At 66.5% G+C, this 51,404-nt stretch carries 43 protein-coding genes, 2 tRNA genes and 1 rRNA gene; 32 read left to right on the top strand and 14 right to left on the bottom strand.

The features are described 5' to 3' along the window. Window positions 1–442 precede the first annotated feature (442 nt). Entirely contained in the window at window positions 443–5,002 is a 4,560-nt protein-coding gene (locus tag BLS42_RS19595) for an ExeM/NucH family extracellular endonuclease (RefSeq protein WP_090584014.1), read from the bottom strand. A gap of 390 nt (window positions 5,003–5,392) precedes the next feature. Beyond that, window positions 5,393–6,196 carry a VOC family protein gene (locus BLS42_RS19590; protein ID WP_090584013.1) on the bottom strand — a complete coding sequence of 268 codons (804 nt, stop codon included), beginning with the start codon at window positions 6,194–6,196 and terminating at the stop codon, window positions 5,393–5,395. A gap of 227 nt (window positions 6,197–6,423) precedes the next feature. Here BLS42_RS19590 and BLS42_RS20420 point away from each other — a divergent pair, with 227 nt between their 5' ends. Then, window positions 6,424–6,798, top strand: coding sequence for a hypothetical protein (locus BLS42_RS20420; protein WP_218122141.1), 375 nt, complete (start codon window positions 6,424–6,426; stop codon window positions 6,796–6,798). Window positions 6,799–6,824: 26 nt separating this feature from the next. On the opposite strand, the gene BLS42_RS19585 is transcribed toward BLS42_RS20420, so the two are convergent. Continuing rightward, window positions 6,825–6,912: transfer RNA gene (locus BLS42_RS19585), tRNA-Ser, on the bottom strand. 163 nt (window positions 6,913–7,075) lie between these two features. Between BLS42_RS19585 and BLS42_RS19580 the strand changes: the two genes are divergently transcribed. The 7 genes from BLS42_RS19580 (at window position 7,076) to BLS42_RS19550 (ending at window position 13,731) form a co-directional block, all read left to right on the top strand. Further along, a complete protein-coding gene (locus tag BLS42_RS19580) occupies window positions 7,076–8,059 on the top strand; it encodes an NAD(P)H-quinone oxidoreductase (protein WP_090584012.1) in 984 nt (327 codons plus the stop codon). Between the two features lie 177 nt (window positions 8,060–8,236). Further along, window positions 8,237–8,773, top strand: coding sequence for a PadR family transcriptional regulator (locus tag BLS42_RS19575; protein WP_090584011.1), 537 nt, complete (start codon window positions 8,237–8,239; stop codon window positions 8,771–8,773). 133 nt (window positions 8,774–8,906) lie between these two features. Next, window positions 8,907–11,222 carry a carbon starvation CstA family protein gene (locus BLS42_RS19570; RefSeq protein ID WP_176803577.1) on the top strand — a complete coding sequence of 772 codons (2,316 nt, stop codon included), beginning with the start codon at window positions 8,907–8,909 and terminating at the stop codon, window positions 11,220–11,222. Window positions 11,223–11,235: 13 nt separating this feature from the next. Further along, complete coding sequence (locus BLS42_RS19565; protein ID WP_090584010.1) at window positions 11,236–11,427, top strand: YbdD/YjiX family protein; 192 nt, start codon at window positions 11,236–11,238, stop codon at window positions 11,425–11,427. Window positions 11,428–11,572: 145 nt separating this feature from the next. Next, the gene (locus tag BLS42_RS19560) at window positions 11,573–12,247 is read left to right on the top strand and encodes a bacterial proteasome activator family protein (protein WP_090584009.1); all 675 of its coding nucleotides are present in this window, start codon (window positions 11,573–11,575) and stop codon (window positions 12,245–12,247) included. Between the two features lie 7 nt (window positions 12,248–12,254). Next, complete coding sequence (locus BLS42_RS19555) at window positions 12,255–12,722, top strand: hypothetical protein (RefSeq protein WP_090584008.1); 468 nt, start codon at window positions 12,255–12,257, stop codon at window positions 12,720–12,722. A 163-nt stretch (window positions 12,723–12,885) separates the two neighbouring features. Beyond that, entirely contained in the window at window positions 12,886–13,731 is an 846-nt protein-coding gene (locus tag BLS42_RS19550) for an aldo/keto reductase (RefSeq protein WP_090584007.1), read from the top strand. Window positions 13,732–13,875: 144 nt separating this feature from the next. Here BLS42_RS19550 and BLS42_RS19545 read toward each other — a convergent pair whose 3' ends face one another. Both BLS42_RS19545 and BLS42_RS19540 read right to left on the bottom strand, forming a co-directional pair. Then, on the bottom strand, window positions 13,876–14,121 hold the full coding sequence (locus BLS42_RS19545; RefSeq protein ID WP_090584006.1) for a hypothetical protein: 246 nt from the start codon (window positions 14,119–14,121) through the stop codon (window positions 13,876–13,878). 36 nt (window positions 14,122–14,157) lie between these two features. Further along, window positions 14,158–15,198: a hypothetical protein gene (locus BLS42_RS19540; protein WP_090584020.1), complete on the bottom strand. Its 1,041-nt coding sequence runs from the start codon at window positions 15,196–15,198 to the stop codon at window positions 14,158–14,160. 255 nt (window positions 15,199–15,453) lie between these two features. Here BLS42_RS19540 and BLS42_RS19535 point away from each other — a divergent pair, with 255 nt between their 5' ends. The 7 genes from BLS42_RS19535 (at window position 15,454) to BLS42_RS19505 (ending at window position 20,098) form a co-directional block, all read left to right on the top strand. Further along, window positions 15,454–15,717, top strand: coding sequence for a DUF4190 domain-containing protein (locus tag BLS42_RS19535; RefSeq protein ID WP_090584005.1), 264 nt, complete (start codon window positions 15,454–15,456; stop codon window positions 15,715–15,717). A gap of 279 nt (window positions 15,718–15,996) precedes the next feature. Further along, complete coding sequence (locus BLS42_RS19530; protein WP_090584004.1) at window positions 15,997–16,293, top strand: hypothetical protein; 297 nt, start codon at window positions 15,997–15,999, stop codon at window positions 16,291–16,293. Window positions 16,294–16,548: 255 nt separating this feature from the next. Then, window positions 16,549–16,917 (top strand): hypothetical protein, encoded by a 369-nt coding sequence (locus tag BLS42_RS19525; RefSeq protein WP_090584003.1) that lies wholly within the window; start codon window positions 16,549–16,551, stop codon window positions 16,915–16,917. Between the two features lie 418 nt (window positions 16,918–17,335). Continuing rightward, window positions 17,336–17,794: a DUF805 domain-containing protein gene (locus tag BLS42_RS19520; protein WP_090584019.1), complete on the top strand. Its 459-nt coding sequence runs from the start codon at window positions 17,336–17,338 to the stop codon at window positions 17,792–17,794. Window positions 17,795–17,951: 157 nt separating this feature from the next. After that, window positions 17,952–19,115 carry a zinc metalloprotease gene (locus BLS42_RS19515; RefSeq protein ID WP_090584002.1) on the top strand — a complete coding sequence of 388 codons (1,164 nt, stop codon included), beginning with the start codon at window positions 17,952–17,954 and terminating at the stop codon, window positions 19,113–19,115. A gap of 120 nt (window positions 19,116–19,235) precedes the next feature. Continuing rightward, the gene (locus BLS42_RS19510) at window positions 19,236–19,874 is read left to right on the top strand and encodes a hypothetical protein (protein WP_090584001.1); all 639 of its coding nucleotides are present in this window, start codon (window positions 19,236–19,238) and stop codon (window positions 19,872–19,874) included. After that, window positions 19,874–20,098, top strand: coding sequence for a helix-turn-helix domain-containing protein (locus BLS42_RS19505; protein ID WP_176803575.1), 225 nt, complete (start codon window positions 19,874–19,876; stop codon window positions 20,096–20,098). Before BLS42_RS19510 ends, BLS42_RS19505 begins: the two co-directional genes overlap by 1 nt. 110 nt (window positions 20,099–20,208) lie before the next feature. On the opposite strand, the gene BLS42_RS19500 is transcribed toward BLS42_RS19505, so the two are convergent. The 4 genes from BLS42_RS19500 to tmk form a co-directional block, all read right to left on the bottom strand. After that, window positions 20,209–20,281 (bottom strand) — tRNA-Thr (locus BLS42_RS19500). A 114-nt stretch (window positions 20,282–20,395) separates the two neighbouring features. Next, entirely contained in the window at window positions 20,396–21,982 is a 1,587-nt protein-coding gene (locus BLS42_RS19495; RefSeq protein WP_176803573.1) for an alpha/beta hydrolase, read from the bottom strand. Window positions 21,983–22,040: 58 nt separating this feature from the next. Beyond that, window positions 22,041–23,183, bottom strand: coding sequence for a DNA polymerase III subunit delta' (locus BLS42_RS19490; RefSeq protein ID WP_090583998.1), 1,143 nt, complete (start codon window positions 23,181–23,183; stop codon window positions 22,041–22,043). Next, window positions 23,180–23,872 carry a dTMP kinase gene (gene tmk, locus BLS42_RS19485; protein WP_256336589.1) on the bottom strand — a complete coding sequence of 231 codons (693 nt, stop codon included), beginning with the start codon at window positions 23,870–23,872 and terminating at the stop codon, window positions 23,180–23,182. The genes BLS42_RS19490 and tmk overlap by 4 nt, the downstream gene beginning before the upstream one ends. 87 nt (window positions 23,873–23,959) lie before the next feature. Here tmk and BLS42_RS19480 point away from each other — a divergent pair, with 87 nt between their 5' ends. Together BLS42_RS19480 and BLS42_RS19475 are read left to right on the top strand one after the other, a co-directional pair. Next, window positions 23,960–25,156 carry a trans-sulfuration enzyme family protein gene (locus BLS42_RS19480; RefSeq protein WP_090583997.1) on the top strand — a complete coding sequence of 399 codons (1,197 nt, stop codon included), beginning with the start codon at window positions 23,960–23,962 and terminating at the stop codon, window positions 25,154–25,156. A 9-nt stretch (window positions 25,157–25,165) separates the two neighbouring features. After that, entirely contained in the window at window positions 25,166–25,525 is a 360-nt protein-coding gene (locus BLS42_RS19475) for a DUF2516 family protein (RefSeq protein WP_090583996.1), read from the top strand. Window positions 25,526–25,575: 50 nt separating this feature from the next. Here the strand turns inward: BLS42_RS19475 and BLS42_RS19470 are convergent, their stop codons facing one another. Continuing rightward, window positions 25,576–26,424 (bottom strand): class I SAM-dependent methyltransferase, encoded by an 849-nt coding sequence (locus tag BLS42_RS19470; protein ID WP_176803571.1) that lies wholly within the window; start codon window positions 26,422–26,424, stop codon window positions 25,576–25,578. 143 nt (window positions 26,425–26,567) lie between these two features. Between BLS42_RS19470 and BLS42_RS19465 the strand changes: the two genes are divergently transcribed. After that, a complete protein-coding gene (locus BLS42_RS19465; protein WP_090583995.1) occupies window positions 26,568–27,314 on the top strand; it encodes a phosphoglyceromutase in 747 nt (248 codons plus the stop codon). Window positions 27,315–27,442: 128 nt separating this feature from the next. Here BLS42_RS19465 and phoU read toward each other — a convergent pair whose 3' ends face one another. Further along, entirely contained in the window at window positions 27,443–28,105 is a 663-nt protein-coding gene (gene phoU, locus BLS42_RS19460; protein WP_090583994.1) for a phosphate signaling complex protein PhoU, read from the bottom strand. A gap of 207 nt (window positions 28,106–28,312) precedes the next feature. Here phoU and BLS42_RS19455 point away from each other — a divergent pair, with 207 nt between their 5' ends. Both BLS42_RS19455 and BLS42_RS19450 read left to right on the top strand, forming a co-directional pair. Continuing rightward, the gene (locus tag BLS42_RS19455) at window positions 28,313–29,545 is read left to right on the top strand and encodes a sensor histidine kinase (RefSeq protein WP_090583993.1); all 1,233 of its coding nucleotides are present in this window, start codon (window positions 28,313–28,315) and stop codon (window positions 29,543–29,545) included. Beyond that, entirely contained in the window at window positions 29,542–30,222 is a 681-nt protein-coding gene (locus BLS42_RS19450; RefSeq protein ID WP_090583992.1) for a response regulator transcription factor, read from the top strand. Before BLS42_RS19455 ends, BLS42_RS19450 begins: the two co-directional genes overlap by 4 nt. Window positions 30,223–30,340: 118 nt before the next feature. Here BLS42_RS19450 and BLS42_RS19445 read toward each other — a convergent pair whose 3' ends face one another. After that, on the bottom strand, window positions 30,341–30,910 hold the full coding sequence (locus tag BLS42_RS19445; RefSeq protein ID WP_090583991.1) for a hypothetical protein: 570 nt from the start codon (window positions 30,908–30,910) through the stop codon (window positions 30,341–30,343). 326 nt (window positions 30,911–31,236) lie between these two features. On the opposite strand from BLS42_RS19445, the gene BLS42_RS19440 reads away from it, so the two are divergent. The 6 genes from BLS42_RS19440 to rlmB all read left to right on the top strand — a co-directional run bounded on the left by BLS42_RS19440 (window position 31,237) and on the right by rlmB (window position 36,381). After that, a complete protein-coding gene (locus BLS42_RS19440; protein ID WP_026266570.1) occupies window positions 31,237–31,719 on the top strand; it encodes a CarD family transcriptional regulator in 483 nt (160 codons plus the stop codon). Between the two features lie 210 nt (window positions 31,720–31,929). After that, window positions 31,930–32,760: a 2-C-methyl-D-erythritol 4-phosphate cytidylyltransferase gene (gene ispD, locus BLS42_RS19435; protein ID WP_090583990.1), complete on the top strand. Its 831-nt coding sequence runs from the start codon at window positions 31,930–31,932 to the stop codon at window positions 32,758–32,760. A 2-nt stretch (window positions 32,761–32,762) separates the two neighbouring features. Further along, window positions 32,763–33,263, top strand: a complete 501-nt coding sequence (gene ispF / locus BLS42_RS19430; protein WP_371129622.1) for a 2-C-methyl-D-erythritol 2,4-cyclodiphosphate synthase — start codon at window positions 32,763–32,765, stop codon at window positions 33,261–33,263. Window positions 33,264–33,372: 109 nt separating this feature from the next. Beyond that, entirely contained in the window at window positions 33,373–33,723 is a 351-nt protein-coding gene (locus tag BLS42_RS19425) for a hypothetical protein (RefSeq protein ID WP_090583988.1), read from the top strand. Window positions 33,724–33,808: 85 nt separating this feature from the next. Beyond that, window positions 33,809–35,257: a cysteine--tRNA ligase gene (gene cysS, locus BLS42_RS19420; protein WP_090583987.1), complete on the top strand. Its 1,449-nt coding sequence runs from the start codon at window positions 33,809–33,811 to the stop codon at window positions 35,255–35,257. A gap of 122 nt (window positions 35,258–35,379) precedes the next feature. Beyond that, a complete protein-coding gene (rlmB, locus tag BLS42_RS19415; RefSeq protein WP_090584016.1) occupies window positions 35,380–36,381 on the top strand; it encodes a 23S rRNA (guanosine(2251)-2'-O)-methyltransferase RlmB in 1,002 nt (333 codons plus the stop codon). A gap of 647 nt (window positions 36,382–37,028) precedes the next feature. Here rlmB and BLS42_RS19410 read toward each other — a convergent pair. Continuing rightward, window positions 37,029–37,832 (bottom strand): carbon-nitrogen hydrolase family protein, encoded by an 804-nt coding sequence (locus BLS42_RS19410; RefSeq protein ID WP_090584015.1) that lies wholly within the window; start codon window positions 37,830–37,832, stop codon window positions 37,029–37,031. Window positions 37,833–37,946: 114 nt separating this feature from the next. On the opposite strand from BLS42_RS19410, the gene glgX reads away from it, so the two are divergent. Both glgX and BLS42_RS19400 read left to right on the top strand, forming a co-directional pair. Then, window positions 37,947–40,061 (top strand): glycogen debranching protein GlgX, encoded by a 2,115-nt coding sequence (gene glgX / locus BLS42_RS19405; protein WP_090583986.1) that lies wholly within the window; start codon window positions 37,947–37,949, stop codon window positions 40,059–40,061. 22 nt (window positions 40,062–40,083) lie between these two features. Further along, entirely contained in the window at window positions 40,084–40,440 is a 357-nt protein-coding gene (locus BLS42_RS19400; protein ID WP_090583985.1) for a barstar family protein, read from the top strand. Between the two features lie 34 nt (window positions 40,441–40,474). Here BLS42_RS19400 and glgP read toward each other — a convergent pair whose 3' ends face one another. After that, complete coding sequence (gene glgP / locus BLS42_RS19395) at window positions 40,475–43,093, bottom strand: alpha-glucan family phosphorylase (RefSeq protein ID WP_176803569.1); 2,619 nt, start codon at window positions 43,091–43,093, stop codon at window positions 40,475–40,477. Between the two features lie 150 nt (window positions 43,094–43,243). On the opposite strand from glgP, the gene BLS42_RS19390 reads away from it, so the two are divergent. From BLS42_RS19390 to BLS42_RS19375, 4 genes are all read left to right on the top strand, one after another. After that, window positions 43,244–45,316, top strand: a complete 2,073-nt coding sequence (locus BLS42_RS19390; RefSeq protein WP_305367292.1) for an alpha-1,4-glucan--maltose-1-phosphate maltosyltransferase — start codon at window positions 43,244–43,246, stop codon at window positions 45,314–45,316. Between the two features lie 5 nt (window positions 45,317–45,321). Continuing rightward, window positions 45,322–47,118 carry a maltose alpha-D-glucosyltransferase gene (gene treS / locus BLS42_RS19385; RefSeq protein WP_090583982.1) on the top strand — a complete coding sequence of 599 codons (1,797 nt, stop codon included), beginning with the start codon at window positions 45,322–45,324 and terminating at the stop codon, window positions 47,116–47,118. Window position 47,119: 1 nt separating this feature from the next. Then, window positions 47,120–50,824 carry a 1,4-alpha-glucan branching enzyme gene (locus BLS42_RS19380; RefSeq protein WP_090583981.1) on the top strand — a complete coding sequence of 1,235 codons (3,705 nt, stop codon included), beginning with the start codon at window positions 47,120–47,122 and terminating at the stop codon, window positions 50,822–50,824. 510 nt (window positions 50,825–51,334) lie between these two features. After that, window positions 51,335–51,404, top strand: a 16S ribosomal RNA gene (locus BLS42_RS19375); the annotation flags it as partial.

Genomic DNA, 51,404 nt, shown 5'->3' with positions numbered 1-51,404 from the left:
TCAGCAGGCCGGACGAGGACAAGCCGGCCTCCGCCGCGAGATCCTGGGCAGTTTCGCCCGCGATGAACCGTTCGACCAAGGCGAGCTTGAATTCGAACGAGTACACCTGTTTTGTCGGCTTGGCCATCAGCGCTCCTCGACCGTGGATTCTCCACCGCAGATAGAGAAGCTGCACCGGCGAGTGAGACACACCCAGCAGCCGCGCAGCCGCTTTATCCGCGATGCCCTTCTCAAACCACGCTACAGCGGCCTCGCGCTGCTCTTCGGATAACGGACTACGTACATGCATAAAACTGCTCCCCGGGAGTCGGAACTGAATTTCTCAGTCCAACTTCCGGGGAGCAGTTCAGACCGGGCAATGGACACTTGGTGCTTATGTCCAGTGCTGCGGCCCAGGGGAGGGCATGTGCCGTGGTGGGACTAGGAAGTCCGGGTTAAGCCATCAGCCATTGCGGCACTTCCGGTAGGCGGCCATGGCTGTCCCGTAGTTCACCTGGCCCACGATGTCTGCGGGCCTAGTCGGCTTGACCGGAGCCGTGCACTTCGGCGGGACAGGCACGCTGGCTGCGACCTTCACCTCCGCTTTCACGACGGTGCCGGATTCGACGGCGGTGAGCACCAGGGTGCCCGCGCCGGCGGCGGCTCCGGCCGGAACCTTCACATCAACAGTGGCCGCGCCGGCGGTCACCGGCACGGTGCCGAGCGCGGTGACCGTGCCCGTGGCGTCGGTGAACTCGGCGCGCAGCGAGGCGTTCACCGGGCTGCCCAGCGAGGTGAGGTCCAGCTTCGAAACCGCCAGGGTGATGGATTCGCCGCTCTTGACCTCGGCCGCCGTCGTGTTCACAACGGCTACGGAGCGGCGGGCGAAGTCCGGCGAGACCGGGTTGTGGGACTGCAAGTACTTGATCCACGCGTCGCGGTCCACGAGCCCGGAGTCCTTGGTGCCTGCGCCTTCCTTGAAGATCCGGAAGTTGTCGCCACCGGTGGCCAGGAAGTTGAACGTCCCGATCCGGTAGGACTTCGCCGGGTCGACCAGCGCACCGTTGACCCGGATCGAGGTGATCCGGTCACCGGCGGCGCGGGCGGCGTCGTAGGTGTAGTTCACGTTCTTGGACAGGCCCAGCTGCTGGTACGCGCGGCTGGGGACCGTGCCGTCCGGGTTGGTCTGCCACTGCTGCTCCAGCATGGTCTTGAACTGCGCACCGGTGAGGGACGTGGTCCACAGATTGTTCACGAACGGCAGCACCGCGTTGGCCTCGGCGTACGTGATGGTGCCGTCGGGCGCGTAGTACAGCTCATTGCGCAGGCCGCCCGGGTTGACGACGCCGATTTCGGCGGCGCCGAGTTCCGGCGCCTTCAGCGCATCCACAAGGGAGTCCGCCACCAGGTTGCCGAGCGTGGACTCGCTGGTCCGGTCATCGCGCACGGCCGGGGAGCCGGCGAACGCCGTCGTGATATCCGCGGTGACCTTGCCGACAGGCTGGTTGCCGACTACGGCGGCGTCGGCCAGAGCCTTGTCCACGATGGCCTTGACGGCCGCGACCCGCGGGTACTTCGCCACGAGATCGGCTGCCGGCTGCGCGGCGCTCGTGGTGCGCTGGACGTTGCCGGCCTTGTACCCGGTCACCGACATCGTCTTGGTGTCGATAGTCAGCTGGATCTGGCCGATGAACTCGCCGTAGTTACCGGTCTGGACGATCGGGCGGGTCCTGCCGGTGGGCTGGCCCGCCGAATCCAGGACGGGGGCGTCCCAGGCGTACTGCTTGTGGGTGTGGCCGTTGAAGATCGCGGCAACATCCGGGGTGACCTTCTGGACCATCTTGGCGAAGGGGCCGCCGGCGGCGATCTCCTGCTCCAGAGTGGCGCCGTCGGGAGCGCCTGACCCGGCGCCGTCGTGGTTCTCCACAATGATGACGTCGGCGAGCTTGTCCGCCTTGATCTTCGCCGCGACCCGGTTGATGGCGTCGACGGGGTCGCCGAACTCAAGGTCCGCGATGCCCGACGGCGTGACCAGGGAGGGCACTTCCTGCGTGACAGTGCCGATCACGGCGACCTTGACGCCGTTCATGTCCAGGACCGTGTACTCCGGCAGGACCGGGGTGGTGGTGCCCTTCGCATAGACGTTGGCGCCCAGGTACGGGAACTTGGCGTTGGTCCCGCCGGCGGTGACGCGGTCGCGCAGATCCGCCCAGCCGCCGTCGAACTCGTGGTTGCCCACCGCAGAGGAGCGCAGGTCCAGGGCGTTCAGCACGTCGATGGTCGGCTGGTCCTTGGCCACCGCCGAGGCGAACAGTGAAGCGCCGATGTTGTCACCGGCCGAGATGAACGCCGTGGCGCCCGGGGCGGCGGCGGCACGCAGCTTCTCGATGGTTCCCGCGAAGAACACGGTGTTGGAATCGATGCGGCCGTGGAAATCGTTGATGCCCAGGAAGTTCAGCTCGACGCTGGCCGGCGTGACGGGGAGGTTCAGGCCCACCACCACCGGATCGTGGTCGCTGGCGCGGAACTGGTCCGGAGCGTAGTAGTCGGTGACGTTGTTGTTGTAGCGGCTGTACTCCAGCGCCACGGACTCCACCGAGTTGATGTTCCAGATGTCCGCGCCGGTGACGACGGCGTTGGCTGCCGGTGAGGCGAGGATGTGGTCCAGCGAGCCCACGAGGCCGCCGAACAGGTAGGAATGCTTGGCGGAACCGTCGGCGTTTTTCGCCTTTTCATCCTGGTTGACGTACCCGGCGCCCGTGAGGACGTTGATCGGGTCCTCCTTGGCGTAGGAGTTGAAGTCGCCGATCAGGAAGACCTTGTCGGTGCCCTTGGACTTCTGCAGTTCGTCGGAGAACGCCAGCAGCGACTTGGCCTGGGCGGTGCGGGCGAGGTTGGAGGCGCCCTGGCCCTTGTCGGTGTCGTCCGGCGTCGCGGCGGAGCCCTTGGACTTGAAGTGGTTGGCGATCGCGATGAACTTCTTGTCATCGCCGGCGCCGACGGGCTTGAAGACCTGTGCCATCGGCTTGCGGGCACTGGCGAAGGCGACCGTGTCGTTGAGGATGATGGACTCGCCCACCGGTTCCGCCGCGGCCTTCTTGAAGATGAACGCGGTGCGGATCATGTCCTCGTCGGCCAGCGGGGGTGCGTTGGCGGGCGTGCGGACATAGTCCCAGATCCCCGGTGTGGCGATGTTCAGCGCATCCACCAGCTTGGCGAGCGCGTCGTCCCGGGTCTTGCCGAACTGGGCCGAGTTTTCGACCTCCATCAGGGTGACGACGTCGGCCCCGGACTTGGTGATGGCGGCGACGATCTTGTCCTGCTGGCGCTTGAAGTTCTCGGCGTTCGCGGCGCCGCGGACGTTGCAGCCGTCCTTGACGGTGATGGGGTTGCCGTCGCGGTCCGTGTAGAACTTGCAGCCGGCGATCTGGTCGCCGGTGGTGGGGAAGTAGTTCAGCACGTTGAACGAGGCGAGCTTGAGGTTGCCGCCCACTGCTGCCGGGGTGTCCGCCCGGGTGGCGCCGAAGCTTGCCGGCTGGACAGTGTCCGCGTTGGCGGCCGTCAGCTGGGTCAGGGGCTGGAACTTCCAGGCGTTGTTCGCGTAGCTGAGCACCACGTCGGTTTTGAATGTCACCGGTGCGCCGACCCGGACGTGGTCGGCCGTGGTCAGGTACGGGAGCACTTGGGCCTTGGTGGCGGCGTCCTTGAGGAAGTTCGTGGTGGCGCCGTCGTCGAGCTTGATGCCGCGGGCGGCGTTCGCCGCGGCCGTGGCGGTGTACTCCGCGGAGCCGAAGGGCGCGACGGCGGTGGGCTGCGCCAGCGCGGTGGTGCCGCCGGCCAGGCCGATCTCGCCGTACTGGTTCAGCGAGAAGTTGTCCGCCACAGTGACCGGACCCTGCGGAGTGAGCAGCATGCCTTCAAGGGATTCCCGGAAGGCCTCGTCGGCGGGGAGGGCGAAGCCGGTGGCCTTGACCTCGGGGGCGGCCTCGGTGAGCTTCTTCAGATCGGCCGCCGCGGCGACGTTCAGCTGCGTCATGCCGAAGAATTCGCTGACCGCGCCGGTGAGTTCGACGTAGTCGCCGATTCGGACGGAGTCGACCGTTGACGGCGAGTAGACGAATACAGCATCCGACGCCGCGTGGTTGGCCGGGGTGAGATCGCCGCCCGTGCCGGGGGTCTGGACGTAGTAGCCGGCGAATCCGCCGGTGGGGAACGTGGCAGTGACCCTGCCGCGCGTGGTGACCGATGATCCGGCCAGCGGGCTCGCATCGCCGCTGCCCTGGATTTCGGCGATGGACTTGGCGGCCGGGGGAGTGCCGGGGCCTGGATCGACGGGCGGGTCCACAGGGCCGGGAGCCACACCATTGGCGGCCTTTGGCGTGATGGCTGCGTTCAGCGTCGCGTCGGCGACGTTGTTATTGGTGTCGGCGCCGTTGCTGCGGTTCAGGCTCTTGACGTCGGCGTTGCCCGAAGGCGCAGCGGCCGTCTGGGTCTCGAACGTGTTGGAGGTGCCGTAGCCGAGCAGGTCGGCGACATTGGCCGGTTCAATGACCGAGCCCGTCGGAAGCGGGTTGAGCGCGCCGGCCTGCGTGGCCAGCACGATCGTGCCGCCACCTCCGGCCGGGTTGAAGCCGGTGGCAGTGGCGTCGGCTGCCGGCAGATCGGCACCGGCTGTGCCGTTGCTGCCGCCCTTGAGCAGGTAGTAGCCCTTGGCGGGAATGCTGCCGGCCAGGGCCGCAACGGAGCTCGGCGCCCCCGTCCCCGTGGCGGAGCGGTACTGGAGAGACCAGCCCTCCAGAGAGACCGGGGCGTCGGAGCCGTTGTAGAGCTCGACGAACTTGTTCTTGAAGGCAGCGCCGGAGCTGCCGCCGCTGAGGTAGGCCTCGTTGATGACCACCGGCGAGGTTCCGGTTGCTGCCGGGGCGGCCTCCACGGCATTGGCCGGCACGGCCGCCAGCGGGGCCGCTATGAGCGCCGCCGACACGGCTGTGCCCAGCGCTGTTTTCCAGGGTGTTAGTTTCATCCGCTCTAACTCTCATTAGGGTGCCCCGGGTAAAGGGCAGGGTGCAGTGCGTCCGCAGGGTGCAGCGGACAATGGCCGGCATGAACTCCTGGTCAAGTCGTGCCGGGCCTATCCAAACAGGGGTGAATGAACGACGTATGGATTAAACGTGCATTCGGCGGGACGTCCCCCAGCGAGACGCGCCGCAGCCTGCCCGGAGCGGCTCGAAAGCCCTGGGCAAGAGTGACTGGTGTTGCAGGTGAGCGGTGTCCAGGTGCTTCCGCCGGACGCTCCACAGCAGAATACCGGCCAGTATCCCTTGGGGAAGGGTCTGGCCGGTATTTCTTACAACAATTTTTGTAATCGGGTGGGAGAGGCCTTCCGGCCCCCTCCATCTATGGGCGTGCGGGGCTACGCGTCCGCGTCGGACTGACCGCCCTGTCCGGTGTCAGCCACGATCTTGAACATCGCGCCGGTGGGGTCGGTCAGCGTGGCGAGCCGGCCGAACGGGGTGTCGTCCGGCCCGTCGATCACCGTGGCGCCCAGGGCCACGGCCTTCTCGATGGAGGCATCGGCATCTTCAACAGCGAAGTAGACCTGCCAGTTGGACGGGACCTCGGCCGGGAGGTAAGCCGAAGCGTCCATGATCCCGGCCTTGGCCGCCGGGCCTGCGCCCAGCGTGGTGTAGCGGAATTCCGGGGTGTCGCTCATGACGTCGGTGTCCCAGCCGAACACATCCTGATAGAACTTGACGGCGGTGGCGTAGTCCTTGGTGTGGAGCTCGTGCCAGGCCGGGGCGCCGGGCTCGGCCGCAAGCTCGTAGCCCTTCATTTCAGCCGGCTGCCATACGCCGACCGACGCGCCGGTGGCGTCGGCGATCATGGCCATGCTGCCCTGCTCGGGGACGTCCATGGGCTGCATGTAGACCTGGCCGCCGTGCTCCGTCGCGGCTTTGACGGTGGCAGCGGCGTCCTCCGAGCGCAGGTACGTGGACCACATGTCCGGCCAGGCGGCCTGATCCGCCTGCTTCTGCATCAGGCCGGCCACAGACTTGCCGTCCTTCCAGGCAGTGATGTAGCCGCCGTATTTTTCTTCGTCGCCGGTCTGGTACGTCCAGCCGAACAGCGCACCGTAGAACGACTTGGCCTTCTCGGCATCGGATGTCATGAGGTCGATCCAGCACGGTGCGCCGTTGGAGTGGTCGGGTGTAGGCATGAGGGCTCCTGCTTGTTGTGGCGGCCCGGGCGTCGTTGTGCAGCCGCCGGACTCGGGGGGGATGGTGGGGACGGGGTGGTGAGACACAGTGAGACTATGACGGGGCACCGACACTTGCAATGGCCCGTTGACTCATGGAAAAGGTCCGGGGAGCCGGATACGTTGCCTCATCTGAAAAGATCTGGGAACGACGGGGCTGTGGACATCCTTGAGGGATGGGACTGACGATGAGCCAGCGGAAGGCTGTCACGGTGATCAAGGCCAGGGCGTATGCCCGTGCCGGCCGGCCGGAGAAGGTGCGGATCCTGGATGAGCTGGTGGAGCTCACGGGCTGGAACCGGGACTATGCGCGTCGGCGCTGCGGCAGGCACTTCAGCTGCGGCCGGTGCGGGCCCGGGAGCCGAAGGGGCGGGGACCGCACAGGTTCCCTTGGCGGAGCTCCGGGACTACATGGCTCGCCAACGCTGCGCGGCCGACACGGCGGACACCACCTGACGCCGGCCCAGCGGCAGGCGGACGCCATTCGTGCCGAACGCACCTTGAGCGCAGGGTGGCGGCAACTTGTGCTCAACAGCGCAAAAATGCCCCCGCTTCCGGCATGAACTGCAGGAGGCGGGGGCATTGTCCGCGGAAGGTAAGAGATTCGAACTCTTGGTACGGGGTCACCGCACACTGGTTTTCAAGACCAGCTCCATCGGCCGCTCGGACAACCTTCCCTAACGAGTAGTCTTTCATAGGCAGTCGGCTGCCACAAAAACCACAAACACGGTGCGCTTGCGGACGCGTGCAGCTCCCCGCCATATTCTGGGGAGTGATGTTGATCGGACCTGGCGATCGCGGCGAACGTGCGCGGAGCCAGTTAGGAATCGGGAGTTCTCCATGAAGGCTGTCTATATCTCAAAGCCCGGCGGACCCGAGGTCCTGGAAGTCCGTGAGGTGCAGGCCCCGGTGGCAGGCCCCGGCGAGGTGCTGATCGACGTCGTGGCCGCGGGCCTTAACCGTGCCGACGTCCAACAGCGCAAGGGCTTCTACCCACCGCCCCCCGGCGCCTCCGAGATCCCCGGGCTGGAGGTCTCCGGCCGGATTGCAGGGTTCGGCCCGGGCGTGACCAAGGCATTTTCCGTGGGGGACAAGGTGGTGGCGTTGCTCGCCGGCGGCGGCTACGCCCAGCAAGTGGCCGTTCCTGCCGGGCAGGTCCTGAGGATCCCCGACGGCGTCGATCTGGTCACGGCAGCGTCGTTGCCGGAGGTCGCGGCGACGGTCTATTCCAACCTGATCATGACGGCGCAGCTGCAGCCGGGCGAAACTGTCCTCATCCATGGGGCCACGGGCGGTATCGGCACCATGGCAATCCAGCTCGCCAAGGCTATTGGCGCCCGGGTGGCCACGACGTCGGGCAACGCGGAAAAAGTCGGCACCGCCAAGGCCTTCCTCGGCGCGGACATCGCCATCAACTACGCGGAGGAAGACTTCCCGGCGAGCCTGCGCGCGCAAAACGGCGGCAAAGGCGCAGATGTCATCCTCGACGTCGTCGGGGCCAAATACCTCGAACAGAACATCGATGCGCTCGCCGACTACGGACGCCTCGTGGTGATCGGGCTGCAGGGCGGCGCGAAGGCGGAACTGGACCTTGGACAGCTGCTGCGGAAGCGGGCCGCCATCATCGCCACCGCGCTGCGTCCCCGCCCGGTCGCGGAAAAGACCGTGATCATGAACGCCGTCCGCGACGCCGTGTGGCCGATGCTGACCGACGGCAGGATCAGGCCCCTCGTGGCCAAGACCTTCCCGTTGGCCCAGGTCGCCGCCGCGCACACCTACTTCGATTCCGGCGACCACGTCGGCAAGGTCCTGCTGGTCATGTAGCGGTGCGCCGGATCTGGCTTAAACCGCAGGTCGGGGCCACTTATTCCGTACGGTACATACGCTGTTTTGCGGCAACGGCGGCAAAGGCGATAACGTAGGGTCCATACGCGGTATACACGCGTCTTGGGGCGCGTGTATGCTGTGTGATTTCGTGACTTCGCGATTCCGGGGGGCGCCATGTCTATCCGTCACAGTCTCCTCGCCCTCTTGCAGGACCGCCCGCGCTACGGCTACCAGCTCAGGACCGAATTCGAGGACCGCACCGGTTCCTCCTGGCCGCTGAACATCGGGCAGGTCTACACCACCCTTGACCGGCTGGAACGCGACGGGCTGGTCCGCAACGACGGCGGCGACGGCGACGGGCACGTCGTCTACAGCATCACCACGGCCGGCCAGACGGAAGTCAGCGACTGGTTTGCGGCGCCCGTATCCCGCGCGAATCCGCCCCGGAATGAACTGGCCATCAAGCTCGCCCTCGGCCTCACGATTCCCGGGACCGACGTCGGCGCCATCATCCAGTCCCAGCGGGGCGTGTCTATCCGGGCGCTGCAGGAGTACACCAAGTCCCGCCGCGACACGGCCGCGCTCCAGCGCCCGGCCGACACCGCCAGGCTCCTGGTGCTGGACTCCCTCATTTTCCAGACCGAAGCCGAAGTGCGCTGGCTGGACCTCTGCGAGGCCCGCCTCATGCAGCTCAGCAACCTCCAGGCGTAACCTGGCCGACCGCTCGTCGCGCGAACCACACCGCCGGGCGCAGGACAGCCGCCAGAGCGCGGCTGCATTGGTAGGGTGCGGGGGGCAGTTCTGTACCGGTGGACTGCCCAGCTGGGTTTCTCAAGGAGGAGACATGGGCACAATGCCAGATGGCACGCAAGGCGTCAGCACGCACGGAACAGTACAACTCGACGACGGGATCGTTCCGGATCCGTCCCTCCCGCCGACGTCGGTGGATGAGTCTGTCCGCGACTCCGCGGACCGCACCTGGACGCCCGCCAAGATCGCGCTGTGGGCGGCCATCGCGCTGCTGGGCGGCATCGCCTGGTTCATGCTCGCAATCATCCGTGGCGAGACCGTCAACGCCATCTGGTTTGTGTTCGCGTCGGTCTGCACGTACCTGATCGGCTACCGCTTCTACTCCAAGGTCATTGAGCGCTACCTGCTCAAGCCCAACGACCGCCGCGCCACCCCGGCCGAATACAAGGCCGACGGCAAGGACTACGTCCGCACGGACCGCAACGTCCTGTTCGGCCACCACTTCGCCGCCATCGCCGGCGCCGGCCCCCTGGTGGGCCCGGTCATCGCGGCACAGATGGGCTACCTGCCCGGCACGATCTGGATCATCATCGGCGTCGTCCTTGCCGGCGCCGTCCAGGACTATCTCGTCCTGTTCTTCTCCATGCGCCGCGGCGGCCGGTCCCTGGGACAGATGGCCCGCGAGGAACTCGGCGTGATCGGCGGTACCGCCGCCCTCGTCGCGACCCTGCTGATCATGGTGATCATCGTCGCCATCCTTGCCCTGGTGGTCGTCAACGCCCTGGGCGAAAGCCCGTGGGGCGTCTTCTCGGTCGGCATGACCATTCCGATCGCCCTCTTCATGGGCGTGTACCTGCGCTTCATCCGGCCGGGCAAGGTCATGGAGGTCTCCCTGATCGGATTCGTGCTGCTCATGGCCGCCATCATCGGCGGCGGCGCCGTGGCAGGCACCGAATGGGGTGCCGCGTTCTTCCACCTGGACAAGGTCACCATCGCCTGGGGCCTCATCATCTACGGCTTCATCGCAGCCATCCTCCCCGTCTGGCTCCTCCTGGCCCCGCGCGACTACCTCTCCACCTTCGTGAAGATCGGCGTGATCGTGATGCTGGCCCTGGCCATCATCGTGGTCCGCCCCGAGATCACCGTGCCGGCCTTCAGCGAGTACGCCGGCCGCGACAACGGCCCGGTCTTCTCCGGCACCTTGTTCCCGTTCCTGTTCGTGACGATCGCCTGCGGCGCCCTGTCCGGCTTCCACGCCCTGATCGCCTCCGGCACCACGCCGAAACTGATCGAGAAGGAACGCCAGACGCGCCTGATCGGCTACGGCGGCATGCTTATGGAATCCTTCGTCGCCATCATGGCCCTCGTGGCCGCCATCTCCATTGACCGCGGCATCTACTTCGCCATGAACGCCCCCGTGGCGCTGACCGGCGGGACCGTCGAGACCGCGGCCGCCTGGGTCAACAGCCTGGGCCTCTCCGGCGTCAACATCACGGCCGGCGACCTCGCGCAGACGGCCAAGGACGTGGGGGAGCAAAGCATCGTCTCCCGCTCGGGCGGCGCGCCCACCCTCGCCGTCGGCCTTGCCCACATCATGCAGCAGTTCATCGGGGGCACCGCGATGATGGCTTTCTGGTACCACTTCGCCATCATGTTCGAGGCCCTCTTCATCCTCACCGCCGTCGACGCCGGCACCCGCGTTGCCCGCTTCATGCTGCAGGACTCGATCGGCAACTTCGTCCCGAAGTTCAAGGAGCACTCCCGGCGCCCGGGCGCCTGGCTCTGCACCGCCATCATGGTGGCCGCCTGGGGCGCGGTCCTGATCATGGGCGTCACCGACCCGCTGGGCGGCATCAACACCCTGTTCCCGCTGTTCGGCATCGCCAACCAGCTGCTGGCGGCGATCGCCCTCTCGGTCTGCCTGGCCATTGCCGCGAAGCGCACCGCCGCGAAGTACCTGTGGGTCGTGGCGGCGCCGCTGGCGTTCGCCGCCGTCGTGACCATCACGGCGAGCTTCTACAAGATCTTCTCGCCCGTTCCGGCGGTGGGCTACTTCGCCAACAACGCAGCCTTCGCCAAGGCCCTTGCGGACGGCAAGACCTCCTTCGGAACCGCCAAGACCCAGGCCGCCATGGAGGCCGTGGTCCGCAACACCATGATCCAGGGATGGCTGTCGATCATTTTCGTGGTGCTGAGCATCATCGTCATCATCACGGCAGTGATGGCAACCATTAAGGCCCTGCGGAACACGGCCGCGGGGCTCCCCAACGCCGAGCACGAAGACCCCGCCCGGGCCTCCCGCGTCTTCGCCCCGGCAGGGTTTGTGCCCACGGCGGCGGAGCGCAACCTCGCGACCGAGTGGAACCAGGTCCCGGCCGGCGAACGGCTCGAAAAGTCCGGGCACCACTGATGCGCAGCCGGACGTGAAGGCGGTACTCGCCGGCTTCCGCGGGTTTGTCGGATACGTCGGCGGAGTGCTGGGCGCCGACGCCTACAAGAAGTACCTCGAGCACCATGAGGCCTCCGGACACACCAGCCCTCCCCTAACTGAGCGGGAGTTCTGGCGTGACCGGACCGACCGGCAGGACACTAACCCGCAGGGGCGGTGCTGCTGAGTGGTGCTGCCGAGCGGGTGCTGCTGAGCGGTGTCCGGCAGGGACCGGGGGAGGGGCGGCGTCGGGCACAAGAGTGTCCGACGCCGCCCCTCCGCTTGCGGCGGACGCCGGGTCCGCGTCGCCCGGCGCGTGAGAGTATGAAGCCATGAGCGATCAGCACGACACTCAGCCCGACGCCCAAACTGCCGACGACGTGCCCGTCGAAGGCACGCCCGTGGAGGGCACCCTGCCGCTGGCCGGAGAGCCCGTGGCATCACCCGCCGCAGTGCCCGCCGGTGGTCACGGTCCCGTACCCAGGCCGCCCCGGGGAAGCGAACTTCAGGACCTCGTGGACCAACCTGCGAAGGTCATGCGGATCGGCACGATGGTCAAGCAGTTGCTGGACGAAGTGAAATCCGCGCCTCTGGACGACGCGGCGCGCGTACGGCTGGCTGAAATCCACGACCGTTCCATCAAGGAACTCGAGGACGGACTGGCCCCGGAGCTCGTTGAGGAGCTCGAACGGATCAACCTTCCCTTTCCGGAGAACGCCACCCCCTCCGACGCGGAACTGAGGATAGCCCAGGCCCAACTGGTCGGCTGGCTCGAGGGACTCTTCCACGGCATCCAGACGGCCATCGCGGCGCAGCACGCCGCCAGGGAGCACACCTACGCCCAGATGCAGCTGCGCCAGCTGCCGCCCGGCACAGTGATCGCGCCGGGCGTCATCATCGGGGAGAACGGCGAACCGGTCCGGGCCGCAGCGCCGCGTCGTGGCGCGGATTCCGCGGAACCGCCCGAACCCGCGGAACCGGACCACGGTCCGGGCCAGTACCTTTAGCGCGACTTTGGGCTTCTTCAGCGCAGCACGGCAAGGCCGCAGGGACGACGCCGAACTCGGCAAAGGCCTCTGGCGGCGCGCCCACGACCGGTTCAATCGAGGACTTGACCGCTACCACCAGGTCCTCGAGGGGGTCGAGGACGAAGCGCTCTACGGCGAACTCGTCGACATCGCCAACCAGCTCTCCGCGCTCGCGCCCCGCGTGCGGCAGGTCTGTGTGGAGGCCCAGCGGCGCTTTCCCAGCAATGGATTGGATATCCCGGGACCGCTGGCAGGCGTTCACCGTGCCCTCTCGACGGCAGGCAATTCGCTGGCCATGACGGCTGAGGCGGCCGCGATGCTCCGGCTCGCCGTCGGGCCGGTCCCGGCCGGTGCCGCGTCGGTGCGGCGGCGCGCCGATTCCGTGCTGGAACAGGTCCACGACGCCGAGCGGCGGCTCGCGGAGGCCGACGGCAACCGGCCGGCGACGACCTGAGCACCGGTCCGCGCACTACCGCCCGGCGGTGGCTTGGCGCCGCGTTGCCGGCATTGCTCATGTTCCTTTTATTCCCGTTATTCCCGGGTATTCCCGGTTACGCGCCTAGCTTAGCTTCGCCCTGACGCTGGCCGGACGGCGCCGATGTTGGCAGGATACTTATATGACTTTTTCACCGGAACTGACTTTCAATGACGGCAAGACCATCCCGCAGCTTGGCTACGGAGTGTGGCAGGTTGAAGATGACGTGGCCGAAAAGGTGGTTGTGCAGGCGTTTGAGGCCGGCTTCCGCCACATCGACACGGCAAAGATCTACGGCAATGAAGCAGGCGTGGGCCGCGCCATTGAGCGTTCCGGCCTTAAGCCCGAGGAAATTTTCATCACCACCAAGCTGTGGAACGCGGACCAGGGCTACGAGTCCACTCTGAAGGCGTTCGAGGAGTCCATGGAGCGGCTGGGCCTCGAGACCCTGGACCTGTACCTGATCCACTGGATGCAGCCCAAGCAGGACAAGTACGTTGACACCTGGAAGGCCCTCATCGAGCTCCAGAAGCAGGGCCGGGTAAAGACCATCGGCGTCTCCAACTTCACCAAGGAGGGTCTGCAGCGCCTGATCGATGAGACCGGCGTGGTTCCGGCCATCAACCAGATCGAACTGCACCCCTTCTTCAGCCAGGCCGACCTGCGCGAATTCAACGCGTCCAAGGGCATCCTCACCCAGGCCTGGTCGCCGCTGGGCCAGGGCGGGGAGCTCCTCGAGAGCCCCGTCATTTCCCAGATTGCCGCCAAGCACGGCGCCACCCCGGCCCAGGTTGTCATCGCGTGGCACCTTGCCATCGGCAACGTGGTCATCCCGAAGTCCGTGACCGAGTCCCGGATCCGCGAGAACTACGCGGCCCTGGACGTTACCCTCGACGAGACCGACATCCAGGCCATCAACGGACTGGACCGTTCCGCCGAAGATGCCGGCCGGATCGGCCCGGACCCGGCTGTCTCCGACTTCGCCTAAACAACACCCCAACGACGCCGGCGGCCAGCCGACGTTCGCACAGGGCCTTCACCCCGCACGGGGTGGAGGCCCTTCCCGCGCCCGGCCCATTCCCGTGACCCTGCCCGTTCCCGCGGCCCGGCCCGCTCCTGAATTGGTCAGGAGTCAGGCGGCGGCCCGGCGCTCTTTCGCCGGGATTGCATCGACGACGGCCCAGCCGTCTTCGCCCGCAATGCACCGGCTGGCGAAGCGGTCCGCGGCGGCGGCGTCATCGAAGTTCTCGGTGCGGATCCGGCCGCAGTCGGTGTCCAGGTAGGTGACCGCGAAATACAGTGCGCCATCGCGTGCGCCGTTGAAACCCGGCTGGAAATCCTGGTCGAAGCTCTGCTGGAAATTCTGGTTGTTCTCCATGATTCCAGTCTGCAACCGACCTCCGACAGTAAGACTTCACCCCTCCGGCGTGTTGCCGAGTCGCAGCACCCGTTCCCGCGCCAGGACTTCCTTGCGGCGTTGCCGGTCCGCGGCCCGTGCCGTCTGCTGCGCCAGGGCCGCCGCCAGCTCGTGACGCTTCCGTGCTCCCTTGAGCTCGGTTTCGGCCACGTCCAGGCGCCGCCTGAGTTCGCGCGCCTCATCGGCCAGCCGAGTGCTTTCCGCCGTCGCCGCCGCCAGCTCAGCGGCCGCGCGGCGTGCTTCCTCGTCGGCCTCCGCGGCGGCTTCTTCAGCCCCTTCCAGGCCGGCCCGCGCCCGTTCCACCGCCGACGGCGTGGGCGCCACCCGTGCTTGCCCGACGGCCCGGAGGCGGGGCTGTTCCGTTGATTTTCCGCCGGCAGCCTTACCGCGATCCGCGGCCCGGGCCGCCGGTTCGCCCGCGCGGGCGCCGGCCGCTGGTTCTGTCCCGCGGACGGTGGCCGTTTCCCGTGCGCTTCCAGTTCCAGTTGCGGTGACCGCGGCTGCGTGGCTCCCGGGGACAGCCACGGCGCCGGCGAGATCGACGACGTCGACCCCGTCCGCCGAGAGTGCCCGGAGCAGACAGCCGCTCTGCACGGCAGCTGCGGCCCCCGGGTCGGCGGTGGCGGCACGCAGGGTCTGCTCCACTTCCGTCGCCACGGAGGCGCTGATGGCCCGTCCCTGCTGGGCGGCCAAGGCGTGTGCCGTCTTTACTGCGCCGGCGAGAAGCTGGCGCCGCTCCTGGGCGAGGCGGCGGAGGGCCGCCGCATCCAGTGCGTCCTGCGCGGCTTGCATCGACGTTCCCAGTCCTGCCAGCTCGCGAAGGATTTCGGGGCTGTGCGCCGCCAGCATGTTCACCGCCCACGCCGCGACCGACGGTTTGGGCAGGGCCCGGACTTCGGCTGCAAGGGCACGCTGCTCGGCTGAGGTGAGGCCTATGGCGCTGACGTCTTTGGCCGCGGCCGTTCTGGCAGCCACGAACTCCCCGTAGGGCAATGCATAGAGCGGTCCGGCAATGCCCTCAAGTTCCCGCGTTCCCATGCAAGCATCATAGGAGTCCGGCCCCGCCACGAACGCCAGCCCGCCGCGTCCGGGGGCACTAAGTCCGACCATGGGCGTGTCCGTGACCCGGTGACGGCGCCGGGTCCTGCGCAGCGTGACGAGCTTTCCTAAGGCGCGCGAGCAAATGTTGGCCAAAATGGTTCCGTCGTGCCTGCGGCTTGGTACTTTTTGAGAGCCGATCCGCATGGTGCGGGCCGGGGGACCCACAATGACGGATTGAAAGGCATCACAACCATGAGCTCACCCCAGTACCAGGGCTACGCGCCCGCGCCCGCTGCCGCGAAGACCAATGGACTTGCCATCGCGGCGCTGGTTTCATCCTTTTTCATCAGCCTGCTCGGCATTATCCTGGGTCACATCGCCCTGAACCAGATCAAGACCACCGGTGAGGGCGGCCGGGGCCTGGCCATCGCCGCCCTGGTCATCGGCTACGTGTCGATCGCCTTGGCAGTCATCCTGATCGTTGGTGTCATGGGCTCGGCGGCCGCAAACCGCTAAGACCCAGCAGACGGCCCCTCCGGCACCGACCGGAAGGGGCCTTTTGCATGCTGGCTGCCGCTCGCACGCCAAAAACCGCACCGACACACGGGCCGCACCCGCACGCCAGTCTCATGGAGGAACACCGACACCGACGGCGGTCCTGACAGCGGTTCGCGGGACTTGCGATGCCCTCACTCCGTGACGTATTGACGACTGCCCGGCCCGGGCGTAGACCGTGCCGTATCAAACCAATCGCAGGCCGTTGCCTTGCGGCCTGCCACCTGTGAGGAGAAGACAATGGCCGTCGCAGTCATCATGGAATTTGCCGGTGCCACGCTGGAGCAATACGACCAGGTCATAGGCAAGATGGGCCTTACGCCTGGTGGGCCCGCACCGGCCGGGGCCCTCGGACACTGGGTCGCCGCCACCGACGACGGGATCCTCGTCACCGACCTATGGCAGACGAAGGAACTCTACGACGCCTTCGCGAAGGACCAGATCGGCCCGTTCACTGCCGAAGTCGGTATCCCCGCGCCGCCTACGGTGAAGTATCTGGACGTCCACAATTACTTCACCCCCGGAGCGGGCGCCTGACCGAAGTAAGCGTGCGGAAACTGGGAGCAGGATCCGGCACCCGCCGAGGACAACGAGAAGAACCCCCGAAAATCGTTGATTTCCGGGGGTTCTTCTCGAGCTTCCTGCGACCTGGCGACCTGGCAGTCAGTTCCTCTGCCAGCTACCTGACCAGTCCCTTTGTCCTCCGTGACAGGCATGAGTCCACGCGCCAGCGGGTCCCGACCAGGACAACACCGGAGTAGCCTGACAGCAGAAGCGAGAAAGGCATGGACCATGCGCGTTCTTCATACATCCACAGACGCCCTCAACGTCACACGGATCGACAGGATCGCCTATCTCAACGCTGAAGAGCGGACATTTCTGACCACAACAACCGGTCGGCCGGACTTTGCCACCCCCGGGCAAGGGGAAGTCATCGCCGACATGGGGCGGGCCGTTCCCGTCACCTTGGCCTACATCGATGACCCGCTCGAAGGGAGCCTCATCATCGCGCGCCTCACGGACCTGATTGCAAACTACGACTGGCCCGTCATCAGATTTTCCGACGTTCGAGAGGACGCTCGGAAAGAGGTCGCCGAAATCCGGTACAGAGAATCCGAGGATAACGCTGAGCCAGACCGTATCGACCCGCACGAAGACTAACCCGGGGCAGCGGCAGCGGCAGTAATCTTCATCCCCAGTGGCGGCACCGGAAAGTGCCGCCCTTTTCATGTCCTGACCTGCGGGAACATTCCGTGACCTAATAGTGCCCACGGAGCGAAAACGCCGGTACCATGACGATCGACGCCTACTGGAGGCGGCATCAGGCGTGGGGGAACCATGGCAGTTCAAGAGGGCCAGAGGGCCGATTCATCGGGCCGGATTTCAAGTTTCGTGGCCGCAGGTGCTGCTCTGGACCGCCGTCGGCCTCACCCTCACTGATCCGACCGGATCCACACCAATGAAGGAGCACGACATGTCAAATCTTCAGCAGCCTCCGCCGGACACCGGCCAGCAGATATGGCCAAGCGAGCAGCCCCGGCAGAACCCGGGGTGGGCGTCCAATCCGTACGCCGCGCCGATGTACCCGGGCACGGCGTCCGGGCCGGTGCCGCTCTGGGCACCCCTCTACGGCGCATCCCTGCCGGAGGCCGTGTCGAGGTTCTTCAAGAAGTACGCAACGTTCTCAGGCCGGGCCAGCCGGAGCGAATACTGGTGGTGGGCGCTCGTCTCCGGCATCGTCTCGCTTGTCCTGAACATCTTCACGCTTGTCGCTGGCTCCGCCGGCGCGACGTTGCGCCCAGACGGCACCAGCGTCCCGGGCCCGGGGTATTGGGTCGGCCTCATCCTGTCAGTCATTATTTCCCTGGCCATCATCGTCCCGTCCCTGGCCGTCTCCGTCCGGCGGCTCCACGACACGAACATGAGCGGCTGGATGTACCTCCTGATCCTGGTCCCCTTCGTCGGCCCCATCCTCATCGTCGTCTTCATGGCGCTGGGCTCCAAGCCGGAGGGACAGCGGTTCGACGTCCCTGCGTAGGTCACGTGACGAACACTGATCCTGCACGAACCACCAACGAGAAGGCCCCGCTGTCAGTGACGGCGGGGCATTCTTCTGGTCGGGATTGACGTGGTCCGACGCCTCGGACTCCCTTACGCCGACGCGGGCACGGACGATGGTGAGGGTATGAGCGCCAATGAGTGAGCCTGACCGGGACCCGTTCGCACAGGCGATGCCCGCGGAGCCGAAGCGGATTCCGCTGTGGAAGCTGGAAGAAATGGCCGGCAACCCGGCCCCGCCTGAGGGCTGGCGCGGGAACGCCGCCCCGCTGCTTCCCGACTGGGATGCCAACCAGGTCCGCACCTCCTCCGACGCCCAGGACACCCGGCGCCACCCTGCCCCGTGGCCGATCCGCCTCTTCCGGGCCCTCGGTAGGATGCTGCGTTTACTGTTCAAGGCCGTCGCCGTACTGGCCGCCGGCGCGCTCCTGTGCGGTTTCCTGTTGTACTTTCACGGTGACCTGAAACCGTCGGCGTTCTTGGGCGGCCCGGCGAGCGATCCCGCCGCCGGTAGCCCCGGCTCCCTTCTTTACCAGACCGTCCCGACCCCCGGCGCCAAGCCCACGCAACCTTCGGCGGCTCCTGCGGCGGTTCCTCCGACGCCCCATCCCGCTTCGGACCACCCCACGCCGGACCGCGAAGAGGCCTCTGCCCCGCTGGGCCGTCCCTTGCCGGTGACCGTCAAATCCGGCTCCTACGCGTTCACGGCCACCGGCAAGGACAAGCGGCCGGCCGCCTATGACCCGTGCCGGCCCATCCACTACGTCACCCGCGCCGCCAACCAGCCCGCGGCCGGACCGCAGCTGATCAAGGAGGCCATCGCCGCGGTCTCCCGCGCGACCGGGCTGGTGTTCATCAACGACGGGGCCACCACGGAGGCGCCGGCGGCTACGCACAAGGCCTACCAGCCCGCCCGGTACGGGGACCGGTGGGCGCCGGTGCTCATCGCCTGGGAGACCACGGCCGAGGAGCCCCGCTTCACCAACTACGCCGTGGGAACCAACGTCATGGGTCTGGGAGGCAGCGAAGCGGTCAGCCGAGAGGGTTCCGAGGTCACCTACGTCAGCGGCCAGCTGGAACTGAACGGGCCCGCACTGCGGTCCTTGATCTTCCGGGAAGGGTTGGCGTCGGCCCGAGGGGTCATCGAACACGAACTCGGCCATGTCGTAGGCCTGGGCCACGTTCAGAACCCAGCCCAGCTGATGAACCCGACGGGCGTTCCCGGGGTGGCCACTTACCAGGCCGGGGACCTCACGGGCCTGGCCATTCTCGGTCAGGGGGCGTGCCGGCCCGGGATCTGACCGGGGGAGCGGGGGCGGTCCTGCCGTATACATGGCGTGCATGAGACTGGACCAACGGAGGCTTGACGGGTAGGTTATCGACTATCGTTATTAATGAATGTCGATATGCCTGGGGGAACGATGAAACTGACGAAAGATGACGCTCGGCCCGAGAACGGCGGGAAGAGGGTCGTATCCCGAGCGGACGCAGTCGTGTTCATGATCGCCTCGGCGGCCGCTGCCCTACTGACGACCGTGACGACTGTTGCCGGCATCATCGGCTACATCAACGGTCCAGTGACGCTGGTACTTCCGGTGGCCACGGCGAACCGTGTCACCCCGGGCCTCCTGCCCGGGGTGACCGGACACTTCACTGCCATGGAAGCTACCCTCCCCACGCTCCCACCAGGTCCCGGAGGGCTCCTGGCCTGGGCGGATTCGCTGAACCAGATCGGCATCCTGGCTCTCCTCGCGTTGGTGTTCCTGCTGGCCCACCGGCTCCGGAGCGAGACTCTGTTCACTTCCGGATCCGCATGGATCGTCGGTGCCTGCGGCGCCGCCCTGACCCTGTTCGGGACCGTGGGGCAGATTCTTGACTCCATTGCACGCAGCCGGCTGGCAGAAGTGATCGGGGCCAACGCCCACACCCCGGGGGAGGCCTACAGCTTCTCGGCCTACTTCAACCTCGCTCCCTTGGTGCTGGGCTTGGTCCTGATGCTTGTCGCAGGTGTTTTCCAGTTCGGCCGCCGTCTTCAGCAAGACACGGAGGGCCTGGTCTGATGCCGGCGGACGACTCTTCTGATATTCACTGCCGCCTTGACGAACTTCTGGAGGCTCGGGGTATGACCCTGACGGAGCTGAGTAAGCAGGTCGGGGTGAGTCTGGTGAACCTGTCGGTGCTCAAAAACGACCGCGCGAAAGCGATCAGGTTCTCCACGCTGACGGCGATCTGCGAAGCGCTGGACTGTCAGGTGGGGGACCTGCTCGTAACCGTGCGGCACTGACTGCTTCGTCGCAACGCCGGGGAAGTATGGCCAGCGGCCCGGATGCATCCCGCCAACAAGCAAAAACCCCGTATCCCTGCTGAGTCAGCGGCGATACGGGGTTCTTCTCGAGCTTCCTGCCAGAATCGAACTGGCGACCTTCTCATTACGAGTGAGACGCTCTACCAACTGAGCTAAGGAAGCAACCACATGAATGCCCGGCGAACCGGGCGGATCATGCAAGAGACAACTGTAATAGAGTCCCGGCGTCCGGGTCAAAATGAGCAGCAGAAGCCGCCTTGCGGCCCCATCGCGGGCCTAGCAGACGGTGTTGTCCGCCGGGACCTTGCCGTCCACCAGATAGTCGTCGACCGCGTTGCCGATGCAGCTGTTGGAGCGGCCGTAGGCCGTGTGGCCCTCGCCCTTCCAGGTCAGCAGCGACGCGTTCCCAAGCTGCTTGCGCAGGGAGCTGGCCGATTCCACCGGGGTAGCAGGATCACCGGTGGTTCCAACTACAACAATCGGGGCCGAGCCCTTGTACTCAACCGGGGCGGGGGTCCGGACGTTCTTGTACGGCCAGTCCTTGCAGTTGCTGCCGCCGTAGGCGAAGTAGTAACCAAACGTGGGCGACAGCTGGCGCAGCTTCTGGTCCTCGGCCCGCATGGACGCGGTGTCGGACACCATCGGGTAGTCCAGGCAGTTGATGGCGTTGAAGGCGAAGCTGCTGTTCGACGTGTAGGTTCCGCTGGGGTCGCGGTCGGCGCCGAAGTCGGCCAGTTGCAGCATGCCCGTGCCGTCGCCGGCCAGGGCTGTCGCGAGCGCCCGGGTGAGGATCGGCCAGTTGTCATCGTTGTAGAGCGGGATGATGAGGCCGCTGACGAACGTCGACCCCGAGACCTTCCGGCCGTCCTGGGCCGGCAACGGGTTGGCTTCCGCGGCAGCGATGGCATTGCGGATCTGTTGGACGCCTTCCTCGGTGCTTCCCGTGAGCGGGCATCCGGAAGTCTGCTGGCATTTGGCGACGTAGGCGTGGAGGGCCTTTTCGAAGGCCACGGCCTGGCCGCTGGTCTGTTCCTCGTCGCCTAGGGACGGGTCAACGGCGCCGTCGAGGACCAACCGGCCCACATTGTCCGGAAACAGCGACGCATAGGTGGAACCCAGCAGGGTCCCGTAGGAGTAGCCCAGGTAATTCAGCTTCGCGTCGTTGGCCACCCCGCGGAGGATGTCGAGGTCCTTTGCGGCGCTGACGGTGTCGACGTGAGCCAGGACCTTGCCGGTCTTCTCCACGCATTTGGCGGCGATGGCCTTGTTCTCGGCCAGGGCCGCGTCCAGACCGGCGTCCGTGTCCAGGGCGTAGGTCTTGGCTCGGGACGCGTCGCGTTCCTTGTCCGTCAGGCACGTGACCGGGGCGGAGCGCTTCACGCCGCGGGGGTCGAAGCCCACGATGTCGTAGGCGGACCGTACCTTGTCCGAAATGTTGGTGTTGGCCGCGTCCCGAACGAAGTCGTAGCCCGAGCCGCCCGGGCCGCCCGGATTGACCATCAGGGTGCCCTTCTTGTCGCCCGTCGTGGCGAGCTTGATGGCGGCAAGCTCGATGCGCTCGCCGTCAGGCTTGCTGTAGTCCAGCGGAACCTTGATCTTGGCGCACTGGAAGGCGCCCCCTTCGCAAGGCGTCCAGTCGATCTGCTGGGAGTAGTAGCTACGCAGGTTCTCGGGCGCAGCAGCCACAATTGACGGGTCCGCCTGCTTCGGTGCCCCCGACGTCGCGGCACTCGACCCGCTGTCGCCGCCGCCGCCGAAAAGCGTGCACGAGGCCAGTGTGAGGGCCAAGGCCATGGCGCCGACGGCCCGCATGCCGATCGCCAGGGATCGGGATCTTGCGGACTGGGGTCGAGCAGGCTTCATGCGGTTCTCCTTGGAGGATAGGAACGGAGCGACGATGTCGTTGGTGCGGCCGGGACCATCAAATAAGGCTGGCAGCCATGGACTCGATCGTCAGCAGCGGAGCCACGTTGGTGGTGGTGATTCGCGTGCGGGCCTTGTTGACGGCGTCCATGCGGACGAGGGTCACTTCGGCGGTGGAACGGGAGGCGAAGTCTTCGAGCTCGCTTCTGAGTTCAAGGTTGACGAGTTCCACGGCGTTCCCCATCTGGATGATCAGGACATCCCGGTAAAAGGACAACAGGTCCGTCAGGGTGCGGTCAAGGGAATCGGTGACGGAACGCTTGGCACGGCGCTTCTGGTCGTCCTCGAGTTGCTTGACCTGGCTCCGCATGGCCGGCGGCAACGTGCCGCTCTCGGGCGCCCCGAGGGTGGCCAGCAGTGCGGTTTTCTCGGCGGCGTCGCGCTCGTCATTGGAGCTGTTGGCTTCCTCGGTGGCGATCTTGACCAGCTTTTCGGCCATCATGACCGCCGCCGTGACGCCGCGAAGGGACAGCGGAAACCGCACCGTTTCAAGGCGGCGCTCCCTGGCCTCCGGGTCCCGGGCCAGGCGGCGGGCGATCCCGACGTGGCTTTGCGCGGCGCGGGCGGCGCGCTCGGCAACCGCCGGGTCCACGCCGTCGCGCTTAACCAGCAGGGCCGCGACGTCGGCGGCTGGCGGAAGCCGCAGCGCCACCGGCCGGCAGCGGGAACGGATCGTCACGAGGACATCGGCGGGGGATGGCGCACAGAGCATCCAGACGGTGCGGGGAGTGGGTTCCTCGATGGCCTTGAGCAGCACGTTGGTGGTCCGCTCGGCCATCCGGTCCGCATCCTCCACCACGATGATCCGCCACCGGGCGGACGACGGCCGGTTCCCGGCGGTGGACACGAGCTCGCGTGCCTCATCGATGGTGATGGTGACCTTCTCCGTGCGCACGAACGCGACGTCGGAATGGGTTTCGCCGAGGATGGTCAGGCACGCCGGGCATTCGCCGCAGCCGCGCAGGCTGACGTCCTCCTGGTCACAGTTCAGGGCCGCTGCGAAGGCCTTCGCGGCGTTGGAACGGCCGGAGCCGGGCGGGCCGGTGAAAAGCCATGCGTGCGTCAGCCCCTCACCCTGGGCCGCCTGGCGCAGCTGGGCCACGACGGCGTCCTGGCCCTGGAGATCGTCCCAGACGGTCATGCCGGGCTGCTTTGGGTCACGGCCAGCAGGGATTCGACGCGCTCGAAGATCCGGGCGGCGAGTTCCGCGACGGGCAGGCGGGCGGGCAACACCAGATAGGCTTCGGGCCGGGCCGCTGCCAGGTCCAGGAAGGCCCTCCGGATCTTGGCATGGAATTCGTCGGCCTCGGACTCGAGGCGGTCTTCGGCGGCCTCGCCGGCTATGCGCCGTTGCCGGCCAACGGCGGGCTCGACGTCGAGAAGGACCGTCAGGTCAGGCTGCAGGTCCGATGTCGCCCAGGCGTTGATGTCCCGGACCGCCTCCGTCCCGAGGCCGCGGCCGGCGCCCTGGTACGCGACCGAAGAGTCGATATACCGGTCCGTGAGGACGATCTCGCCGCGTTCCAGGGCCGGCCGGATGACCTGGCTCGCGTGAGCGGCACGGGACGCCGCGAAAATAAGGGCCTCGGTATGGGCGTCGATGTGGCCATGGCCGTGATCCAGCACGAGGGAGCGCAGCTTCTCGCCGATGGCCGTGCCGCCCGGTTCCCGGGTCCGCAGCACTGTGAAGCCGCCTGCTTCCAGGGCTTTGGCGAGTTCGGCCGCCTGGGTGGACTTGCCGGCGCCGTCTCCGCCCTCGAAGGCAATGAAAAGTCCGGGCAACAGTCGGGGCAACACTCGAGGGGACGCTCCGGGGCTCTGGGTAGTCACTGTTCAAGAGTACCGACAATCACCGACACTTCCGTGTGCGGCGTAACGGCTTGGGTACCCTGCGGGGCGCCCACGTACCCTGTCTCCATGAGTCTTTCTGAAGAACAGGCCGCCACGCTCTCGCCGGATTCCCTGGTTGTGGCGGCAGGGCGCCCGCCGCGCACCCGCGACGAACCCGTCAACCCGCCGCTGGTGCTGTCCTCGACGTACTTCGGCACAGGACCGCTGGGCGACGGCGACCGCGGCTACGGCCGGTATTCCAATCCCACGTGGGATCCCTTCGAAGAGGCGCTGGGGCAGTTGGAAGGCGCTGACCTGCCGGGCCTGCTCTACGCCTCTGGACTCGCCGCCGTGAGTTCGGCCCTGTCCCTGGTGCCCGCCCAGGGCGTGCTCGTAATGCCGTCGCACAGCTACGCGGGATCGGTCACCATGGCCACCGAACTGGCGGCCAAGGGCTTCCTCGAGTTGCGGACGGTGGACATCGCGGACACCGACGCCGTCGTGGCCGCACTCGCCCCGGCCGGCGGGCGCGCCGCCAGCATGCTGTGGCTGGAGAGTCCCACCAACCCCATGCTCGGGGTGGCGGACATGCGGGCCCTGACCGCCGCGGCGCATGAGGCCGGCGCGATCGTCGTCACGGACAACACCTTTTCCACGCCCTTGGTGCAGCAGCCCCTGAGCCTGGGCTCCGACGTCGTGCTCCATTCGGTGACCAAATACCTCTCCGGCCATTCCGACGTCGTGCTCGGCGCGCTGGTGACCTCCGACGCCGGTCTCCGCGCCGCCCTGCTGCACCACCGCACCATTCACGGCGGGATTGCCGGACCGTTCGAGGCGTGGCTGGCGCTGCGCGGGCTCCGGACCCTGGCGCTGCGGATCGAGCGTTCGCAGGCGTCGGCCCAGGTCCTGGCCGAACGGCTCAACGGTCATCCGCGGATTGCCGGCATCCGTTTCCCCGGACTGGCCTCGGACCCCGGCCACGTGCGGGCCAAGGAGCAGATGAAGGGGTTCGGGTCCATCCTGTGCATTGAGGTGGCTCCGGTAGTTGGGCAGGACAGTGGCAGCAGCGGCGCGGAAGCCGCGGACCGGATGATCCGCGCCCTGCGCCTCTGGCTCCCCGCCACGTCCCTCGGTGGGGTCGAATCCCTGATCGAACGCCGGCGCCGGCACACGGCCGAGCCGGAGAGCGTGCCGGACAACCTGGTCCGGATGAGCGTGGGCATCGAGAACGTGGAAGACCTTTGGGCCGATTTGGAACAGGCATTGGGGACTCTGGACGGCTAGGCTGGGGGAGTGGACGGACGCATACTCATTTACTTTGTCGAATCCGGGGTTTACCTGGTCCTGGCCGTCGTGGCCTTTGCCCTGGAGTCATGGGCGTTTTTCGATTGCCTCCGGCACAAGGCCAACGCGTTCGAGGCCGTATCGAAGCGGACCAAGACCTTCTGGCTGGCCCTGACCGGCGGCGCGTTCCTCGTGGGCCTGTTCTCCCTGCTGTCGCAGCTGGGCGGCGGTGGCGGCGCCAGTTCGCTCGGCATCTTCGGCCTTGCCGCCGTGACGGCCGCGTCCGTGTACCTCGCCGACGTCCGTCCTGCGGTCAAAGACGCCGGCCGTGGCCGCGGCCGCAACATGGGCCCATACGGGCCCTGGTAATCCCCACCGGCCCAGCACCGGCCCCCTAAGCTCGCAGGCTCGAGGAACCCCTACGTTCCCGGCGCCACTGCTTCCCAGCCAACCGTCACTTCGCCCAGCCGCCAGCGGGACGGGCCGTCCTGAATCGGCCAGCCGGCGTCGAGCAGTGCACGGCACATTGCCGTGAAGCGCTGCCGGCTGCCGAACGACGCCAGCGGCGCCGCTTCCAGCCAGGCCTTGTCCATCGCCTGCAGGTAGGCGTGGATTTTCTCGCCGGGCACGTTGCGGTGGATCAGCGCCTTCGGCAGCCTTTCGGCAACGTCGGAAGGCAGCGCGAAGGCACCGAACCGCATGGACACGCTCAGGCTCAGCGGCCGCTCGACGTCGAGCGCCACCCAGGCGGCGCGCCGCCCGATTTCATCGCACGTGCCGTCGATGAACAGCCCGCCCGGCGCGAGCCGGTCCTGCACCAGCCGCCAGATGCCTGCCACGTCGACTTCCTCGTACTGCCGCAGCACGTTGAAGGCGCGGACCAGCACCGGATTTCCGGTCACCGGCAATTCGAAGCCGCCCAGCTGGAACATCAGACCGGGCCGTTCAAGGGCTTGGGCCTGCCGGACACGCTCCGGCTCGATTTCGATGCCCACCACCTGCGTGTCCGCGCGGACGGCCGCGAGGCGATCGAAGAGTTCGACGGCGGTGGCCGGCGAGGCGCCGTAGCCGAGGTCGACGGCGAGGGGATGGGCCGCGGCGCGCAGCCGCCACGCCTGCGGCCCGGTCAGCCAGCGGTCCACCCTGCGCATCCGGTTGGGGTTCGTGGTTCCACGGGTCACGTTGCCCACGGGCCTGCCGCCACGCGCGCCGCTTCTCGTTCCGCCCTGGTTCCGGGGGGACAGCACCCGTTCAGCCTTCTGCACCACCGCCCAAGCCTATCCTCCAACACGGGGTCACTCACGGCCCATGTCGGGCCCGCGGATGGGCCGGAAGTGACCCCGCGTTGGAGTGAAGCGCCCGCGGTGTAACGCTCGGCACCGCCGCCGACCGCTCGGCTAGGATGAAAACCATGACTTACAAGCTGATTCTGCTGCGCCATGGCCACAGCGACTGGAATGCCAAAAACCTCTTCACCGGCTGGGTGGACGTTGACCTCAATGACCAGGGCCGCGCCGAGGCCGTGCGCGGCGGCGAGCTGCTCGTGGAGAACAACATCCTCCCCGACATCCTCTACACGTCGCGGTTGAAGCGGGCCATCAACACGGCGAACATGACCCTCGAAGTGGCCGACCGCGGCTGGATCGACGTCAAGCGCGACTGGCGGCTCAACGAGCGCCACTACGGCGCGCTGCAGGGCAAGGACAAGGCCCAGACCCTCGCCGAATTCGGCGAGGAGCAGTTCATGCTGTGGCGCCGGTCCTACGACACCCCGCCGCCGCCCCTGGCCGACGATTCCGAGTTCTCCCAGGTGGGGGACCCGCGCTACGCGGACCTCGGCGATGCCATCCCGCGCACCGAATGCCTCAAGGATGTCCTGATCCGGCTCATGCCGTACTGGGAATCGGACATCAAGGAAGACCTCCGGGCCGGGAAGACCGTCCTGGTCACGGCCCACGGCAACTCGCTCCGCGCCCTCGTCAAGCACCTTGACGGGATCAGCGACGAGGACATCGCTGGCCTGAACATCCCCACCGGCATCCCGCTGGTCTACGAACTGGATGAGGACTTCAAGCCGCTGAACCCGGGCGGCACCTACCTCGACCCCGAGGCCGCAGCCGAGGCCATCAAGGCAGTCGCCAACCAGGGCAAGAAGTAGACGCTTCCCGCAGCGCAAAGCGCAAAGTTAAAGCACAAACGACGGCGTCCGGCCACCCCCAAGGTGACCGGACGCCGTCGTTGTGTCAGCGCGACTTTGTCAGCGCAGTTTTGTCAGCGCAGCCGGCGTCAGATGTGTTCGATGGTGTTCGGCTGCCACGCGCCGGTGACTAGGTACGTGACCTTCTGGGCAACCGAAACGCCGTGGTCGGCGAAGCGCTCAAAGTAGCGGCTGGCCAGGGCAACGTCGACCGTGGTGGCCGGCGACTCCTGCCAGTCGCTGCGCGCGATCGCCGTGAAAACGCTCAGGTGAAGGTCGTTGACGTCGCTGTTGGCCTTCATGATGTCCCGGGCAAGGCCGAGGTCGCGGGTTGCCAGCAGTTCTGTGAGCTTCTGGGCGATCAGCAGGTCCTGTTCCGCGAAGCTCTTGAAGGTCTCCCGCAGCTGGTCCGGAACCACTGACGCCGGGTAGCGCAGACGCGCCAGCTGGGCCAGGTGGCGGGCGAGGTCGCCCATGCGCTCCAGCGAGGCGCTCATCCGGAGCGAACCAACCAGCATGCGCAGATCACTCGCCACCGGACCCTGGAGGGCCAGGATGTCGATGGCGCGCTCGTCGAGGCTGTTCTGCAGGAAATCGATGCGGGCATCGGCGGCAATCACGTCCTCGGCGAGGTCGATATCGGCGCCCTCGAAAGCTGTCGTGGCCTTGTCGATGGCCTCTGTGACCAGCGCTGAGATCTCGACGAGCTGTTCCCTTACCTGGGCGAGCTCCTCCTGAAAAACCTTACGCACGTGTGCGTCCTTTCCTCGGAAATATTGCCTGCAATCGAAGTGGCGGGCCTATTTCGGTGCACCTACCGGCGCTCCAACTGTCAACTCTCTCAGTGTCCGGTGAACTGTTGCGCCCCAATAGATGAACGTTAGCTGAACCGGCGCCCCAATCGCAGGAGATTTCGGTTTCGGCCGCATAGCAGAGCATAAGCTGGAGCCGTGGATCCAATGCTCATCGGCGTGATCGCCGGCCTGATCGGCCTCTCGTTTGGCATGTTCGGCGTACTCGCGTTCCGGGTGAGTGAGCAGCAGCGGCACATTGTCGACGTCGACGTCGACGACCCCTCGCTTCCCGAGGGTGCCGCCGAAGTGCTCGCCGTCCTCGGCCGCGCTTTCGTGGTGGTGGATGCGATCGACGGCGTGGTCCGCGCCAGCCCTGCCGCCTACGCCTATGGCCTGGTCCGCGGGCACACCGTGGTGCACCAGCAGCTGCTGGAACTGACGGCCAAGGTGCGGCGGGACGGTGTCATCCTCGAACAGCAACTGGAGCTGCCGCGCGGCCCGCTAGGCCAGGGAACGATCGTTGTCCAGGTCCGGGCAGCCGTCATCACGGAGGAATACATCCTGCTGCTGGCCGATGACCGGACGGAATTCACCCGCACCGAGGAAGTCCGCAACGACTTTGTCGCGAACGTCTCCCACGAACTGAAGACACCGGTCGGGGCGATCTCCCTCCTGGCTGAGGCACTCGAATCGTCCGCTGACGACCCCGAGGCGGTGAAGCGGTTCGCCAAGCGCATGCACAAGGAATCGACCCGGCTTGCGGCCCTGGTCCAGGACATCATCGAACTCTCCCGGCTCCAGGGCGCCAACGTCGCGCAGCAGGGCCGCCCGGTGGACATCAACACAGTGGTCAGCGAGGCCGTGGACCGCTCCCAGCTGCCGGCCGAGAGCAAGAACATCCGGCTGGTGGTCGGCGGGCACGCCGATGCCATGGTCTACGGCGACCAGGACCTCCTGGTCACCGCCCTGCGCAACCTGATCGACAACGCCATCCGGTACTCGCCGGAGAACACCAAGGTGGGTGTGGGCATCCGGGCCAAGGACGGCCTCGTGGCGGTCTCGGTGACGGACCAGGGCGATGGGCTCAGCGCTGAGGACCAGGAGCGCGTCTTCGAGCGCTTCTACCGGGTGGATGCTGCCCGCTCCCGGCAGACCGGAGGCACAGGACTTGGCCTGAGCATCGTCAAGCACGTCATTTCCAACCACGGCGGCGAGGTGACCCTGTGGTCCCAGCTCGGCCAGGGTTCCACGTTCACCATTCGACTTCCCGAGATAGAAGGGCAGGGCGACGGCGACGTCCCCGAGGCCGGCAAGCCCGCTGCCCACCCTTCCAGCCGGGACCCCAGACCGCAACGACGTGACGCCGCTGGCGTCCATGAGCAAGGAGCTACCGCTTGAGCCGGATTCTGATTGTCGAGGACGAGGAGTCCTTCAGCGACCCCCTGTCCTATCTGTTGGGTAAAGAAGGGTTCGAAGTCGAGGTGGTGGACAACGGACTGGACGCCATCACCGAATTCGACCGCAACGGCGCCGACCTCGTGCTCCTGGACCTGCAACTGCCGGGCCAGTCGGGCACCGAGGTCTGCCGCCAACTCCGGCAGCGCTCCGGGGTGCCCGTGATCATGCTGACGGCCAAGGACTCGGAAATCGACAAGGTGGTGGGGCTGGAACTGGGCGCCGACGACTACGTCACCAAGCCCTACTCCTCGCGGGAGCTCGTGGCCCGGGTCCGTGCCGTCCTTCGGCGCCAGAGCGAGCCGGAGGAACTCGTCTCCAGTACGGTGCAGGCCGGTCCTGTCCGGATGGACATTGAACGCCACGTGGTCAGCGTCGGGGGCGAGCAAATCGCCCTGCCGCTCAAAGAGTTCGAGCTGCTGGAAATGCTGCTGAGGAACTCCGGCCGGGTCCTGACCCGCGGCCAGCTGATCGACAGGGTCTGGGGCTCAGACTACGTGGGGGACACCAAGACCCTCGACGTCCACGTCAAGCGGCTGCGCAGCAAGATCGAGCCGGATGCTTCCGCGCCGCGGTACCTGATCACCGTCCGCGGGCTGGGTTACAAGTTCGAGCCCTAACGGCGGAGGAAGCTGCCCGGCGGCCTGCGTGGGCGGCCTGCCCGGGCGGCTGGAAGTCCGGGGGGCATGCAAAAGGAGGGGCGCCCGCAGGTGCCCCTCCTTTTGCGATAACTGAGGGCTAGTGGCCGGAGGTGCTGCTCGGCGTCGGCGTGGCCGTCTCGGTCGAGGTTGCCGTCTCGGACGGCGATGCCGTGCTGGAGGCGGTGGGCTCCGGCGTCGGCAGGTACGTCTTGTAGTCGACGATCGTTCCGTCCAGGACCGGAACCTTGAAGGTGGCGTCCTGGGTGGTGCCGTCCTCGGAGATGGTGACCTCGGCCATGGATCCCGGCTTGGCGCCGGCGGTGCTCAGGATCGCCGGGGCGGTGGAGTCGTTGAGCAGGGTGTGGGACTTCTGCTTGACTGGAACCTGGGCCTGCGACCCCTCGGCGCCCTTGATGGTCAGCACAACGTCCTTGGAGGACGTGTTGTACACGGCGCCGATCACGCGGCCCGGCTTGTCCTCGCCGTCGGCGATGATGATGAAGTTGCGCAGCTGCAGAGCACCGAGGTGAGTGTGGGTTCCGTCGGAGGCCGCGTACTGCTCCGAGGTCTGCTGGGGGTTGATGTAGCCGCAGCCGGTCACGGACAGCAGGCCGATGCCAAGTGCAGCCGTAGCCATTGCCAGCTTGCCGCGCTGGCCCCGGTTCATCGCAGTGAAACGCACGTCACGCACTCCTTGAGAGTCTTGAAACATTATTCAGCCATAGCCTAGCCGCAATCGGCCTCAAACAAGGACTCGGGGCCTACACATAAGCGCACGGACGCGTGCCTCTCCGCCGGCCGGAGCCCGCTTGGCGGGGGCCGGAAACCTCTTGGCAGTTAAGGCCGCAGGCACTATTATCCGCATTCGTCAAGGGGTTTGAGGGGGTGGATTGGGGCCATTTTCCCCGGATTCATGCGGTTCCGGGCACCTTTAGATGCCAGTTGTATGCCTTAATCGTGATAAACTGGTCTGCGGGAAAGGGGAATGTCCACATGGTTTTTGAGGTCGGCGAGACAGTAGTTTACCCTCACCACGGTGCAGCCAAAATTGAAGAAATCAAGATGCGCACTGTCAAGGGCGAAGAGAAGATGTATCTCAAGCTCAAGGTGGCTCAGGGTGATCTGACCATTGAAGTTCCAGCAGAAAACGTTGACCTGGTTGGGGTTCGGGATGTAGTGGGCAAAGAAGGCTTGGAGCACGTGTTCGATGTGCTGCGGGCCGAGTTCACTGAGGAGCCCACCAACTGGTCGCGTCGTTACAAGGCAAACCTGGAAAAGCTTGCTTCCGGTGACGTCATCAAGGTAGCTGAGGTCGTCCGCGACCTCTGGCGCCGTGATCACGACCGGGGTCTCTCCGCGGGAGAGAAGCGCATGCTGGCCAAGGCCCGTCAGATCCTGATTTCGGAACTGGCACTGGCTGAAAAGACTGATGAAGAGAAGGCTGCAAGCGTTCTCGACGAGGTCCTGGCTTCCTAACTCAGGGCTGGCCCCAGCAGGGCCGGCGCAGATAAGAATCGAACCCCGGTGGCATCAGGCCACCGGGGCTTCTTTTTGCCTTTTTCGGCCGCCACCCCTCGGTTGCTCTATCACGTATGGTCCCTCTGAGCGCGGCAGAGTCATATGGTCGCAGCCACAGCTGATAGAGCAACCGGATGCTCCGGGGCGCGGGGACGTAGTCTTGTGCCCATGGATACTGCACCGACGAATACGTCACCGGCCGGTCCGGTCACGGCGGTCATTGTTGTGGCCGCCGGCTCCGGCCAGCGCCTAGGCTACGGCATGCCGAAAGCAAAAGTGCCTCTCGGCGGGGACACCATCCTCACCCACGCCCTGCGCGGCGTGGCGGCCGCCGGGATCGCGCGGCAGATCTGCATTGCAATCCCCCCGGGAGACACCGAGCTGCGGGCGCTGTGCGAGGCTTTCACCCAGGAGCTTGCGGCCGGGCACAGCTTCGCCGCGCCGGGCCGTGAGGTCCAGGTCCCGGTGGTCACAGTGGTCGACGGCGGCGCGAACCGCTCCGATTCAGTCCGCGCCGCGATGGCGGCCCTCCTGCCTGATACCGAATCAGTTCTGGTCCACGATGCCGCCCGGGCGCTGGCGCCGGAGGCCGTCTTTCACCGGGTGGCAGCGGCGCTTGGCGCCGGTGCCTCGGCCGTCATTCCAGTGATTCCGGTCGTTGACACGGTCAAGACCGTCGAGCCGACCACCGGCGACGGCGCCGCGGTGGCCCCCGAGCTGGTCACCGGGACGGCGCCCCGTGAGTCGCTTCGCGCCGTGCAGACGCCACAGGGATTCGCCTTCGCCACCCTCAAACGCGCCCACGAGGCTGCTGCCGGGTTCGACGCCGGCCAGGCCGCCCTCGTCACGGACGACGCGATGCTCGTGGAGCTTATCGGCGTCCCCGTCCACGCCGTGCGGGGCGCCAGCCAGTCCCTGAAGATCACCACACCCCTGGACCTGATCCTGGCCGAAGGCCTCCTCGAAGGGCCCTTGGGCGTGCGCTGGGTGGAGGGATGAGCATGTCCACCGATGCGCCGCTGATCCCCAGGACCGGGATCGGGATCGATGTCCATGCCTTCGCCGCCGAAGACAAGCCGCAGCCGTTGTGGCTCGGCGGCCTCTTCTGGGAGGGGGAGCGGGGACTGTCCGGCCACTCCGACGGCGACCCCGTGGCGCACGCCGCCGCCGACGCGCTTTTCTCGGCCTGCGGGATCGGAGATCTGGGCACGCATTTCGGTACGGACCGGCCCGAGTATGCCGGGGCGTCCGGCGTGACCCTGCTGACCGAAGCCGCCAGGATTGTTCGCGCCCACGGATTCGAAATCGGCAATATCGCCGTACAGTTCGTGGCCAACCGGCCCAAATTCGGCCCGCGGCGGGAGGAATCCCAGCGGGTCCTCAGCGACGCTGCCGCGGCGCCGGTCAGCGTCACGGCCACCACGAGCGACGGACTCGGGTTTACCGGCCGCGGCGAGGGGATCTCGGCCGTGGCAACAGCGCTGGTCTATCCGGCCGGCTAAGCACCGGAGGTTAAGCACGGCCGGTTAAACACTGCCGTCCCCGGTCACCTAGGCTTGAAGGGGAAGACCCAACCGGGACCTCCCGTTCCAAACCGTCAGGAGACCTGCCGTGAAGAAGCTGCTGACCGCCGTCGTACTCGTGGCAGGGACCATGCTGACCGGCTGTGCCGGCTCGACGACCGCACCCAGCGCGACGCCAAGATTGAGTGTCGAAGAAAGCTGCAAGTTCCTCAACACCGATACCTTCGTGCCCTCCGGGAGCGCGAAGGAGCAGGCCGGGCAGATTGGCCAGCACTACCAGGAAGTTGCGGACAAAGTGGCGCCTGAGGTGGGCGCCCCGATCCACCAGATGGCCGATATCATGAAGCAGGTTGCGGCGAGCCCCACGGGAACCAAGACCGACGAACAGACCGCCCAGCTCACGGAGCAGATCAACAAGATCGGGCAATACTGCAAGTAGGTTGCCCGGATCGGTGGTGCCGGGCTCCCGGCCGCCAGCAAGGCCGCCGGTAAAGCCGCGGAGCGCCATCGGCTAATCTGGAGCGGTGACCCTGCGCTTTTACGACACTGCATCCGCCGAAGTCCGCGACTTCGTCCCCTTGGTACCTGGCCACGTTAGCCTGTACTACTGCGGAGCCACCGTGCAGGGCATGCCACATGTCGGCCACATCCGCTCGGCCATCGCGTTCGACCAGCTGACCCGCTGGCTGCAGTACCGCGGCTTCCGCGTGACGGCGGTCCGCAACGTCACCGACATCGACGACAAGATCCTCGCCAAGTCCGCCGCGTCCTTCGGCCCCGACTTTGAGGACGAGCCCGGGGCCCTGCGCAACGAGGAGTGGTGGGCCCTGGCCTACCGCTACGAGCAGGAATTCCTCAAGGCCTACGACACCCTGGGCGTCTCCCGCCCCACCTATGAGCCCCGAGCCACCGGTCACATTCCGGAAATGCATGCCCTCATCCAGCAGCTGATCGATCGCGGCCACGCCTACCCGGCCCTCGACGACTCCGGCGACGTCTACTTCGACGTGCGCTCCTGGTCCAAGTACGGGACCCTGACGCGCCAAAGACTCGACGACATGCAGAGTGCCGGGGACGCCGACCCGCGCGGCAAGCGGGACCCCCGCGACTTTGCGCTGTGGAAGGGCTACAAGGACGGGGAGCCGACGACGGCGAGCTGGTCCTCGCCGTGGGGCGCCGGCCGCCCGGGCTGGCACCTCGAATGCTCCGCGATGGTCACCAAGTACCTGGGCACCGAGTTCGACATCCACGGCGGCGGACTGGACCTGCGCTTCCCGCACCACGAAAACGAGATGGCCCAGTCCCAGGCCGCGGGCCACGGCTTCGCCAACTTCTGGATGCACAACGGCATGGTCACCTACGCCGGCGAGAAGATGTCCAAGTCCATCGGCAATACCGTCAGCCCGGCGGAAATGCTCGAACTCGCCCCGCCGCGCGTTGTCCGGTACTACCTCGGGCAGGCGCAGTACCGCTCGGTCCTGGACTACCAGCCGACGTCCCTGCAGGAAGCCGCCGCCGCCGTCGAACGGATCGACGGGTTCATCAGCCGCGCCGGCCGGGTCCTCCCTGACGCGGGATCGGGTTCGTCAACCACTTCCGTCCCGGAAGCTTTTGCTTCGGCCATGGACGATGACCTCAACGTGCCGCAGGCCCTCGCCGTTCTGCACGATACCGTCCGCGCCGGCAACACCGCCCTCACTGACGGGGATCTCGACGCCGCGGGGCAGGCACTCGCCAGCGTCACCGCCATGCTGGATGTCCTCGGCCTCAACGCCACCGCGACACCGGCCGCCGACGAACAAGCCAACACCGCACTTGGCGTCCTGGTCGAGGCGCAGCTGGCGGCGCGGGCTCACGCCCGGGCGTCCAAAGACTGGGTGGCGTCCGACGCCATCCGGGACACTCTGACCGCCGCCGGCGTCGTCGTCGAGGACGGCCCCGAAGGGGCGAGCTGGAGCCTGAAGCGCGGCTGAACGTCGTTGACGGCGGCCGGTGACGTGGGCCGTCGTCGTCCCTTCCGGTCGAGGATTTAACTCGAGTCAGTAGACTGGAGGTCAGACTTATCAATGAATCGCGTATTTAAAGGGTGAAACTCATGGCCAATAACGGTCGCCGCTCGGTCAAATTGAAGAAGGGCCCCTCCGTCGGAACCGGCGGTCACGGCCGCAAGGCGCTTGAGGGCAAGGGCCCCACGCCGAAGGCGGAGGACCGCCCCTACCACAAGGCGTTCAAGAACAAGCAGCTCTCGGAACGCTCCGAGGCCAAGCGCGCCAGCGGCAGCCGCACCACCAGTGCCGCCGCCCGCACCGGCCGCTCCGGACCCAAGGGCCGCGCCACCGAAGAAGTTGTCACCGGACGCAACTCGGTGGTTGAAGCCCTGCGCGCCGGCATCCCGGCCAAGGCCCTGCACGTCGCCGTCCGCATCGAAATGGACGACCGCGTCAAGGAATCCCTGAAGCTCGCCGCCGAACGCGGCATCCCGCTGATGGAAACCGGCAAGCCCGAACTTGACCGCATGACCGACGACGCCATCCACCAGGGCCTCGTGCTGCAGATCCCGCCGTACGAATACCAGGACGCATACGAGCTCGCGGAGGAGACCCTCGAGTCCTGGAAGAAGGGCCACGTAGCCAACGCCCCGCTCTTCGTTGCCCTCGACGGCATCACCGATCCCCGCAACCTCGGTGCGATCATCCGCTCCGTCTCGGCCTTCAGCGGCCACGGCGTCATCGTCCCCGAGCGCCGCTCCGTGGGCGTCACCGCCTCGGCGTGGAAGACCAGCGCCGGCGCAGCAGTCCGTGTCCCGGTCGCACGCGCGGCCAACCTGAACAACACGCTCAAGGCCTTCAAGAACATGGGCATCTACGTCCTGGGCCTCGACGGCGACGGCGACGTCTCGCTGCCCGAGCTCGCCCTGGCCACCGAACCGGTGTGCATCGTCGTAGGTTCCGAGGGCAAGGGCCTGAGCCGCCTGGTCCGCGAAAACTGCGACCAGATCGTCTCCATCCCGATCGACTCCGCCATGGAATCGCTCAACGCCTCCATGGCCGTCGGCATCTCCCTCTACGAGATCTCCCGCCAGCGCGCCGCTAAGTAGTCCCAGCTTCTTTGGGGTTGGGTCCCGCCGGAACCGCAGTTTCGCCGTCGCCGGAGTCGTGGTTGGGTCCGCCGGAACCGGGGTTTTGCCGTCGCTTAGACACCTCCCTGCACCTCGTGCGGCCGCTAGCGGCCTTCTCGGTTCCGGTCGGCGATGCGCTCCTTAGCAAAACTCCGGCTCCGGCGATGAGCCTCGCTCACCTTTTTCGGATGGATGGCAAACGCTCTCTCACATCTCGTGGGGGAGCGTTTTCCTTTAATACTCTGAGTCGGGGCACCCCTAGTCCAGATGTTTCTCGGAAGTACCCCGACGCACGACGCGCAATTCCTCCGGCGACGCGCAGATGTCTTTGCGCGACCCGAATACCCCTAGCGCCAGGGTGTTTGCGGGTCGTCAGGCTGAATACGCCGCGGAAGTCGTGGTGATACCGAAGTACCTCGACGCGGGGTGGGCTTAATTCGAGCGGGCGGCGGGGTCCTGCAAAGGAGCGCATCGCCGACCAGAGCCGGATGTGGCCGCCCGCGGCCGGAGAAAGCGTCGGGAGGAAGGGGCCGGCCGCTAAGCGACGGCAGGGCGCCGGTGTCCGCGTGTGGTGACCAGAAACGGCTTGACCACAACGGGAAGCCTTGGTCTAGAAGATCAGGTGGCTAGAACTTGTGGCGGTTGGCTAGCACTGGGAGTTTGGTGCGGGCTTCCTTGACGGCGGCCGTGTCGAGGTCGGCGAACAGCAGGCCGGGGGCGCCGTCGAGCTCTTCCAGGATGTCGCCCATGGGGGAGACCACCACGGAGTGCCCGACGCCGGTGGGGGCGGAACCCTTGACCGGGTGACCCACGCTGGCGGGGTCGCCTTGGCCGCAGGCAAGGACCAGGGTGGTGGAGTCCAGGGCGCGGGCCCGGGCCAGGAGCTTCCACTGGTCGGCCTTGCCGGGGCCCGAGCCCCAGGAGGCGCACACAATGTTGACGTCGGCGCCGCGATCCGCGTTCTCCGTGAACAGGTCCGGAAAGCGGACGTCGTAGCAGGTGGCGAGGCCGAACGTCACGCCGTCGAGCTCGAAGGTGACCGGGTGTGTGCCGGCGTCAACCGTGTCCGACTCGGCGAAACCGAAGGCATCGAACAGGTGGATTTTGTCGTAACTGGCTTCGAGGCCGGGACCGGTGACCAGCAGGGTGTTGCGTACCTTGGCGCCGTTGCCGGCGGTGCCCGGGGTGAACATCCCCGCGATGATCACGATACCGAGCTCCGCGGCGAGGGCGCGCACGCGTGATGCCCACGGGCCGTCCAGCGGCTCGGCGATATCCAGGAGCGAATTGCCGAAGGCGCGCATGGTCGCTTCCGGGAACACCACCAGGTCCGCGCCGCCGGCCTTGGCCTGGCGCGCGTAGGCGTCCACGAGGGCCAGGTTGGCGGACAGATCGCGGCCGGTGATGATTTGGGCTAATGCAACGCGCACAATTACCTCCAACTCGGCGCTTCATTACAGTATGCAGTGCGGCGGTCCGTACACTGCAAAACGTCAGGAAAATGAAACGGGGGCCATTTGTCCGGCCCGGCTAAGCTTTAAGCAATGGTTATGTCTTACATAGATACAGCTTCCACCGTAGACGCCTCGCGGGCGTTTCCGCTGGGGATCAGCATTCCGCACACCGAGTCACCGGCAGTGGACGATCCCCGGGGTGAGTGCGCCAACGTGGCTGTCTACGCGCCCGGGGTGACCACCCTGGAGATCGCGTATCAGGCGCCCGGGGGTACCTGGCAGGTAAAGACCCTGCCCAACTACACCGATGGCGTGCACCACGGCATTGTGGAGGGCATTCCCGCCGGTTCGCGCTACGGCTTCCGGGCCTCCCCGGAACATGAGGCCCTCCCGCTGTCCATGCCCGCCACGGATTTTGATGCTTTCGGCGAGCAGCCGTTGTTGATGGACCCCTACGGCCGGGCCGTCGACGAACGTGAGGGGCTGATCACCAGCGTCCGGGTCGGCAACGACTTTGACTGGGGGCTGGACCGCAGCCCACGCGTCCCGTGGCGCAACACGATCGTCTATGAGGCCCACGTCCGGGGCCAGACGAAGCTGCACCCGGATATTCCGGCGGAACTGCAGGGCACGTACGCCGGGATGGCCCATCCGGCCATGATCGAGCACCTGATCTCGCTGGGTGTCACGGCGATCCAGCTACTGCCCGTCCATTTCCACGTGGACGAGCCGCACCTGCAGCAGCTCGGGCTGACGAACTACTGGGGCTACAACACGGCCGCCTTCTTCGCCCCGCACCCCGGCTACGCCACGGAGGCCGCCCAAGCCGCCGGCGCCCACGCGGTCCAGGACGAGTTCAAGGGCATGGTCAAGCTGCTGCATGCCGCCGGGCTCGAGGTCATCCTCGACGTCGTGTACAACCACACCGCCGAGGGTGGCACGGACGGTCCCACCCTGAGCTTCCGCGGCCTGGGCGAGATGCAGTACTACCGCAACGACGGCCACGGCAAGTACGTGGACACCACGGGCTGCGGCAACAGCCTCAACTTCGGCGAACCCCGCGTGGTGCAGCTGGTGCTGGATTCCCTGCGCTACTGGGTGAGCGAGTTCCACATCGACGGCTTCCGCTTCGACCTTGCCGTCACGCTGTGCCGCAACAGCGCCAACGAATTCGATCCCCGGCACCCCTTCCTCGTCGCGGTGGGCGCCGATCCTGTCCTGTCCGGCGTCAAGTTGATTTCCGAACCCTGGGACGTGGGCTACGGCGGCTGGCAGACCGGCAGGTTTCCGGCCGGATGGGTGGACTGGAACGACCATTTCCGCGACGCCGTCCGCAGCTTCTGGCTTGCTGACCGCGCTGCGATCGACGGCGGCGGCAGCGGCGGGCCGGTGGCGCGCCTCGCGGACGCTCTCTCTGGCTCCGCCCGGCTGTTCGAGTCCTCCGGCCGGACCCGGCTTGCCTCGCTGAATTTGATAACGGCCCACGATGGCTTCACCCTGGCCGATCTGACGGCCTACGACCGCAAGCACAACGAGGCCAACGGCGAGCAGAACCGGGACGGCCACGGCGACAACCGCAGCTACAACCACGGCTTCGAGGGCCCTACCGAAGACAGCGACATCCTCGCCCGGCGCTCCCAAAGCAGGCGGAACCTGATGGCCTGCCTGATGATTTCCCAGGGCGTACCCATGATCACCGCCGGGGACGAGATCGGCCGGACCCAGCAGGGCAACAACAACGCCTACTGCCAGGACAATGCGATCACCTGGATCGACTGGACCAGCACCACGGAATCCCACGCGATGCTGCGCACCACCAAGCGTGTCATCCGGCTGCGCAAGGAGTTCCTGGCCGGCCAGCCGCATGATTACCCGGCCCGTGACAACCAGTCCTACTTCCACTGGTTCGATGTGGACGGCAAGCCCATGTCAACCGACTCGTGGCATGACCCCGGCCACCGCGTGATCCAGCTCCTGCACGGGTCCGACGACGGGCACGTGGACGGCCTCGTGGTGGTCAACGGCGGCGCCGACGACGTCAAGGTCACCTTGCCTCAGCTGAGCAACGAGGACGGCACCGGGCACCGGCTCTTCGAGCTCCGCGTGACCACCTCCGAACTCCATGACCGGCGTCAGGGCGCCCGCGTTGCCTCCGGTGAACGGGACCTCGTTCAGGCCAACACGATCAATATCTACCGCACCTAATTATTTCGAGACTAAGGACCCCATGAAAATCTACTCGGCTGACACCTGGACCATCGAAGAACTCACGGCGCAAATCGACGACGCCGGCCGCCGCGCCTTTGTGGTCCCCGCCGCCGACACCAAGCAGGCGGTCCTGGACACCTTCGGCGAGCTCCTGGATTCCCCTGAGGACTATGGCACGGACCTGGATGCCCTGCACGATTCGCTGCACGATGTCGCGGATGCCGTGACGGACGACGGCGAGGCCCCCGTGACCTTCATCTGGCAGGTGCCCGCCGCCCTCCGCGCGGACCGCTCCTTCGCCGTCATCTGCGAAACGCTGCAGGACGCCGAAGGCTACGCCGGTAACAGCCTGGACGTCATCGCTGTCTGCCTCTAGGCGACGCCAGTCGCTGACGACCAGCCGCTGACGGTCAGGCGTTGACGATCAGGCCAAGTTCGGCCTTGGACGCCAGCGCCTCGTGCTTGGGGAGCACACGCACGGTGTAGCCGAAGGACCCCGAACGGTCGATCACCAGCGTGCCGCTAAAGAGGTGCCGTCCCTTGCCGAGGTCTTCGGCGGCCTTCAGTTCCGCGACCGTGATGTCAGTCAGCTCGTCGGTGTCCTCGGCCCGGCCGTAGGCCACTTCAACATAGACGTCGTCCGGTGAGAGCTCACGCAGGGCCACATACGCATTGACCTGCAGCAGGTCGCCGATCTGCGGGTCCTCGGAGACCCCCACCGAGTCGACGTGTTCCACCTGGATGTGCGGCCACGCGGCCCGGATCCGTGAGCTCCACGCCGCCAGGGTCTTGGCCTGGGCGTAGTTATCTGCCACGGCGTGGCGTCCTGCGATCGCGGCGGGCCGGTACAGCACGTTGACGTAATCCCGGAGCATCCGTTCCGCTGAGACCGCCGGGCCAAGGTGGGACATGGTGTGCTTGATCATGGAGACCCAGTGCGTGGGAACCTTCTGCGGGCCTGGCTGGGACGGTCCGGCGGCTCCGGCCGCGTCGGACACGGTCAGCCCGTAGAACCGCGGTGCCACCTGCGTCTCGAGCAGCTCGTACAGTGCCGCCGCCTCGATGTCGTCCCGTTCTTCCGCGGAGGCGTCGTTGTTTGCGGTCGGGATCGCCCAGCCGTTCTCGCCGTCGTACATCTCGTCCCACCAGCCGTCCATGACCGAGAGGTTCAGCGAACCGTTCAGGGCAGCCTTCATGCCGGACGTTCCGCACGCCTCCAGCGGGCGCAGCGGGTTGTTCAGCCACACATCGCAGCCGGGGAACAGCGTCCGGGCCATGGCGATGTCGTAGTTGGGCAGGAACGCGATCCGGTGCCGCACGGCGGGGTCGTCGGTGAACCGGACCAGGTCCTGGATCATCTTCTTGCCGGCGTCGTCGGCCGGGTGCGACTTCCCGGCGATGACCAGTTGGATGGGGTGCGTCTTATGCAGCAGCAGCGCCTTGAGCCGCTCGGGGTCGCGCAGCATCAGGGTCAGCCGCTTGTAGGTCGGCACGCGCCGGGCAAAGCCAATGGTCAGGATGTCCGGGTCCAGGACGGAGTCCGTCCACGCCAGCTCGGCGTCGGCCGCGCCACGCTTCTTCCAGGCGGCCCGGAGCCGGCGTCGGACGTCGTCCACCAAGGAGACCCGCATCTCGCGCCGCAACGCCCAGAGATCCTCGTCGGTGACGTTGTAGGCCAGGTCCCAGCGGCCCTCCGCCTCCGCCTCGGCACCGAAATGGTCCCGCGCCAACGCGGAGATCCGGGGGTCCACCCAGGTGGGGACGTGCACGCCGTTAGTGACGGAGGTGATGGGGATTTCGGAGTGGTCGAAGCCCGGCCAGAGGGCGGCGAACATTCCGCGGGAGACGACACCGTGCAGTTTGGCCACGCCGTTGGCCCGCTGGGCCAGCCGCAGTCCCATGACCGCCATGTTGAAGACGAACGGGTTGCCGTCGGCGAAGTCCTCACGGCCCAGGTCCAGGATCCTTGCCACCGGGACGTCCGGGGCGAGGCCGGCTTCGAAGAAGTGCTGGATCTGGGAGATCTCGAAACGGTCGATCCCCGCCGGGACCGGCGTGTGCGTGGTGAACACCGTGGACGCCCGCCCGGCGGCGAGGGCTTCCTCCCAGCTCAGCGGCTCCGTGCCGGACATCAATTCCTGGATCCGCTCGACGCCAAGGAACCCGGCGTGGCCCTCGTTGGTGTGGAAGACCTCCGGCGCGGGGACGCCCGTGAGCCGCTGGAACTCGCGCAGCGCCTTGACCCCGCCCATGCCCAGCAGGAGTTCCTGCTGCAACCGGTGGTCACCGCCGCCGCCGTACAGGCGGTCCGTGATGCCGCGGGCGGCTTCGTCATTGCCCGGGACGTTGGAATCCAGGAGCAGCAACGGAACGCGTCCGACGTCGGCCCGCCAGACGTGCGCCAGCAGGCGCCGGCCGTTGGGGAGGGGAAGGGAGATCTGGATCGGTTTGCCGTTGCCGTCCGGGGCGGCCTCGCGCAGGAGCGTCAGGGGCAGCCCGTCCGGGTCGAGGACCGGGTACGTTTCCTGCTGCCAGGCGTCCCGGGAGAGCGACTGCTTGAAGTAGCCGGCCTGGTACAGGAGGCCGACGCCGATCAGCGGCACGCCAAGGTCCGAGGCCGCTTTCAGGTGGTCTCCGGCCAGGATGCCAAGGCCGCCGGAGTACTGGGGCAGGACCTCGGTGATGCCGAATTCGGGCGAGAAGTAGGCGATGCACGCCGGTGCGCCGTCGCCCAGGCTCTGGTACCAGCGCGGCTGATCCAGGTACCGGTCGAGGTCGTCGGCCGCGGCATGGACACGCTGCACCACGTCCTGGTCCGCCGCGAGGCGCTGCAACTCTTCCCGGCTTACCAGGCCCAGGAAAGTCACGGGATCGTGGGCGCTCTCCGCCCAAATTCCGGGGTTGAGCCCCTCAAAAAGGTCCCGGGTGGGCCGATGCCAGGACCACCGGAGATTGGTGGCGAGCCGGGCCAGCGGCCGGATCGACTCCGGGAGAACGGTTCGGACAGTAAATCTGCGGATTGCCTTCACCAGCGAAACACTAACGGACAAGTCGGTGCCCCGGAACCGCATTCAGATTCTTTCCTGTAAATGACGGATATCGGTCCGGCCAGAACCGGAAACACCCCAAAACGTTCGTGGCCTTAGCATTCTGGCCGTTTTGTAGATAACGTCGAGGCTGTGACGAATAACTCGCGAACCAGCGCCGTGTCCAAGCAAAAGCCCAAGGCCCTGATCACGGATGGCCTTCGATTTGGCCGCTTTCCGATCACCGCCGTGCAGCCTTCGGTGGACGGCGGAAAGTTCCCTGCCAAAGCCGTCGAGGGCCAAACCATTGTCGTGGGAGCCACCGCGTTCCGGGAGGGACACGATCAGCTCGGCGTCAGCGCCGTCCTGCTCGACCCCCGCGGCAAAGAGCGGCAGCGGGTCCGTCTCGCCCCGCCGCGCGGACCGCGTGGGATGGGCACGGACCGCTGGGAAGGCCTCCTGACCCCGCCCGCCACCGGCAACTGGTCCTTCGTCATCGAGACCTGGCACGACCGCTACGGCACCTGGCACCACAACGCCGAGGTCAAGGTGGAGGCCGGCATCGACGTCGAACTCATGCTGGCCGAAGGTGCCGCACTGCTGGCGGAGGCCTCAGAGGACGCCTCGCGCCCCTCCGGTGACCGCAGAACGCTGCGGATGGCCGTTGTCGTGCTCTCCGATACTTCCCGGACCCCCGAGGAGCGCCTCGCCGCGGGCTTCGGCGCCGACGTCGCTGCCGTCGTCGAACGCCAGCCCATCCGTGAATTTGTGACAGTTTCCGAGCCCTACCCGCTGCTGGTGGAGCGGACGCTGGCCGGGGCCGGCGCCTGGTACGAATTCTTTCCGCGCTCCGAGGGTGCCGTGCGCAACCACGAGACGGGGGAATGGACCTCCGGTAACTTCCGCACCGCCGCACAGCGCCTCGACGCCGTCGCCGCCATGGGTTTTGACATCATCTATATGCCGCCGATCCACCCGATCGGTGTCCAGCACCGCAAGGGTCCGAACAACACCCTGATCGCCGGGCCGCACGATCCCGGCTCGCCGTGGGCCATCGGGTCCCAGGAGGGCGGCCACGACGCCATCCACCCGGACCTGGGCACCTTCGAGGACTTCGACGCCTTCGTGGCGCGGGCCGGCGAACTGGGACTGGAAGTGGCCTTGGACCTGGCCCTGCAGGCCGCGCCGGACCACCCGTGGGTGCAAAGCAATCCGGAATGGTTCACCACGCGCGTCGATGGCACTATTGCCTACGCGGAGAATCCGCCGAAGAAATACCAGGACATTTTCCCGCTGAATTTCGACAACGACCCCGCCGGGCTGTCCAACGAAATTCTCCGGATCGTGATGCTCTGGGTCAGCCACGGCGTCAAGGTCTTCCGTGTGGATAATCCCCACACCAAACCCGTGTGGTTCTGGGAATGGCTCATCGGCAAGGTCAATAAGAAGCACCCCGACGTCGTCTTCCTGGCCGAGGCATTCACCCGCCCGGCCATGATGCACGCCCTTGGCCGGGCCGGCTTCCAGCAGTCCTATACGTACTTCACCTGGCGGAACACCAAGGAAGAACTTGAGGAGTACTTCCAGGAGGTCAGCCACGAATCGCCGGCCTACTTCCGGCCGAACTTCTTCGTCAACACCCCGGACATCCTCACCGAATACCTGCAGTTCGGCGGCCCGGCGGCCTTCAAGATCCGTGCCGCCCTGGCCGCGACGGCCAGCCCCATCTGGGGCGTGTACGCCGGCTTTGAGCTTTACGAACACGTGGCCCGTCCCGGCGCCGAGGAGTACATCGACAACGAGAAGTTTGAGTACAAGGCCCGCGACTGGGACGCGGCGGCCGAATCCGGGCGCACCCTGGCCCCGTACCTGACCCGGCTCAACGCGATCCGCCGCGCACACCCGGCCTTGGGGGATCTGCAGAACCTGACGGTGCATCAGAGCTCGGACACCTCAACCGTGGTGTACTCCAAGCACAAGACCCTCCCGGACGGGACCAAGGACACCCTGATCGTCGTCGTCAACGTGGACCCGCACGGCACCCGGGAGAGCACCGTAACCCTGGACCTGCCGGCGCTGGAACTGGACCCGGAGAACTTCACGCACAACGGCCGTTTCATGGTTGATGACCTGCTGACCGGCGAGAGTTGGGAATGGGGGGAGTACAACTACGTCCGTCTGGACCCGCACGTCGAGCCCGTTCACATTCTTAGCATCCGGAGGTAGTGCCAGTGAGTTTCAGCCCGCAGAACCCCAGCCAGCACTTCAGCCCGAGGGGGAGCTTTGAACTGAACGCTCCAGGGCTCCAACACGATCCCCTCTGGTACCGCAAGGCGGTCTTCTATGAGGTGCTCGTCAGGGGCTTCGCCGACGGCAACGGGGACGGCTCGGGCGATTTCCACGGCCTGATCGACAAACTGGACTACCTGCAGTGGCTGGGGGTGGACTGCCTCTGGCTCCCGCCGTTCTTCCAGTCACCGCTGCGCGACGGCGGCTACGACATCTCGGACTACAACTCCGTGCTGGACGAGTTCGGCACCATCAGCGACTTCAAACGGCTCGTGGCGGAGGCGCACGCCCGGGGCGTCCGGGTGATCATCGACCTTCCGCTGAACCACACCTCAGACCAGCACCCGTGGTTCCAGGAATCGCGCAAGGACCCAGACGGTCCCTTCGGCGACTTCTACGTCTGGAGCGATACTGACGAGAAGTACCAAGACGCCCGCATCATCTTCGTGGACACGGAAGAATCCAACTGGACCTTCGACCCCATCCGCCGGCAGTTCTTCTGGCACCGGTTCTTCAGCCACCAGCCAGACCTCAACTTCGAGAACCCCAAAGTCATTGACGCGCTCTTCGACGTCGTGCGGTTCTGGCTGGACCAGGGCATCGACGGCTTCCGGGCCGACGCCATTCCGTACCTGTTCGAGGAGGAGGGCACCAACTGCGAGAACCTGCCCCAGACCCACGAATTCCTGCGCCAGTTGCGCCGGATGGTCGATGAAAGCTACCCGGGCCGCGTAATCATTGCCGAGGCCAACCAGCCGCCCGCCGAGGTGGTGGAGTACTTCGGCACCGAAGAGGAACCGGAGTGCCACATGGCGTTCCACTTCCCGATCATGCCGCGCCTCTACTACGCGCTGCGTGACCAGAAGGCGGCCCCCATCATCGAGACGATGAAGGACACTCCGGACATCCCCGAAGGCGCCCAGTGGGGCACGTTCCTGCGCAACCACGACGAACTGACGCTGGAAATGGTCACCTCCGACGAGCGCGCCGCAATGCTCGGCTGGTACGCACCGGATCCGCGCATGCGCGCCAACATCGGCATCCGACGCCGGCTGGCCCCGCTGCTGGACAACTCCCGCTCCGAGATCGAGCTCATCAACGCCCTGCTGCTGTCCCTGCCGGGCAGCCCGTTCCTCTACTACGGGGACGAGATCGGCATGGGGGACAACATCTGGCTCGAGGACCGCGACGCCGTCCGCACCCCGATGCAATGGAACCCGGACCGCAACGCCGGGTTCTCCCATGCCGACCCCGGCAAGCTGTACCTGCCAGTGATCCAGTCGCTGGTCTACAACTACAGCATGTCGAACGTGGAGGCCGAGGCCGCCCATTCCGGGTCACTACTGCGCTGGACCCGGCAGATCCTGAGCGTCCGCAAGAACCACCCCGCCTTCGGGCTGGGCGGATTCAAGCACGTTGAGGCCGACCACGACGTCGTCCTCGCGTACCTGCGTGAACTCCCGGAAGGCAACGCTGCCGGCGCGGACGCCGAGACCATCCTGTGTGCCTTCAACCTCTCCCAGCACCCAGTGGCGACCACGCTGCGCGTGCCTAGCTACGCCGGCAGGGGCCTCCGGGACGTCTTCGGTGGCCAGGCGTTCCCGGCCATCGGCGAGGACGGAGCGCTGACGCTGACCCTGGGCAGTCACGATTTCTTCTGGTTGCGGATCCGTTCCGCCGCCTCCAACCCGGCATCCCCGTTCACGCAGGCGATGCCCATCCTGTCCATCGAGGGTTGAGATGACTCGACCGATCCTTGCCCCGGCCTTGAGCGGACTGCTTGGCGCCTGGCTGCCGCGCCAGCGCTGGTTCCCCGTCAAGACTGCCGAGTTCACCTTCGAGCCGGCGGGCGGCCTGCGCCTGGGGACAGCCACGGGCGAGGGTGCCCCCGGCGCGGCAGCATTCGAGGTGTTGTTAGTTGCGGTGTCCTATCCCAGCCCCGGTGGCAGCCGGACCGACATCGTCCAGGTGCCCCTTAGTTTTCGGCCAGAACCCCTGCCGGGGGCAGAGCGCGCGCTGATCGGCGAACTTCCCGGCACGCGCGCCGATGCCGCCCACCAGTGGGTCTACGACGGCGTCCACGACGCCTCCTTCGTCGCCGCCTGGCTCGAGCTCATGCGCCACGGAGGGAGTGCGCCGTCGGGGAACGCCACCGGCCACCTGGTGGACTCCGGCTACCGCCTGCCGTTCGCAACGGGCAAGGTCAAAGTGCTCGCCGGCGAGCAATCGAACAGTTCGGTGATAATCGACGACGGCGGCTCGGCGGCCATCGTGAAGTTCTTCCGTGTGCTGTCGGAAGGCCAGAACCCCGAGGTTGAAATCGGGGCGGCGCTGACGGCAGGGCGCACCGAGGAGGTCCCGGCAACCCTTGGCTGGGTAACCGGCGAGTGGGAGGCTCCGGCGGCTGCACTGGCCGCGGAACCGTCCGAGGCCACCCGTCCTGCCCGCGGCGAGCTCGCTGTTGCGCACGAATTCCTCGCCGGCGGACTCGATGCCTGGCGGCTCGCCGTGGACGCGGCCAGCCGGGGGATCGGGTTCACTGCCGAGGCCCACGCGCTGGGCGCGGCGACAGCCACCGTGCACCGGAGGCTCGCCGAGGCACTGGGCACAGCCGCAGAATCCGCGCCGGGGCAGGACATCGCTCCCGGCGTAGCCCAGCGCGTCCGCCAGTCCTGGGCCCAGGCGTCCAACACTGTTGGGCCGTACGAAGAAGGGCTGAACGGCCTCCTCGACCGACTCGCTGGCACTAGCGCCGGGCCGCTCCAGCGTATCCACGGGGACCTCCACCTCGGGCAGATCCTGCAGGTTCCGGGAGAGGCCGCGATGGCACCGCGCTGGGCCATCCTCGACTTCGAGGGTGAGCCTCTGCGCCCCATCTCCGAACGCAACTTCCCCGACGTCCCACTTCGCGACGTCGTGGGCATGCTGCGGTCCTTCGACTACGCCGCCGGCGCCGCCGTCCGCGAAAATCCCGGCGCCGTGGTGCCCGGGACCTGGGTGGACGACTGCGCTGAGGCCTTCCTGGCCGGCTACGCCGAAGTAATCCCCGGCAGCATCGACCGCGACTCGCCGCTCTTTGTGGCATTGTGGCTCGACAAAGCCCTCTACGAAGTCATCTACGAACTAAGGAACAGGCCGGACTGGCTCTCCATTCCGGTGAATGCATCGCGTCGTCTCCTCGGCAGTACAGGTTCCGGCGTCGCCGCCGAAACCGCAGCGGAAGGTATAAAAATGACAGGTTCAGCACGTATCGATCGGCCCGGCGCACCACTGCCCGTGGACGGTGAAACCCTGGCGAGGGTCGCGACAGGCGAACACCACGCGCCCCACTCGGTCCTCGGTGCCCACCTTGATGACCACGGCCACGTCACGATCCGCACGGTCAAGCACCTGGCGGAAGCGGTTTCTGTCGTGACGTCGGCAGGCACGACGCCCATGGCGCACGAAGCGGACGGCGTGTGGGTGGCCGTGATGGAACCGGTCGAGCGCGGCCACGTGCCGGACTACCGGCTCGAAGTGACCTACAAGGACCACGAACCGCAGGTCATGGACGACCCCTACCGCTACCTGCCGACCGTCGGCGAAGTGGACCTGCACCTGATCGGCGAGGGCCGGCACGAGCGCCTCTGGGATGTCCTGGGCGCGCATGTCCAGCACTACAAGTCCTCGCTGGGCGACGTCGACGGCGTGTCCTTCGCGGTCTGGGCCCCGAACGCCCAGGCAGTGCGCGTCAAGGGTGATTTCAACGGATGGGACGGCCGCGAACACTCCATGCGCTCCCTCGGATCCACGGGTGTGTGGGAAGTCTTCATCCCGGGGGTTGTAGCAGGGGCGTGCTACAAGTTTGAATTGCGGACCCGGCACGGATACTGGGTGGAAAAGGCGGACCCGCTGGCCTTCGGCACCGAGGTCCCCCCGCTGACGGCATCCCGGGTAGTTGAGCCCTCCTACGTCTTCAAAGATGCCGAGTGGATGCAGGCCCGCGCCGGCCGCGATCCGCACAACTCGCCCATGAGCGTCTACGAGGTCCACCTCGGCTCCTGGCGGGTGGGGCTGGGTTACCACGAACTGGCCAAGGAACTCGTGGAATACGTCAAATGGCTCGGCTTCACCCACGTGGAGTTCATGCCTGTGGCCGAGCACCCCTTCGGCGGCTCCTGGGGCTACCAGGTCACCTCCTACTTCGCGCCGACCTCGCGCTTCGGGCACCCGGACGAATTCCGCCACCTCGTCGACGAACTGCACCAGGCCGGCATCGGCGTCCTCCTGGACTGGGTCCCGGCACACTTCCCCAAGGACGAGTGGGCCCTGGCCCGGTTCGACGGCGAACCCCTGTATGAGCACGCCGATCCGAACCTGGGCGAGCACCCGGACTGGGGAACGCTGATCTTCGACTTCGGCCGCACGGAGGTGCGCAACTTCCTGGTGGCCAACGCGCTGTACTGGCTCGATGAGTTCCACATCGACGGGCTGCGCGTGGACGCCGTCGCGTCCATGCTGTACCTCGACTACTCGCGCGAAGAGGGGCAATGGCAGCCCAATCGCTATGGCGGCCGCGAAAACCTTGAAGCGATCTCCTTCCTTCAGGAGGTCAACGCCACGGTCTACAAGACTCATCCTGGCGCGGTCATGATTGCCGAGGAATCCACCGCTTTCCCGGGCGTCACGGCACCGACAAGCGGCGGCGGCCTTGGCTTCGGCCTCAAGTGGAACATGGGCTGGATGCATGACTCGCTCAAGTACATGGCCGAGGACCCGTACAACCGCCGGTGGCACCACGGCACAATCACGTTCTCGATGGTCTATGCCTTTACGGAAAACTTCCTCCTGCCGATCAGCCACGATGAAGTAGTGCACGGCAAGGGCTCCATGCTGCGCAAGATGCCCGGCGACCGTTGGCAGCAGCTCGCAAACCTGCGCGCATTCCTGGGCTATCAGTGGGCCCACCCGGGCAAGCAGCTGATCTTCATGGGCACAGAATTCGGCCAGGAAGCGGAGTGGTCGGAGCAGTACGGCCTGGACTGGTATCTCGCGGACATCCCGGCACACAACGGCATGCAGCTCCTGACCAAGGACCTCAACGAGCTGTACCGTTCCACGCCGGCCCTGTACCAGCAGGACAACCAGCCCGAAGGTTTCCAGTGGATCAACGGGGGAGACTCGGACCGCAACGTGCTGACGTTCATCCGCCGCGATGCGGACGGCAACCCGCTGGTCGTCGCCGTGAACTTCTCCGGCGGCCCGCACACGGACTACCTCCTGGGCGTCCCGGCGGCCGGCGAATGGCAGGAAGTGCTCAACACCGACGCCTCCAGCTATGGCGGCTCCGGGGTGGAGAACACCGGCACCCTGACTGCGACGAAGAACGGCGTCGACGGGCAGCCGGCCACGCTCGTCGTGACCTTGCCTCCGCTCGGGGCGGCGTACTTCACGCCGCTGGGTTAGGCGCACCCGATTTAGGCGCACCGGGGTTAGGTGCACCGCCCGGGTACCGGGCGGGCGACGCCGAGGAGCACCCCTGAGAGGCCCGGAATCCCCGTGATTCCGGGCTTTTCTGCACCGTCTTCCAGGCGGCTTTGTCAGCCGGGCCAAGTGGTGGTAGAGTTTATTTCCGCGCTGCTCCCCGGAGTTGATCGGCCACCAAGACCCAGAAGCCTATGGCAAGACTGAGTTTGGATCGCCGATTTGACTAGGGTGAAGCGGCCGGGTAAGTTTGAAAAGTTGCTCCGGAGCGATCCGCGACCGAATGAATGGTTGTGGTGGTGCCGGGTGTGTCTGTTGTTTGAGAACTCAATAGTGTGCCAAGTTTGTTGATACCAATTTATTGTATTGAATTGGTTGAATTGACCAGGTTGCGCCACCCCGTGGTGTGGTCTGGTTTTTACAGCTGGTTTCAAATTTTGTGCATTGTGTGCATCCCGTTTTCCCGGGGGCGCATGGTGTGTCTGTTTTACTTCAACGGAGAGTTTGATCCTGGCTCAGGATGAACGCTGGCGGCGTGCTTAACACATGCAAGTCGAACGAT

Origin of the sequence: Arthrobacter sp. ov407, assembly GCF_900102895.1 — a bacterium.
GTDB lineage: Bacteria > Actinomycetota > Actinomycetes > Actinomycetales > Micrococcaceae > Arthrobacter.
Note: the sequence above shows the minus strand (reverse complement) of the source record. Positions and strands in the feature narration are given on the sequence as shown.

Bases quoted from the DNA above. Each gene is read 5' to 3' on its own strand.
- BLS42_RS19575 (WP_090584011.1), top strand. From the start codon at position 8,237: ATGTCTATCCGTCACAGTCTCCTCGCCCTCTTGCAGGACCGCCCGCGC.
- ispD (WP_090583990.1), top strand. From the start codon at position 31,930: ATGGATACTGCACCGACGAATACGTCACCGGCCGGTCCGGTCACGGCG.
- BLS42_RS19540 (WP_090584020.1), bottom strand. From the start codon at position 15,198: ATGGGAACGCGGGAACTTGAGGGCATTGCCGGACCGCTCTATGCATTG.
- BLS42_RS19550 (WP_090584007.1), top strand. From the start codon at position 12,886: ATGACTTTTTCACCGGAACTGACTTTCAATGACGGCAAGACCATCCCG.
- BLS42_RS19465 (WP_090583995.1), top strand. From the start codon at position 26,568: ATGACTTACAAGCTGATTCTGCTGCGCCATGGCCACAGCGACTGGAAT.
- BLS42_RS19480 (WP_090583997.1), top strand. From the start codon at position 23,960: ATGAGTCTTTCTGAAGAACAGGCCGCCACGCTCTCGCCGGATTCCCTG.
- BLS42_RS19490 (WP_090583998.1), bottom strand. From the start codon at position 23,183: ATGACCGTCTGGGACGATCTCCAGGGCCAGGACGCCGTCGTGGCCCAG.
- ispF (WP_371129622.1), top strand. From the start codon at position 32,763: ATGTCCACCGATGCGCCGCTGATCCCCAGGACCGGGATCGGGATCGAT.
- BLS42_RS19515 (WP_090584002.1), top strand. From the start codon at position 17,952: ATGAGTGAGCCTGACCGGGACCCGTTCGCACAGGCGATGCCCGCGGAG.
- BLS42_RS19580 (WP_090584012.1), top strand. From the start codon at position 7,076: ATGAAGGCTGTCTATATCTCAAAGCCCGGCGGACCCGAGGTCCTGGAA.
- BLS42_RS19495 (WP_176803573.1), bottom strand. From the start codon at position 21,982: ATGAAGCCTGCTCGACCCCAGTCCGCAAGATCCCGATCCCTGGCGATC.
- glgX (WP_090583986.1), top strand. From the start codon at position 37,947: ATGGTTATGTCTTACATAGATACAGCTTCCACCGTAGACGCCTCGCGG.
- BLS42_RS19545 (WP_090584006.1), bottom strand. From the start codon at position 14,121: ATGGAGAACAACCAGAATTTCCAGCAGAGCTTCGACCAGGATTTCCAG.
- rlmB (WP_090584016.1), top strand. From the start codon at position 35,380: ATGGCCAATAACGGTCGCCGCTCGGTCAAATTGAAGAAGGGCCCCTCC.
- BLS42_RS19530 (WP_090584004.1), top strand. From the start codon at position 15,997: ATGGCCGTCGCAGTCATCATGGAATTTGCCGGTGCCACGCTGGAGCAA.
- BLS42_RS19570 (WP_176803577.1), top strand. From the start codon at position 8,907: ATGGGCACAATGCCAGATGGCACGCAAGGCGTCAGCACGCACGGAACA.
- BLS42_RS19525 (WP_090584003.1), top strand. From the start codon at position 16,549: ATGCGCGTTCTTCATACATCCACAGACGCCCTCAACGTCACACGGATC.
- BLS42_RS19510 (WP_090584001.1), top strand. From the start codon at position 19,236: ATGAAACTGACGAAAGATGACGCTCGGCCCGAGAACGGCGGGAAGAGG.
- BLS42_RS19380 (WP_090583981.1), top strand. From the start codon at position 47,120: ATGACTCGACCGATCCTTGCCCCGGCCTTGAGCGGACTGCTTGGCGCC.
- BLS42_RS19590 (WP_090584013.1), bottom strand. From the start codon at position 6,196: ATGCCTACACCCGACCACTCCAACGGCGCACCGTGCTGGATCGACCTC.
- BLS42_RS19505 (WP_176803575.1), top strand. From the start codon at position 19,874: ATGCCGGCGGACGACTCTTCTGATATTCACTGCCGCCTTGACGAACTT.
- BLS42_RS19560 (WP_090584009.1), top strand. From the start codon at position 11,573: ATGAGCGATCAGCACGACACTCAGCCCGACGCCCAAACTGCCGACGAC.
- BLS42_RS19535 (WP_090584005.1), top strand. From the start codon at position 15,454: ATGAGCTCACCCCAGTACCAGGGCTACGCGCCCGCGCCCGCTGCCGCG.
- BLS42_RS19440 (WP_026266570.1), top strand. From the start codon at position 31,237: ATGGTTTTTGAGGTCGGCGAGACAGTAGTTTACCCTCACCACGGTGCA.
- BLS42_RS19400 (WP_090583985.1), top strand. From the start codon at position 40,084: ATGAAAATCTACTCGGCTGACACCTGGACCATCGAAGAACTCACGGCG.
- BLS42_RS19520 (WP_090584019.1), top strand. From the start codon at position 17,336: ATGTACCCGGGCACGGCGTCCGGGCCGGTGCCGCTCTGGGCACCCCTC.
- BLS42_RS19595 (WP_090584014.1), bottom strand. From the start codon at position 5,002: ATGAAACTAACACCCTGGAAAACAGCGCTGGGCACAGCCGTGTCGGCG.
- BLS42_RS19455 (WP_090583993.1), top strand. From the start codon at position 28,313: ATGCTCATCGGCGTGATCGCCGGCCTGATCGGCCTCTCGTTTGGCATG.
- BLS42_RS20420 (WP_218122141.1), top strand. From the start codon at position 6,424: ATGAGCCAGCGGAAGGCTGTCACGGTGATCAAGGCCAGGGCGTATGCC.
- BLS42_RS19445 (WP_090583991.1), bottom strand. From the start codon at position 30,910: ATGAACCGGGGCCAGCGCGGCAAGCTGGCAATGGCTACGGCTGCACTT.